This is a genomic window from Anaerolineae bacterium (assembly GCA_013178165.1).
GTDB lineage: Bacteria > Chloroflexota > Anaerolineae > Aggregatilineales > Ch27 > Ch27.
Map to the genome: position 1 here is coordinate 403700 of JABLXG010000004.1, position 57671 is coordinate 461370.

Annotated in this window: 51 protein-coding genes (2 of these 51 running past the window's edge); 31 read left to right on the forward strand and 20 right to left on the reverse strand. The window is 63.6% G+C overall.

Annotated features, from left to right (window positions below; genetic code table 11):
• From mtnA to HPY64_04830, 10 genes are all read left to right on the forward strand, one after another.
• Positions 1-137 carry the 3' end of an S-methyl-5-thioribose-1-phosphate isomerase gene (mtnA, locus tag HPY64_04785; protein ID NPV66444.1) on the forward strand. It extends 931 nt beyond the left edge of the window, so 137 of the gene's 1068 nt are visible here — the last part of the coding sequence; its start codon lies off the left edge, out of view; the stop codon is at positions 135-137.
• Between the two features lie 30 nt (positions 138-167).
• The gene (locus tag HPY64_04790; protein NPV66445.1) at positions 168-869 is read left to right on the forward strand and encodes a class I SAM-dependent methyltransferase; all 702 of its coding nucleotides are present in this window, start codon (positions 168-170) and stop codon (positions 867-869) included.
• A 109-nt stretch (positions 870-978) separates the two neighbouring features.
• Positions 979-3774 carry a preprotein translocase subunit SecA gene (gene secA, locus HPY64_04795; GenBank protein NPV66446.1) on the forward strand — a complete coding sequence of 932 codons (2796 nt, stop codon included), beginning with the start codon at positions 979-981 and terminating at the stop codon, positions 3772-3774.
• 116 nt (positions 3775-3890) lie between these two features.
• A complete protein-coding gene (locus HPY64_04800) occupies positions 3891-4265 on the forward strand; it encodes a hypothetical protein (protein NPV66447.1) in 375 nt (124 codons plus the stop codon).
• The gene (locus tag HPY64_04805) at positions 4262-5062 is read left to right on the forward strand and encodes an ATPase (protein NPV66448.1); all 801 of its coding nucleotides are present in this window, start codon (positions 4262-4264) and stop codon (positions 5060-5062) included. The genes HPY64_04800 and HPY64_04805 overlap by 4 nt, the downstream gene beginning before the upstream one ends.
• Before the next feature lie 18 nt (positions 5063-5080).
• Positions 5081-5374 (forward strand): hypothetical protein, encoded by a 294-nt coding sequence (locus HPY64_04810; protein NPV66449.1) that lies wholly within the window; start codon positions 5081-5083, stop codon positions 5372-5374.
• A gap of 8 nt (positions 5375-5382) precedes the next feature.
• A complete protein-coding gene (locus tag HPY64_04815; GenBank protein ID NPV66450.1) occupies positions 5383-5688 on the forward strand; it encodes a hypothetical protein in 306 nt (101 codons plus the stop codon).
• A complete protein-coding gene (locus HPY64_04820) occupies positions 5669-8299 on the forward strand; it encodes a GAF domain-containing protein (GenBank protein ID NPV66451.1) in 2631 nt (876 codons plus the stop codon). Before HPY64_04815 ends, HPY64_04820 begins: the two co-directional genes overlap by 20 nt.
• Positions 8289-9377, forward strand: a complete 1089-nt coding sequence (add, locus tag HPY64_04825; protein ID NPV66452.1) for an adenosine deaminase — start codon at positions 8289-8291, stop codon at positions 9375-9377. The genes HPY64_04820 and add overlap by 11 nt, the downstream gene beginning before the upstream one ends.
• Complete coding sequence (locus tag HPY64_04830; GenBank protein NPV66453.1) at positions 9377-10240, forward strand: MBL fold metallo-hydrolase; 864 nt, start codon at positions 9377-9379, stop codon at positions 10238-10240. Before add ends, HPY64_04830 begins: the two co-directional genes overlap by 1 nt.
• Here HPY64_04830 and HPY64_04835 read toward each other — a convergent pair.
• Positions 10237-11187 carry a hypothetical protein gene (locus tag HPY64_04835; GenBank protein ID NPV66454.1) on the reverse strand — a complete coding sequence of 317 codons (951 nt, stop codon included), beginning with the start codon at positions 11185-11187 and terminating at the stop codon, positions 10237-10239. The two genes, HPY64_04830 and HPY64_04835, sit on opposite strands and share 4 nt — an antisense overlap.
• Before the next feature lie 39 nt (positions 11188-11226).
• Entirely contained in the window at positions 11227-12054 is an 828-nt protein-coding gene (mutM, locus tag HPY64_04840; protein NPV66455.1) for a bifunctional DNA-formamidopyrimidine glycosylase/DNA-(apurinic or apyrimidinic site) lyase, read from the reverse strand.
• 199 nt (positions 12055-12253) lie between these two features.
• On the opposite strand from mutM, the gene HPY64_04845 reads away from it, so the two are divergent.
• Positions 12254-16219, forward strand: a complete 3966-nt coding sequence (locus HPY64_04845) for a DNA polymerase III subunit alpha (GenBank protein ID NPV66456.1) — start codon at positions 12254-12256, stop codon at positions 16217-16219.
• Positions 16220-16311: 92 nt separating this feature from the next.
• A complete protein-coding gene (locus tag HPY64_04850) occupies positions 16312-16995 on the forward strand; it encodes a TIGR00266 family protein (protein NPV66457.1) in 684 nt (227 codons plus the stop codon).
• 93 nt (positions 16996-17088) lie between these two features.
• Here the strand turns inward: HPY64_04850 and HPY64_04855 are convergent, their stop codons facing one another.
• The 6 genes from HPY64_04855 to HPY64_04880 all read right to left on the reverse strand — a co-directional run bounded on the left by HPY64_04855 (position 17089) and on the right by HPY64_04880 (position 21224).
• Positions 17089-17568, reverse strand: coding sequence for an aminoacyl-tRNA deacylase (locus HPY64_04855; GenBank protein NPV66458.1), 480 nt, complete (start codon positions 17566-17568; stop codon positions 17089-17091).
• Between the two features lie 35 nt (positions 17569-17603).
• The gene (locus tag HPY64_04860) at positions 17604-17825 is read right to left on the reverse strand and encodes a hypothetical protein (protein ID NPV66459.1); all 222 of its coding nucleotides are present in this window, start codon (positions 17823-17825) and stop codon (positions 17604-17606) included.
• A gap of 107 nt (positions 17826-17932) precedes the next feature.
• Positions 17933-18709 carry an SDR family NAD(P)-dependent oxidoreductase gene (locus HPY64_04865; GenBank protein NPV66460.1) on the reverse strand — a complete coding sequence of 259 codons (777 nt, stop codon included), beginning with the start codon at positions 18707-18709 and terminating at the stop codon, positions 17933-17935.
• Between the two features lie 41 nt (positions 18710-18750).
• Positions 18751-19653 (reverse strand): CehA/McbA family metallohydrolase, encoded by a 903-nt coding sequence (locus HPY64_04870; GenBank protein NPV66461.1) that lies wholly within the window; start codon positions 19651-19653, stop codon positions 18751-18753.
• Positions 19654-19833: 180 nt separating this feature from the next.
• Entirely contained in the window at positions 19834-20259 is a 426-nt protein-coding gene (gene mce, locus HPY64_04875) for a methylmalonyl-CoA epimerase (protein NPV66462.1), read from the reverse strand.
• 44 nt (positions 20260-20303) lie between these two features.
• Positions 20304-21224, reverse strand: a complete 921-nt coding sequence (locus HPY64_04880) for a tetratricopeptide repeat protein (GenBank protein NPV66463.1) — start codon at positions 21222-21224, stop codon at positions 20304-20306.
• A 149-nt stretch (positions 21225-21373) separates the two neighbouring features.
• On the opposite strand from HPY64_04880, the gene HPY64_04885 reads away from it, so the two are divergent.
• Together HPY64_04885 and HPY64_04890 are read left to right on the forward strand one after the other, a co-directional pair.
• Positions 21374-22405, forward strand: coding sequence for a zinc-binding dehydrogenase (locus HPY64_04885; GenBank protein ID NPV66464.1), 1032 nt, complete (start codon positions 21374-21376; stop codon positions 22403-22405).
• Positions 22406-22419: 14 nt separating this feature from the next.
• Positions 22420-22914 (forward strand): hypothetical protein, encoded by a 495-nt coding sequence (locus HPY64_04890; protein NPV66465.1) that lies wholly within the window; start codon positions 22420-22422, stop codon positions 22912-22914.
• Between the two features lie 7 nt (positions 22915-22921).
• Here the strand turns inward: HPY64_04890 and HPY64_04895 are convergent, their stop codons facing one another.
• On the reverse strand, positions 22922-23989 hold the full coding sequence (locus HPY64_04895) for a P1 family peptidase (GenBank protein ID NPV66466.1): 1068 nt from the start codon (positions 23987-23989) through the stop codon (positions 22922-22924).
• Positions 23990-24047: 58 nt separating this feature from the next.
• Positions 24048-24881 (reverse strand): hypothetical protein, encoded by an 834-nt coding sequence (locus HPY64_04900; GenBank protein NPV66467.1) that lies wholly within the window; start codon positions 24879-24881, stop codon positions 24048-24050.
• Positions 24882-25046: 165 nt separating this feature from the next.
• On the opposite strand from HPY64_04900, the gene HPY64_04905 reads away from it, so the two are divergent.
• From HPY64_04905 to HPY64_04945, 9 genes are all read left to right on the forward strand, one after another.
• The gene (locus HPY64_04905; GenBank protein ID NPV66468.1) at positions 25047-25805 is read left to right on the forward strand and encodes a thymidylate kinase; all 759 of its coding nucleotides are present in this window, start codon (positions 25047-25049) and stop codon (positions 25803-25805) included.
• 1 nt (position 25806) lies between these two features.
• Positions 25807-26517, forward strand: a complete 711-nt coding sequence (locus tag HPY64_04910; GenBank protein NPV66469.1) for a thymidylate kinase — start codon at positions 25807-25809, stop codon at positions 26515-26517.
• A gap of 11 nt (positions 26518-26528) precedes the next feature.
• A complete protein-coding gene (locus HPY64_04915; GenBank protein NPV66470.1) occupies positions 26529-27146 on the forward strand; it encodes a class IV adenylate cyclase in 618 nt (205 codons plus the stop codon).
• Positions 27147-27154: 8 nt separating this feature from the next.
• The gene (locus HPY64_04920) at positions 27155-28810 is read left to right on the forward strand and encodes a methylmalonyl-CoA mutase family protein (protein NPV66471.1); all 1656 of its coding nucleotides are present in this window, start codon (positions 27155-27157) and stop codon (positions 28808-28810) included.
• A 103-nt stretch (positions 28811-28913) separates the two neighbouring features.
• The gene (locus tag HPY64_04925; protein NPV66472.1) at positions 28914-29384 is read left to right on the forward strand and encodes a hypothetical protein; all 471 of its coding nucleotides are present in this window, start codon (positions 28914-28916) and stop codon (positions 29382-29384) included.
• Between the two features lie 34 nt (positions 29385-29418).
• Positions 29419-30978, forward strand: coding sequence for an acyl-CoA carboxylase subunit beta (locus tag HPY64_04930; protein ID NPV66473.1), 1560 nt, complete (start codon positions 29419-29421; stop codon positions 30976-30978).
• A 25-nt stretch (positions 30979-31003) separates the two neighbouring features.
• Positions 31004-32518 carry an acetyl-CoA carboxylase biotin carboxylase subunit gene (accC, locus tag HPY64_04935; GenBank protein ID NPV66474.1) on the forward strand — a complete coding sequence of 505 codons (1515 nt, stop codon included), beginning with the start codon at positions 31004-31006 and terminating at the stop codon, positions 32516-32518.
• Between the two features lie 21 nt (positions 32519-32539).
• Positions 32540-33037: a biotin/lipoyl-binding protein gene (locus HPY64_04940; GenBank protein ID NPV66475.1), complete on the forward strand. Its 498-nt coding sequence runs from the start codon at positions 32540-32542 to the stop codon at positions 33035-33037.
• A 1-nt stretch (position 33038) separates the two neighbouring features.
• Positions 33039-34415, forward strand: a complete 1377-nt coding sequence (locus tag HPY64_04945) for a phospholipid carrier-dependent glycosyltransferase (GenBank protein NPV66476.1) — start codon at positions 33039-33041, stop codon at positions 34413-34415.
• On the opposite strand, the gene HPY64_04950 is transcribed toward HPY64_04945, so the two are convergent.
• Together HPY64_04950 and HPY64_04955 are read right to left on the reverse strand one after the other, a co-directional pair.
• Complete coding sequence (locus tag HPY64_04950) at positions 34363-35655, reverse strand: CHAD domain-containing protein (GenBank protein NPV66477.1); 1293 nt, start codon at positions 35653-35655, stop codon at positions 34363-34365. The genes HPY64_04945 and HPY64_04950 overlap by 53 nt on opposite strands.
• 42 nt (positions 35656-35697) lie before the next feature.
• Entirely contained in the window at positions 35698-36213 is a 516-nt protein-coding gene (locus HPY64_04955; protein ID NPV66478.1) for an HIT domain-containing protein, read from the reverse strand.
• A 177-nt stretch (positions 36214-36390) separates the two neighbouring features.
• Between HPY64_04955 and HPY64_04960 the strand changes: the two genes are divergently transcribed.
• The 3 genes from HPY64_04960 (at position 36391) to HPY64_04970 (ending at position 38891) form a co-directional block, all read left to right on the forward strand.
• Positions 36391-37152: a biotin--[acetyl-CoA-carboxylase] ligase gene (locus HPY64_04960; GenBank protein ID NPV66479.1), complete on the forward strand. Its 762-nt coding sequence runs from the start codon at positions 36391-36393 to the stop codon at positions 37150-37152.
• Between the two features lie 24 nt (positions 37153-37176).
• Positions 37177-38592, forward strand: coding sequence for a hypothetical protein (locus HPY64_04965; GenBank protein NPV66480.1), 1416 nt, complete (start codon positions 37177-37179; stop codon positions 38590-38592).
• A 71-nt stretch (positions 38593-38663) separates the two neighbouring features.
• Positions 38664-38891: a hypothetical protein gene (locus tag HPY64_04970; GenBank protein ID NPV66481.1), complete on the forward strand. Its 228-nt coding sequence runs from the start codon at positions 38664-38666 to the stop codon at positions 38889-38891.
• A gap of 65 nt (positions 38892-38956) precedes the next feature.
• Here HPY64_04970 and HPY64_04975 read toward each other — a convergent pair whose 3' ends face one another.
• The 3 genes from HPY64_04975 to HPY64_04985 all read right to left on the reverse strand — a co-directional run bounded on the left by HPY64_04975 (position 38957) and on the right by HPY64_04985 (position 44751).
• Entirely contained in the window at positions 38957-41605 is a 2649-nt protein-coding gene (locus HPY64_04975; protein NPV66482.1) for a penicillin acylase family protein, read from the reverse strand.
• 99 nt (positions 41606-41704) lie between these two features.
• Positions 41705-43594, reverse strand: a complete 1890-nt coding sequence (locus HPY64_04980) for a tetratricopeptide repeat protein (GenBank protein ID NPV66483.1) — start codon at positions 43592-43594, stop codon at positions 41705-41707.
• Positions 43595-43605: 11 nt separating this feature from the next.
• Complete coding sequence (locus HPY64_04985; GenBank protein ID NPV66484.1) at positions 43606-44751, reverse strand: hypothetical protein; 1146 nt, start codon at positions 44749-44751, stop codon at positions 43606-43608.
• Between the two features lie 352 nt (positions 44752-45103).
• Here HPY64_04985 and gyrA point away from each other — a divergent pair, with 352 nt between their 5' ends.
• A complete protein-coding gene (gene gyrA, locus HPY64_04990) occupies positions 45104-47662 on the forward strand; it encodes a DNA gyrase subunit A (GenBank protein NPV66485.1) in 2559 nt (852 codons plus the stop codon).
• A gap of 126 nt (positions 47663-47788) precedes the next feature.
• Positions 47789-49165, forward strand: a complete 1377-nt coding sequence (locus HPY64_04995) for a transcriptional regulator (GenBank protein NPV66486.1) — start codon at positions 47789-47791, stop codon at positions 49163-49165.
• A gap of 12 nt (positions 49166-49177) precedes the next feature.
• Here the strand turns inward: HPY64_04995 and murI are convergent, their stop codons facing one another.
• From murI to rplS, 3 genes are read right to left on the reverse strand one after another with little or no spacing between them, the layout of a single operon-like run.
• Positions 49178-50008, reverse strand: coding sequence for a glutamate racemase (gene murI / locus HPY64_05000; GenBank protein ID NPV66487.1), 831 nt, complete (start codon positions 50006-50008; stop codon positions 49178-49180).
• A 19-nt stretch (positions 50009-50027) separates the two neighbouring features.
• Positions 50028-50825, reverse strand: coding sequence for a gamma-glutamyl-gamma-aminobutyrate hydrolase family protein (locus tag HPY64_05005; GenBank protein NPV66488.1), 798 nt, complete (start codon positions 50823-50825; stop codon positions 50028-50030).
• Positions 50826-50835: 10 nt separating this feature from the next.
• Positions 50836-51177, reverse strand: a complete 342-nt coding sequence (gene rplS / locus HPY64_05010) for a 50S ribosomal protein L19 (protein NPV66489.1) — start codon at positions 51175-51177, stop codon at positions 50836-50838.
• Positions 51178-51412: 235 nt separating this feature from the next.
• On the opposite strand from rplS, the gene HPY64_05015 reads away from it, so the two are divergent.
• From HPY64_05015 to HPY64_05025, 3 genes are all read left to right on the forward strand, one after another.
• Positions 51413-53050, forward strand: a complete 1638-nt coding sequence (locus tag HPY64_05015) for a peptide ABC transporter substrate-binding protein (protein NPV66490.1) — start codon at positions 51413-51415, stop codon at positions 53048-53050.
• A gap of 111 nt (positions 53051-53161) precedes the next feature.
• Positions 53162-54193, forward strand: coding sequence for an ABC transporter permease (locus tag HPY64_05020; GenBank protein ID NPV66491.1), 1032 nt, complete (start codon positions 53162-53164; stop codon positions 54191-54193).
• A gap of 13 nt (positions 54194-54206) precedes the next feature.
• Complete coding sequence (locus HPY64_05025) at positions 54207-55154, forward strand: ABC transporter permease (protein NPV66492.1); 948 nt, start codon at positions 54207-54209, stop codon at positions 55152-55154.
• Positions 55155-55232: 78 nt separating this feature from the next.
• Here HPY64_05025 and HPY64_05030 read toward each other — a convergent pair whose 3' ends face one another.
• Both HPY64_05030 and hypB read right to left on the reverse strand, forming a co-directional pair.
• A complete protein-coding gene (locus HPY64_05030; protein NPV66493.1) occupies positions 55233-57182 on the reverse strand; it encodes a hypothetical protein in 1950 nt (649 codons plus the stop codon).
• An 81-nt stretch (positions 57183-57263) separates the two neighbouring features.
• Positions 57264-57671, reverse strand: partial view of a hydrogenase nickel incorporation protein HypB gene (gene hypB / locus HPY64_05035; GenBank protein ID NPV66494.1) — the 3' portion only. It continues 288 nt past the right edge of the window; the window shows 408 of its 696 coding nt (coding positions 289-696); the start codon falls outside the window, past its right edge — the gene reads right to left on this strand; the stop codon is at positions 57264-57266.

The window sequence follows — 57671 nt, forward strand, 5'->3', positions numbered from 1 at the left end:
CCGCCGGCAACCCGGCCTTTGATGTGACGCCGAACCACTACATCACGGGGATCGTGACGGAATACGGCGTAATCCGCCCGCCGTTCAGCGTTAACCTGGCCCGGTTGGCCGCCGAGATCACAGGCAAGACCGGGTAGATGAGGCTGTTGCCTGAAAGAGGGGAAACGATGTTCAGCCAGTCGGTCCGTTACTATGACACGATCTACGGCTTCAAGGATTATGCCGGGGAGGCGGCTCGCCTCCATACGTTGCTGCAGAGGGCGGGTTGCCCTGATGGGGCAGCGCTGCTGGATGTCGCCTGTGGCACGGGCAAGCATGACGAGTACCTGAAGGCGTACTATCGCCTGGAGGGACTCGACATCAGCCCGGAGATGGTCGCCATCGCCCGTCAGCGCAACCCCGATGCAACCTACTACGTCGCCGATATGCTGGACTTCGCTCTGCCGGGGCGCTACAGCGCGATTGTCTGCCTGTTCAGTTCAATCGGCTATCTGCGTACAGTCGAGCAGATGTATGCCGCTGTGCGGAACATGGCCCACCGTCTGGAACCGGGCGGTGTGCTGATCATTGAGCCGTGGCTGGCTCCGGAGGTTTACCGGGCAGGTACACTGGGCGCCCACTTTGTTGATCAACCCGACCTCAAAATCGCCCGCTTCTCATTCAACGGCCTGGAAGGCCGCTGCTCGGTGATCGACATGTATCACATGGTGGCGACACTGGAAGGCGTCCAGACATTCGTGGAGCGTCATGAGTTGATGCTGTTCACCCATGAAGAGTACCTGGGGGCCTTCCGGGCGGCAGGCCTGGCGGTGACATTCGACGAGCAGGGCTTGACCGGGCGCGGGCTGTATACGGGCATCCGGGCCTGACATCCTTTCCAACGTGGTTCTTGCATCCGGGCGTAGAAGCGGTGTGCTATAATCCTCGCCAGGGAATGGTATTTTTCTCTGGTAACGGTTGGGCTGGGTAAAAGAAACCATGCTAAACAAACTGGCCAAGTCGATCTTTGGCGATCCTAACGAGCGGGAACTAAACCGGCACCGCGAGGTGGTGGCGCAGATCAATGCGCTGGAGCCGCAGATGCGGGCGCTCAGCGATGCCGAACTGCGGGCCAAGACGGATAGCTTTCGGGCGCGGCTGGCCGCCGGGGAAACGCTCGATGATCTGCTGCCGGAAGCGTATGCCGTTGTGCGGGAAGCTTCAGTGCGCACAACCGGCCTGCGCCACTTTGACGTGCAGCTTATCGGCGGCATTGTGCTTCACCAGGGCAAGATCGCCGAGATGAAGACGGGCGAAGGCAAGACGCTTGTGGCTACCCTGCCGCTGTACCTCAACGCGCTGGAGGGCAAGGGCTGCCACCTGGTGACGCCCAACGACTACCTGAGCAAATTCGGTTTACAGCAAATGGGGCCGATCTACCACTTCCTGGGTCTTACCGCCGCCGTGATCCAGAATGCCGCCGCTGACCCGTCGCGTGGCTCATTCGTCTACGACCCTACTTACGTCTCCGATGACGATCACTACCAGCATCTGCGCCCCGTCAGCCGTCGCGAGGCTTACCTGGCCGACATCACCTACGGCACCAACAACGAATTCGGCTTCGACTACCTGCGCGACAATATGGTGCTCAGCCTGGACCAGATGGTGCAGCGCGAGCTGCATTACGCCATCGTCGATGAGATCGACAACATCCTGATCGACGAGGCACGTACGCCGCTGATCATCTCCGGCACGGCGGAAAAGCCCTCCGACTACTACCGCGTTTTCACCGAAATCTGCAAGAAGCTGCGTCCTAGCAGCCCGGAAAGCGTCGAGGCGGAAGAGCCGGATGGCGACTACATCATCGACATCAAAGATCGCATCGTCTACCTGACGGAGGCCGGGGTCGAGAAGGTCGAGCGCGCCCTGAAGATCGATCAACTCTACCATCCCGACAACGCCGACATGATCCCCTACCTGGACAACGCGCTGCGGGCAGTGACGCTCTTTAAGCGCGATGTCGATTACGTGGTGCAACAGGGACAGGTGATCATTGTTGATGCGTTTACCGGGCGGCTGATGCATGGCCGGCGCTTCTCCGAAGGGTTGCACCAGGCTATTGAAGCCAAGGAAGGCGTGGAGGTCCAGCGAGAAAACTTGACGCTGGCGACGATCACCTTCCAGAACTACTTCCGCATGTACAAGAAGCTGGCCGGCATGACCGGTACGGCCCAGACCGAGGCGGAGGAGTTTGAGAAAATCTACAATCTGGAAGTGACGGTCATCCCCACCAACGAGCCGGTTATCCGCGTGGATCACGAAGACCTGGTCTTCATGACCGAGCGAGCCAAGTTCCGGGCGGTGGTGGAGCAGATTCGCCAGTTGCACGAACGGGGGCAGCCCGTGCTGGTCGGTACAGTGGCGATCGAGACCTCCGAACGGCTGTCTCGCGAATTGCAGCGCGTGGGCATCCCACACGAAGTACTGAACGCCAAGCAGCACTTCCGGGAGGCGGCGATCATCGCCCAGGCCGGGCGCTCTGGCGCGGTCACCATCGCCACCAACATGGCTGGCCGCGGTGTGGACATTCTGCTGGGCGGTAATCCGGAGGGTCTGGCCCGCGAGAAGTTGCGCAAGCAGGGAATCGATGTGACAACCGCTACGCCGGAGCAGTGGCAGGCAGCCCTGCAGGCTGCGCGGGCGGAGTGCGCCGCTGACCGCGAGAAAGTGCTGGCGGCGGGTGGGCTGTTTGTGCTGGGCACTGAGCGCCATGAGGCACGCCGGATCGATAACCAGTTACGCGGGCGTTCTGGCCGGCAGGGTGATCCCGGCGAGTCGCGCTTCTTCCTGTCGTTGGAAGATGATCTGATCAAGCGCTTCGGCGGTGAGCGAGTCAAAGGGCTGATGGAACGGCTTGACCTGCCGGAAGATGAGCCGATCGAGCACGCGATGATCACCAAGACCATCCAGCAGGCCCAGATCCGCGTGGAAGGCTACAACTTCGACATCCGCAAGCACATCCTCGAATATGACGATGTGGTCAACAAACAGCGCGAGGTCATCTATCGCCAGCGTCGTCAGGTGTTGGAGGCTGAGCGGCTGCGTGACCGGCTGCTGGAGATGGCCGATGAGCAAATTGCGGGGCTTTGCCGGCAATATCTGAACGCCGATTACGCTGACGAACGGGACCTGGAGGAACTCTACCGGCAGTGCCTGGCCCTGTTCCCCGTCCCCGCCCACATCACGCCGGAAGGCTGGTACAACCTCGACGACGAAGCTATCGAGGAGCAGCTGCGCGAGGGCGTGCGCGAAGCTTACGCCCAGAAGGAACAGGCGCTGGGGGCGGATATGGCCCTGGCGGAGCGCGCCGTTCTGCTTGACGCCATTGATACCTTCTGGCGTCGTCACCTGACCGACCTGGATATCCTGAGGGAAGGGATCGGCCTGATGGCGGTGGCTCAACGCGACCCGCTGGTCGAGTACAAGCGGCAGGCGTTTGAGATCTGGCAGTCGATGCAGGGCGAGATTCAGCGCCGGGCAGTGCAGAATATCTTCCGCGTGCAGCTTGTCCAGCCGCCACAACCAACCGTCCAGAACATTCGCGCCGGGCGCGGCGGGGAAGATGGCGGCGCGCCGCGGCCCATCCGGGCAACGGACAAAGAAAAGTTGGGGCGCAACGATCCATGCTGGTGCGGCAGCGGCCAGAAGTATAAGAAGTGCCACTATCAGGCGGATCAGGAAGAGCGCCGCGCACAACGGGGTGGGCCGGTGCGCAGCGGCAATCGGCGGCGGTGAGCGTCTGTCCGGCTGGGTGAGCAGTACGCCGGGCTGGAGATTTTGCCTGAGCGCGTCGGCAGGATTGTGCGGATAGAAAAACGGCGCGACGGATTGCGTGGAAAAGGAAGTGGAAGATGGCCGACCAGGACGATCAACCTTCGCGTCCGGCAGCGGATATCGATCCACACCTGCTGGCGTTTCTCCGAACCAGGGTGAATTCGTTCATCAAGTGGGACCTGGTGCGCTTCTTTCACGAGAACGTCAATACGGTTGATACCGCCGAGAACATCGCCCGCTATACCGGTCGTGATGTGTCCGCTATTGCCCCGGCGCTGCAGGAACTGGTGGAAGCAAACATCCTGAACAAACAGGATGTCTCCGGTATCACTGTCTATACGCTGACAAGCGACGAAGCAACACGCGCCCTCATTCAGCGCTTTATCCTGGCCTGCGAGGACCGGCAGTTCCGGGTGAAGGCGATGTATTACATGATTCGGGGGATGGCATGATCGAGCGCAAAGCGACCGGCATCGCCGGTCTGGACGCCATGCTGAACGGCGGCTTCCTCCCGGAGTCGGCGATTCTGGTGGAAGGTGCGCCGGGCACCGGCAAGACCACGCTTGGCCTGCAGTTCATCATCAACGGGATCACGGCCTGCAACGAGCCGGGGCTGGTCCTGACCTTTGAGGAATTTCCGCAGCAGTACTACCGGGACGCCGCAGGTTTTGGCTGGGACCTGCGTGCGCTGGAAGCGCAGGATAAGCTGCGGGTGATCATGACCAGCCCGGAAGTGACACTGGCCGATCTCAAGCGCACGGGTGGCCTGCTGGAACAACAGGCGCAGGCAATTGGCGCGCGGCGCATCCTGGTGGACAGCCTGTCTCATTTCGAACGCATCGCCCTCGACCAGCGCGGCGAACCCGATCGGCTGGCCTTCCGGGAGACTGTGTTTACCTTCATCAACGCGCTCAAGCGGCTGGGGCTGACGGCGATTTTGACCTGGGAGACTTCGACGCTGCTGGGTGGGCTGGCCGGCGAACCGGGGGGCAAGCCCGTGGCCTATCTGGTCGATGGCTACATCCTGCTGCGCTATGTCGAGATTGACAGTGTGATGCGCAAAGCGATGCTTGTGCTCAAGCTGCGCGGCTCTGACCACGCCAAAGACATCCGCCAGTATGAAATCACGCCGCACGGGCTGGTTGTGGAATCGCGGTTCGAGGGGCGGCAGGGGATCATGAGCGGCAATGCTGTGCCGAGCATGGCCCAGGCATTTGACCAGGCGTTTGGCCGCCCGCGACGGGACTGACCACCAGGGGGCTGTGTTATGGATGTAGCCCGGCTCAACCAGGTGCTGACGATCTTCGCATGGTTTCCGCTGGCCGCGCTGCTGGCGATCCTGCTACTGATCGCCCGATTCTACCAGCGACTGACCGGCGAAAAGACCCGCTATACGCTGTTTGTGCTGCCCATAGTGTTGTTTGGGCTGGCTGCCGCGGACTATGCCATTACCACGCAGGGCAGGGAGGCGTTGCTGGGGGATGGCCTGATGTTCGCCGGTGGCGCGCTACTGCTGGGCCTGTGCCTGTCGCTTTACCGCCAGATGACGGCGGGACGGTAGGAGGCGCCATGACACTTGCGGTATTGGCCTCACTGGGTATGCTTGGCCCGGCTAGCGTTGCGGTGACGCTGGTCGTCATCGGTCTGCTCAGCCAGCGCCTGGGTGCGGTGACCCGGACGCCGCCGTATTACCGCTGGTGCTATGTCGCTGCCGGGCTGGTGGGCGTGAGCACGCTGGGGCGCCTGGTGAGCGTTGGCTATGTGGATGAGCGCCTGACTTTGCTCAATAACCTGCTCTTTGCGCTGGGGGTAACGCTTGGCCTGGTGGTCGCCTGGCGTTACTGGAGCTGGCTCTTTGGCGAACGCCAGCGCTGAGGAGACGACCCGCCGCGCGATGATTCCCCCCGATTCAGTATCCATGATCTCACCGGGCCAGCCGGATTCCGCGCTGGTTGCTGTGCTTGTTGATTCCGACGGGTGGGTTCGCGGCGGTGTCCTGCCGCCAGCGCTACGGGTGGCGCCGGGAGGCCCGCCCGGCGCGCTGCACCTGCAGGAGTTGCTGCAGCCATACGACAGCCGCTCGTTTGCTGCCTGGTGGGCAGCGCTTAAGCAGCAGGCAGATGACCAGGCGGAAGGTCAGGCGGCGGCACTGCTGAAGGCCAGCGGCGAACTGTTGCCGGTCACGGTGACCGTGGTGAAGCTTGATGCGGACGGCTTTATGGTGGTATGCCTGCCGATGGGGTATCGCCGCCTGCTGTTCCTCAGCGCGTTGTACCGGATTGGCGTGGTCATCTCCCGCCTGGACCTGGATGATGTGCTGCGCACAGTACGCGAGGGAATCGCCGGGCTGATGCCGCTGGATGTGTTTCTGGTCGGCCTGTATGACCGCGAGACAGGACAGACCCGCTTGCGGGAGTTCTTCAGCGATGGTCGGTGCGAGGACGGCCCGACTCTGCCGCCGCATCAGGGGTTGACCGGCTGGGTGGTGGACAACCGAAAGACGCTGTTTATCCGCGATGTACTGCGCGATCCGCTGCCAGTGGCCTACATCCGCCATAAAACTCAGCCGCTGCCCCGCTCCCTGATGCTGGCGCCCCTGATCGCTCATGAGCAGGTGGTTGGTGTCCTCTCCATCCAGAGCTATGAGCCGGATACCTATACCGAAGAAGACCTGTGGATGCTGGAGGCGATTGCCGCGCAAACAGCGGTGGCGCTGGCCAACGCCCGACTGTACAGCGAGACAGCGGCGCGCCTGGAGACCCTGGTCGCCCTGCAGGATTTTTCAATGCGGCTGAGCACTGCACTTGAGGATCGCCAGGTAGCCGAGGCGGTGGGGCAAGCCGTCCTGCGCGTGTTTCAGCCGGAGGAAGTACTGCTATACCTGGCCGATCGCCTGACCGGACATCTCCATCCTGTCGCTGCCTGGACTCCTGCCGGGGTGGCTGCGCTTCGCAGCGATCCGGTCAGCGATGGCCCGCTGAGCCGTGCCAGCCAGCAGGGAGAGCCGCGCTTCATCGGCATGGCGGGCGACGACCCGGCGCTGACGGCGGATCTTGGCTGGTCCCCGGCAGCGCTGGCGTTGCTGCCTATCCGCCGGGGTGGGCAGGTATTCGGCCTGCTGGCAGTACTGTACCGGTCGGCGCATCACTGGAGCCAGGACGAGCGACGCGCCCTTGACCTGATTGTTCGCCAGGCTGCCGCCGCGCTGGACAGAAACCAGTACCACGATTCGCTGGCCCGCCGGCTGGAGCAGGTCTCGGCGCTATATGCACTGGCACAGCGGATCACCGGCCAGCTGAACAGCGAGGAGATTCTGGCGCTGGTTGTCAACACCCTGCGGGACATCTTCCGCTGCCGGGCCTGTGTAATTGCCCTGTGCGATCCTGACGGCAAACAGGTGACGATCCGGGCTGCGGCGGGAGTCAAGCCGGAGTGGCTGGGGCGGGTGAGCTTTCCGGTCGGCGAAGGGATCGCCGGGCGGGTGGTCGCTACTGGCCAGCCGATCTATGTGCCCGATGTCCATGTGGCGCCCGGCGTGCAGGTCTTCGATCCAGAGGTGCACAGCGTGATGGCTGTGCCGATCGCCTATCAGGGGCGGGTGATCGGCTCCCTGAATCTGGACAGTGCCCAGGTGAATGCTTTCCTGCCTGAGCACGAGCATGTGCTGACCATCGCGGCGGCCCAGGTCGCCGCGGCGCTGGAAATCTCGCGGCTTTACCGCCAGGAAGCTGAGCGCAATCGTAGTCTGGCGGCGGCCAATGCCGAGCTGCAACGCCTGGAGAAGCTGCGCCAGGAGTTGCTGCAGAACCTCTCCCATGAATTGCGCACACCGCTGACCTACATTAAGGGCTATGGCAGCCTGTTGCAGGAAGGCGACCTGGGCGCTCTGCAACCGCCGCAACAGGAAGCCGTGCAGATCATCATGGACAGGACGGAGGCTGTCGAGCGCCTGATCAGCGATGTGTTCCGCCTGGAGCAGATTTCTGAGGCTGCGCTGGAACGTGAGCTGGTGGAGATCAATCAGCTTGCCCGCCAGGCTTTACAGGCCGCACAGGTGACTTATGAGGCGGCGGGGCTGGTCTTTGAGTTGCGTCTGGCGAAGAAGCCGATCTGGATTGAAGCGGATCGCCGTCGCCTCAACCAAGCGATAGATAACCTGTTGAGCAATGCGGTCAAGTTCACGCCCAGAGGCGGGAAGATCATTGTGGCGACGCGCCTGAGCGATGATGAACGCACGGTGGAGATCAGCGTCGCGGACACCGGGGTCGGAATCGCACCGGAGCATCTGTCCCACATTTTCGAGCGTTTCTACCGGGCCAGGGACCCGGCGCAGCCTCAAACCAGCGGGGCGGGCATCGGTCTGGCGCTGGTCCAACGGATCATGGAGGCACATGGCGGGCAGGTCCGGGTGGAGAGCCAGAAGGGTCGGGGCAGCCGCTTTACGCTGGTTCTGCCGTGCCCGGAGCAGCGTGAGCATGACCGCTGAACGCATCCGCTGGCTGGCGGCCATGCCCAAGGTGGATCTGCACCGCCACCTGGAAGGGGCGATCCGCCTGCAGACGCTGGTGGAAATCGCGCGTACCTGTCGCCTGGACGTGCCGGCGCTTGACCCGGATGGGCTGCGGTCGTATGTCCAGATGATGCCCGCAGACCCCCGCACAGTGGAATGCTTCCTGAGCAAGTTCGACGTATTGCGCCGCTTTTACCGCTCGCCGGAAATCATCAGGCGGATCACGGCGGAGGCGATCGCCGACGCAGCGGCCGATCAGGTGCGCTATCTGGAGTTGCGCTTTACGCCCTGGGCGCTGGCCAGCCAGATGCGCTACCGCCTCAGGGATGTGGTGGAGTGGGTCTGTGATGCCGCCGCGGAAGCAGCCCGCAGCCAGGCGATCCGCGTCGGGCTGGTGGTCTCACTCAGCCGCCACGAGCCGATCGAACTGGGGTTGCAGACGGTCGAGGCGGCGCTGGCCTGCCGTGACCGGGGTGTGGTTGGGCTGGACCTGGCGGGACATGAGAACGCTGACTTCCCGGCGCGGCCCTTTGGCCCGCTGTTCCTGGAAGCCAAGGCAGCCGGGCTGGGGATCACCATTCACGCCGGGGAATGGCACGGACCGGAGAACGTCCGCGACGCGATCGAGCACATGCACGCCGATCGCGTCGGGCACGGGGTGCGCATTATCGAGGATTCGGGGGTGGTGCAACTGGCCCGCCAGCGCGGGGTAGCCTTTGAAATCTGTCCGACCAGCAACCTGCAGACTGGCTCGGTGCGCAGCGCCGGGCAGCATCCCCTGCGCGACCTGCGCGATCTGGGCCTGCCCGTGACCATTAACACTGACGATCCGGCGGTCAGCGGCGTCACGCTCACGGATGAATATGCGCTGGCGCTGGAGCAGCTCGGTTTTAGCCCGGACGATTTGCGTGCCAGCATCATCACGGCAGCACAGGTTTCGTTCCTGCCTCTGGCGGAAAAGGCGCGATTGGTCAGCGAACTCCGCGAGGCGCTGGCGCGCCATGCTGCTGTACAGCCCTTTCCGGGGACAGTGGGAAACACAGGCGAGGGGTAATGTTGCGAATCGGCGATCTGGAAGTGCATCTGATCAATGATGGGCTGATGTGGCTGGACGCTGGCGGGGTCTTTGGGCTGGTGCCGCGCGTTCTGTGGAGCCAGTTTGTTGCTGCGGATGAGAACAACCTGGTACCGATGACGCTGCACTGTCTGGCGCTGCGGGCTGGTGGTAAGACTATCATCGTGGATACCGGCCTGGGTGATAAGCTCTCGCCCAAGATGCGCGCGATCTGGCATCTTCAGCAGCCAGAGGGCAGGTTGCTGGACGGCCTGGCCCGCCTGGGCATCCGTCCGGAAGAGGTTGATCTGGTGATCAATACGCATCTGCACGCCGATCACTGCGGAGGCAACACGCGCTTCGACCAATCCGGTGCTGTTGTGCCGGTATTCCCCAATGCGGAGTATGTGGTGCAGCGGCGCGAATACGAAGATGCCTTGCATCCCAACGAGCGCACGCGGGCGACGTACTTCCCGGTCAACTACCAGCCACTGGCCGCTGCCGGGCAGCTACGCCTGCTGGAGCGGGAACAGGAGGAACTGGCGCCGGGGGTGTTCGCCGTACGGACGCCGGGCCACACCCCTGGCCACATGAGCGTACGCCTGGAAAGTGGTGGTGAGCAGGCGCTGTTTGTCTGCGATCTGGCAACGCTGGCCGTTCACTTTGTCCGGCTGGGCTGGATGACTGCCTACGATGTGGAGCCGCTGGTCACGTTGGAAACCAAGCGACGCTGGACGCGCTGGGCGCTGGAGCATAACGCCCTGTTGATCTTCTCTCACGACAGCCAGATCGCTGCCGGGCGGCTGATCCAGGCGGGCGATGGCCTGCCGGAGATCGTCCCGGTGTCGTTCCCCCGCGCCTAGCTGCGCAGTTCCCACTCGCGGATGGCTTCCTGCACAAAGGCGCGCACAGCATCGTCAGCAATGTCGGCGACGGCTTCGTAAGAGTTGTCATCTACCTCAATCAGTACGCCCCCTGCGACGGACTGTCTGATGTGAATCCGGCGTCCGGTGAATTCCGGCGTGCGCAGCAGCATTTGCTGGAGCACCGCATCGATCTGCTCCGGGATGCTTAACGGCACGGGCGCGCCCGCGGGGACCCGTCCGCCGCTTTGCACCAGCTTCCTCACGTTGTCAAAAAACGAGCCGATCGGTTCCGCTGGCGGCGTGGTATCGGTAATGAGGTCAATCGGCGGTGCGACCGGCGGGGCTGGGGGGATTTTGACCGATGGGGTGGGTTGCGCTGCCGGGGGAGCGGGTTGCTCTACCAGCGCAGGGGACGGCTCCGGCGTGGGCGGAGCCTCAGCGGGGACGGCGCGGGCGATGATGGTCAGTTCGCGCAGGGCAGCCATGAAGCGGCGCTCGTGCCCGGCAACCCTGATTTCTGCCAGGCTACGGAAGCTCTGATCCCCGATCTGGACAATCAGCGTTCCATCTGTGACATCGCGCCAGAGGCGCATCACTTCAACGGCGTCAGGCGGCGCGCTGGCGGGCCGGGATGTAGCCGCGCCGCGCGCGCCGGCGGGCAGCGGCGTAGATGAAGCCGGGCGTGTGCGCTTTGCCTCCATGGTGGCTTTCTCCTCTTCCGTATAAAAGAAGAAATGCCAGATGCGGGCCAGAACGCCTGGCGCGGGCTGGCTGCTTTGTGGCGCGGGCGGGAGCTGACGCCCGCCAGCGGAGGGACGTGATGCGCGGCGGTCTTGCTGGTTGCGCCGCCACAGGAAGAACGCGCCCAGCAGAAAGAGCACACTCACAGCGCTGAGGGCGAAGATCAGTGGCACGATCTGTTCAATAGTGACCTGGTTTTCCATGGTCTGGAGCCTCGATGTGTTTATCCTGCATTTGCATTGTCAACCGGAATGAAGCGGCTGGCAAGCCGGACAGATATGCGTGGAGCGTCCGCCGACGACCAGGCGCGTGATGGGCGTCCCGCAGCGCCGGCAAGGTTCGCCAGTTCGACCATAGACGTAGAAATACTCTTGCGATTCGCCGGGCGTGCCATCTGGTTTGCGGTACCAGTTCACGCTGGCCCCTTCATGGTCGATGCCCGCGGCCAGGGCGGCGCGAATGCTGGCATAGAGGAGGGCCTGTTCCCTGGCATTCAGGGAGCCAGCCTCCTGCTGGGGATGAAGGCCAGCGCGGAAGAGGGCTTCGTCAGCATAGATATTGCCAATCCCGGCGACGAACGACTGATCCAGCAGCAACGGTTTGAGCGCGCCGCGCCGCCCGGCCAGCCGCTCCAGAAAGCGGTCGAGCGTGAAATCGTCGGCTAGCGGTTCCGGGCCGAGCCTGCCGATCACCAGGGCCGGATCAGGGGTGAGGTAGACACGCCCGAACTTACGCGCGTCGGAAAAGCGAAGCTGGTGAGCGTTGTCCAGCTGGAAGCGAAAGTGCACCCAGCGGTCGGCTTCATTGTGGTCGGCATCCGGGACCACATAGAGCCGTCCGGTCATCTTGAGGTGGATGATCAGTGTGGCGGTATCCAGATCAGCCAGGATGTACTTGCCCCGCCGCCACAGCTGGCGAATGGTCTGCCCTGCGATCTGCGCGGCGAAGTCCTCCGGTGGCGGAAAGATCAGGCAGTTGGGCCAGTCCAGCCAGACGCCGGTGATCACGCGCCCGCTGAGGGCCGGACGCAGCCCGCGCACTACCGTTTCGACTTCGGGGAGTTCAGGCATGCTTGCTCCAGGGGTGCCAGGATGTTGACCGCTGCCCTCTATTATGTGTACCTGGACTGCGCCAGGCAACGCCAATCCTGGCGCTACACCTTAAAATCCGGGCGGTCGCCCGACCGCCTGTGCTATAATGGCCGGCAAGCAGGCGGCATGGCCCGCTGCCTCCCTCCTGGTTAGCTGAGCGCGTGTACTGGAAGCGGTGATGAGCGCGGATAAACCCTTCGTCCATCTGCATGTCCATACCGAATACTCCCTGCTGGACGGCCTGAGCAAGATCGACCGGCTGGTAGCACGCACCAAAGAGCTGGGCATGCCGGCGCTGGCGATCACCGATCATGGCACGATGTTCGGCGTGATCGAGTTCTTCCGGGCGGCCAGGAAGGCAGGGATCAAGCCCGTTATCGGCATGGAGGCGTACCTGGCCCGACGCAGTATGGATGACCGCGATCCAACTCTGGACTCCAAGCCGTATCATCTGCTGCTACTGGCCCGCAACCAGACGGGCTATCGCAACCTGCTCAAGCTGGCCAGCGAATCCCAGATCCGCGGTTACTACTACCGCCCGCGTGTGGACAAAGAACTGCTCGCCCGCCACGCTGAAGGGCTGATCGCGACCAGTGGCTGCCTGGCGGCGGAAATCCCGCGCTTACTGGAAGAAGGCAAAGACGATCGCACCCTGCGCGAACTGATCGGCTGGTACCAGGATGTCTTTGGCCCGGAGAACTTCTACCTGGAACTGCAGGAACACGATATCGACCAACTTCGGGCGCTGAACCGCTGGCTGGTGGCCAACAGCAAGTCTAACGGGGTGCCGTTGGTAGCGACCAACGATACGCACTACATCATGCCGGAAGACTACGATCCGCATGATACCCTGCTGTGCATCCAGACTGGCAGCCTCAAGAGCGAGCCGAACCGGATGCGCATGACCGATCCCAGCTATCACCTCCGCACGCCGGAAGAGATGTGGCAGCTTTTCGCTGAGGTGCCAGAGGCGCTGACTAACACGCTGGCGATCGCCGAGCAGTGTGAGGTCGAGCTTGAGTACGACGGCTACCATCTGCCGGTGTTCCCCGTGCCGGAAGGTTACGACGAGCAATCCTACCTGCGTTACCTGTGTGAGAAGGGGTTGCGCTGGCGCTATGGCGAGCAGGCTGCTGATTCGCGGATTATTGAGCGCCTGAATTACGAACTGGAAATCATTCACCGCATGGGGTTCGACACGTATTTCCTGATCGTGTGGGACCTGTGCGAGTTTGCTCGCCATGCTGACATCTGGTGGAATGTGCGCGGCAGCGGTGCGGGTAGCGTGGCGGCTTACTGCCTGGGTATCACCAGCATTGATCCACTGCGCAATAGCCTGATTTTCGAACGGTTCCTCAACCCGGGCCGTGTGTCGATGCCCGATATTGACCTGGATTATCCTGACGATCGGCGGGCGGAGATGATCGCCTATACCGCGCATAAATACGGCGAGGACAAAGTCGCCGCGATCATCACGTTCGGGACACTGGGTTCCAAAGCGGCCATCCGTGATGTGGGCCGTGCGCTGGATATGGAGCAGACGGACATCAACCGGATCGCCGGGCTGCTGCCCGGTGGGGCTAAACCGGCTAAATTCAGCGATGTGCTGGGCGACGATCCGACCAAGGCGGTTGCCGAACTCAAGCAACTCTATGCCTCCAACCCGGATGTCAGGAAGCTGATCGACACAGCGCGTAGTCTGGAAGGGGTGGTACGTCACGCCAGCACCCACGCCGCCGGCGTGATCGTGGCCGATCGTCCGCTGGACGAGTACATCCCATTGCATCGCCCAACCAAAGGCTCGGCGGAGGAAGCACCGGTTAAGCTGGTGACGCAGTTCGATATGGAGACCTGCGAATCCATCGGGCTGCTGAAGGTGGACTTTCTGGGGCTGGCCACGCTGACGATCATGCGCAAGGCGTGCGAGTTGATCGAGAAGTATCACGGCGTCCGCTACACGATGGAGAACATCCCTTACCGGCCTGACCCGAATGACCCGGTCAAGACGCGCATGGTTCAGGAGATGTTTGACCTGATCGGACGCGGCGAGACCATCGGTGTCTTTCAGGTGGAAAGCGCCGGGATGCGCAAGATGCTGACGGAGATGCGCCCAAAGACGTTTGAGAACATCATCGCGGCTATCTCCCTCTATCGCCCCGGGCCGATGGAGTACATCCCGATGTATAACCGCCGCCTGCACGGGGAAGAGGTGGTGGAGTACAAACACCCCAAACTGATCCCGATCCTGGAGGAGACGTACGGCATCATCGTCTACCAGGAACAGATCATGCAGATCGCTTCGGAACTGTTCGGCTACTCGCTGGGCGATGCTGACCTGATGCGCCGCGCTGTCTCCAAGAAGAAGGAAAAGGATCTGCTGGAGCACAAAGCCATCTTCATGGAGCGTGGGCCGCAGTACGGCGTCGATCCGGAAACCGCGGAGGCGATCTTCAACGACATTGAGTACTTCGCCCGGTATGGGTTCAATAAGTCCCATGCCGCCGATTATGCCGTGATCACCTGCCAGACGGCCTTCCTCAAGGCGCATTACCCGGTCGAGTACATGACCGCCCTGCTGACCGTCTGGCGCGACGACACCTCCAAGGTCTCCCATTTCACGGCGGAGTGCCGCCGGATGGGCATCCCGATCCTGCCGCCGGATGTCAACGCCAGCGAACTGGACTTCACGATTGAGCAGCTGCCAGACGGGCGGCGCGGCATCCGTTACGGGTTGGGGGCGATCAAGAACGCCGGGGCGGGGCCGCTGGAGCATATCCTGCAACAACGGGCAGCAGGCGGGCCATTCGCCGATCTGGCTGACTTTTGCCGGCGCGTTGACCTGCGCATCGTGCAGAAGCGCGCCCTCGAAAGCATGATCAAGGTCGGTACGCTCGATTCCTTTGGCTCGCGCACCCAGTTATTGGCCCTGCTTGATCGTATGTTGAATTACAGCGCGGAACATCATCGGGCGGCGGATGTCGGCCAGTTGAGTCTGTTTGGGGAGGCAACCGGCGTGCAGTTTGATGTCGCCGATGACCTGCTGGTCAACCTGCCGGATGTTCCGGAGGCTGACCCGCGGGAGATGCTCAAGTGGGAGAAAGAGCTGGTCGGCCTGTACGTGACCAGCCACCCCCTCGACCGCGTGCTGGACTACATCCAAAGTCCGTACACCAGCGTCAGCCAGAGCCGCGAGATCCGCGATAACGGCGAGGAACTGCACGAAAAACCGGTACGCCTGGTTGGGCTGGTAGAGGGTGTCCGCCAGCTGACCACCCGGCGGGGCGAGCCAATGGCCGTGATCACGATCGAGGACCTGCAGGGCCAGATCGACGCGGTGATGTTCCCGCGCACGTGGCGCGAGCACAAGGATATCATCCAGCCCGGCGCGGTCATCCGGATCAGCGGCAAGGTGGACAACAGCCGCGGCGAAGCTCAGATCATCGTCGATAGTGTTTCCCAGGACTTTTCTGTGGTCATGGAAGAATCCGGCCCGCCCGCGCTGAATGGCCTCCACGCGCTGCCCAGTTTCCTCAGTGGCGATGAGGAGCCGTTTGAAGAAGGCCCGCGCCGGTCCGAGGATGCTGAAGAGCCTGATCTGATGGAGGCGACGCCGGGCCTCGTCCCGCCGCCGGCTGCCGCGGTTCCGCCGGAGCCGCCCTATGTAGCCCCGGCCACCGCCGGCGCGGCGCCGGATGCTCCGGCACTGGTGCCCCGGCTGGTGGAGCAATCCGCCTCGCCGCGCCCGGTAACCCCGCCGCAACCGCCAGCGCGGGTAGTGCCGCCGCCCTACCGCCCGGTGAACGGCGCCAATGGCGAAGGGCGACCGGCCTGGGTGGTGGACGATGCCGATCTGCCGCCCGCTGAACCGGCTGAACCGGCGCCGCAGCCAGGCCTGGTGATCGTGCGCTTCCAGCGCAGCGGTGATACTGAGCGCGATCGCCGCCGTCTGATGCGCGTCCATGGCCTGCTGGTCGAGTTTCCGGGTGTGGATCGCTTCCGGATTGTCCTGTGCGGGCAGGGCGGCGAGGTGGCGTTGGACTTCCCCAACCACACCACCGGCTATACCGAGATGCTGGCTGCAGAACTGCGCGCGCTCCAGGGCATCGAAGTGATCTGGCAGCCGCCGGGCAGCACCCCGGCATAACCGGATTCTGCCTCCGCTAAGCGTGCATTCAGCGCGGCGGGCCATTCTGCGTATACTGGTGGCAGCGTCGATTATCCATCAGCGGAGGAGCTATGCGCTACGAGATCAAGGGCACGGTGCTGCCCATGCTGGAAGTCCACCTGGAGCAGGGGGAGGCGATCTATACCGAGTCGGGCGGGATGGCCTGGATGAGCGAGGGCATCCGGATGGAGACCAGCGGGCGCGGCGGGCTGGGCAAGATGCTGGGCCGGGCGCTGGCGGGCGAGTCACTATTCCTGACCACCTATACCTGCCAGGCCGCGCAGGCAACCATTGTCTTCACGCCGGAAGCGCCGGGGCACATCCTGCCCGTACCGTTACAGGCCGGGCATTCGATCATCGCTCAGAAGGATGCCTTTATGTGCGCGGAAGATAGCGTGGAGCTGGAGATGCACTTCCGCAAGCGCCTGGGGGCGGGTCTGTTCGGCGGGGAAGGCTTTATCCTGCAGAAATTGACCGGGCCAGGCACCGCTTTTGTGGAGATCGCTGGTGAGGTGCACCAGTACCAGTTGCAGGCCGGACAGGTGATCAAGGTTGATCCCGGCCATATCGCCATGTACGAGCCGACGGTCGACTATGACATCGAGATGGTGCGTGGCGTGAGCAATGTGCTCTTTGGCGGGGAAGGGTTGTTCCTGGCAACGCTACGCGGGCCGGGGCGGGTCTGGCTGCAGACCATGCCGATCTCCAACCTGGCCGGGGCCATCCGGCCTTACATCCCCACCAAAAGCAGCTAGGTTCCCCCGATCGTCCGCCCGGCAGCTAACGCGCGTCCCGGCACAACCACCCGCCGGGACGCGCTGTTGATCCGTGCAGTTACGACTCTCCGTTCACCGACCTTCCGGCGGTCCCTGCTCATCCCACTGGGCCACCGCCGCGATCTGTGGAGCCAGCACCTGCTTGAGGCCGGCAACTGGTACGCGCAGGTTGACGCCGCGCTGCCCGGCGCTGATCAGGATGGCCTCATAGGATTCGGCGCTGGCATCCAGCACGACTGGCCAGCGTTTGTGCAGGAGGGCCAGCGGACTGATCCCGCCTACCTTGAGGCCGGTCAGGTGCTCGGCCTCGGTATGTGATGCCATGCTCAGTTTCTTGACCCCGGTCGCCGCTGCCAGCGCTTTCAGGTCGAGCGAGGCCGGGCCGGGGATGACGGCCAGCAGCGGACGCCCGTCCGGGCGCAGCACGACCAGTGTCTTGTACACGGTCTCCGGGGGGACGCCAACGGCTTCCGCCACGCCAAGGGCGCTGTGAATCTCCGGCGAAAAGGTGAACGTTGTATAGGCGACGCCGTGCTGTTCCAGCACGCGCATCGCATTCAACTTCCTACTCTCTTTGCCAGCCAAGCCTAAAGCGTCTCCCCGAATGTCGCGCCCAGATATCCGACGGCCTCGCCGTCAGGGGTGTAGAGGCCATCGCCGCGCACGATCCACTGCTTTTCGCCGTTGGTGGCGTAGATGACACCCTCGCGGAGATAGCCCGTCTGCGTCTCCTCAAGGTCGTAGACCACGTTGCCAACCAGGTACCCGAACAGTTCGCCTTTGGTGTCGTAGATTCCCCGCGATATCATCACGGTCTCCTCTCGTCATGGGTCCGGCCAGAGTCAACGTGCATGAAAAGCGCCTGCGGATCGAGTATGCCAGCTTTATCTACCCAATAGTATAAGAGGATGATGAGTCATCTGTAAACGCGCCATTGCAGATGGTCGAGCAGGCCTGGCGCCACCGTAGCAGCCAGCAGAAAGGCCCGATCAATCAGCCGCAGCACGACGACGTTGCGGGGATGATCTACGGCCCGGACGATGCGCCGGGCGACGGTCTCGGCACTCATTGTGGGCAGCCAGGCGGCGACTCGCCCCGGCTGGCCGCGCCGGGTCTGGGCAAACCCGGTGTGGGTCTGTCCCACGAGGAAGGTGGTGACCCGGATGTTATCCCGGCGCAGTTCGCCGCGTAGGGCGCGCCCCAGGCCATTGATAAAGCTCTTGCTGGCCCCGTAAACGGCGGCAAAGGGGGCCGGGGCCGCACCGCTGATCGACGAGATCAGGATGATGTGCCCGCCGCGCCCGCCCTGGCGCATCAACGGAACTGCCGCCCGCACGCTGTGCAATACCCCATCGATGTTGGTGCGCAGCACCACCTCAAGATCGGCCCAGGGCGCGTCAACCAGCGACCCCCGTTGGCCGATTCCGGCATTGGCGACGAGCACGTCCAGCCGGCCCCACGCTTCCCGAGCACGCTCAACGGCGTGAGCCATATCCTCAGCGCGGGTGACGTCGGCGGTGACCGGCAGGATCGCGCCGGGCAGGGTGGTTGCCCCTTCTGCCAGCGCTGCCAGCTGTTCGCTCCGGCGAGCGACGGCGATCACCCGCGCGCCCAGTGCAGCAAAGGCCAGCGCTGTCGCCCAGCCGATCCCGGATGAAGCGCCGGTGACCAGGACAACGCGATCTGCAGGCATAGCAACTCCTCCTGCCGGGCCGCCTGTAGGCCAGGGGTGGCCTAGAACCAGATCGGGTTAGACCACGCCCGTCTCTCGACATCGTCGCGCACGGTCACGCGGACATAAGGCGCACTGAAGTGCGTGATGTCCAGCTCGGCCTCAGTGATGCCGGCGCCGTGGGCGCTGGCGGCTTCGTAGTTGCGGCCGGTGGCGAAAATACGGCTGGCGGGCGAGCAGCGCACATAGACCTTGTGACCCGGTATCACCTGGATATCGTGGATGAGCGGGCCGGTGCTGGAGTAATAGTGCCCGGCTTTGAGCGCCGCCAGCAGCGCATCCGGGTCGAGCATCTCGCTCTTGACCTGCACCCAGCCACGCGGGGCGTCCCAGCGTCCCGGCTTGAAGTGAGCATCGTCGGTGGCACAGGCCAGGTAACGATAGCCGCGCTCCAGCAGCAGGTCAAGCGTGTACCAGCTATCGGGCCGGTCGTTGAAGTCGGCGGAGGTGGCGTTATATGTCTCAATGGCGTGCACGGGGCCGAGCGTCAAAACCTCGGCTTGGCTGAGGTTGTACCAGGCGGGATGGGCCGCGGCGACATACGCGCCAGCGGCCAGCGCCCGCGCGGCCAGGGCCGGGCCGCTTTCCTCCGGGTGGGTTTCAGCAAAGTGTGGCGGTAGGCCAACAGCCAGAATGTGCCACAGCAGGCCGGATTCAGTGGCTGGGGTGTGCAGTTCTGCCCCCAGCAGCGTGGTGAATGTGGCGGTACGGTAAGGGCGCGTATCGGTGATCGGGAAGCCGTAGTGATCCAGAAAGTGGTCGGTAATGGCCACAAAGTCGTAGCCGTGCTGCTGGTAGAACTGGCACACCGCTTCCGGGCTAAGCCGGCCATCGGAAGCGGTGGAATGGGTGTGCAGGTTGCCCCGCCAGAAACGGCCGGGTTTGTCGAAAGGGAGCTGATTCATCAGGGTTGCGCCTTATGGATGCTGGAAGCCGGTAACAGGCCCCAAGTATGCCGCAGGAAGCGTATGATGTCAGCTACCAGCTACAAGACAGCGGCGAGTGCCGGGAGGCCAGGAGGTTGGGACTCCATGGTGGAGCGGTTCCCGCCGGGTTCCGCCCCGGCTCGCCTACACTGGGGGAACTTAAGCCTGGTCGTCTGGCTGACGGCTCAGTTCGTATAGCTCCAGCAGGACGCCGCCGGTGCTGCGTGGGTGGATGAAGGCGTAGCGCGTGCCATCAGGGCGGACGCGGGGCGTCTCGTTGATCAGCTCAACGCCATGAGCGACCAGCCGTTGCATGGCAGCCTCCAGGTCAGCGACTTCGACACACAGGTGGTGCATGCCGGGACCGCGCTTGGCCAGGTACCTGGCGATGCCGCTATCGGGCGTGCTCGGTTCCAGCAACTCGATTTCGCTTTCACCCAGCGGCAGGAAGGCGATCCGCACGGCTTCATCCGTGTTGTCCTCGACGCGGGACAGGGGTAAATCCAGGGCGTCACGCCAGAAACGCAGCGCCGCTTCCAGATTCTCCACTACGACCGCAATATGGTTGATGGCTGCAGCACTCATCGGACTGCCTTTCGGTGCATGGCAGAGGCGTGTATGGGTCAGGATCAGGCCAGGTTGTCCAGCAAGCGTTGCGCTTCCGCGGCCTCGTCGACCAGTTTGAGCGCAGCCAGCTTATCCCTAGCCTGGGTGAGCAATTCGGCGGCACGCTCCGACTGGCCGATCTCCAGCCACCAGCGTCCTTCAGCGAGTTGCGTCCGGGCATACTCGGCCTGAGCACCGCAGGCCAGGAAGATGTCGCGGCTCTGCTTAAAGTAAGCAGCCGGATCGTCGCCACGATCGGCTACGCGGGCAGCCACAATGCCCAGCGTGCGGTAGGCCGTAGCGATGTCGAGCGAATGGTTATGCTCCTGGCCGAGCGCCAGGGCGTGCTCGGCGGCCTGCCATGCGCCGTCCATATCGTCCAGCGCTAGGCAGGCGCGGGCGATACCGGTATAGGTCTCACTCTCAACGGTGGAACGCGGGGTCAGCCGGGCGCTGTATTCTAGCGCCTGCCGGAAGTGCTCCTGGGCCTGAGCGGCCTGACCCTGTTCCAGGTAGAGCATACCGATGTTGTTGTGGAGCAGAGCCATCAGATTCCAGTCCTGGCTGGTACTGGCGCGGTCCAGACCCTGGGTGTAGTAGTCCAGGGCTTCGGCGTGCTTGCCCCATTGCCGGTTGATCTCACCCAGGTTATTCAGGGCGGAGATGATGCGCTCCTCGTTGCCTACTTCCTCAAAGCTGCGCAGCGCACTCAGCACATAGTCATACGCGGCGATGAAGTGCCCGCGATGGAACTCGATGGCGCCCATGGCCAGGAAGAGCTGACCAACGGCAAATGTCTGGTTCAGGCGGTCCATGAGCACGATCTCATGGGCCAGAGTCGCCATGTCGCGCTCATAGGATAGTTTGCCCTGCAAATGCCGCTCGATGATCTGGGCACGAATGGCGAAAGCCTGCTCTACCAGGACGCTGTAGCGATTTTCCATTGGCAGTGTCCGTGTTATGCTTCCCCACAAGGGCACATCGCACGCCCGGATCGGGGCCAGCCGGACGGCGAAAGACGTGCTGATTGTACAGAATTTACGGGCGGGTTGCCATGTGCTCTGCTACGCCTTCAGCCAGATGAGGATATCCGATGAAAGCGGTGATTTTCCGGGAGCATGGCCCGGTTGAAGTCCTGCGTTTTGTGGAAGACTTCCCTCTGCCGGCGCCGGGGCCGGGTCAGGTTCGGCTGCGGGTGGCGGCCAGCGCCCTCAACCGACTGGATCTGTTTGTCCGGCAGGGCTGGCCGGGGTTGGCGCTGGTGATGCCGCATATCGGCGGCGCGGATGGCGCAGGGATTGTGGATGCGCTCGGCCCGGCGGTAAGCGGCTGGGCGATCGGCGACCGCGCCGTGATCGATCCGTCGTTGAGTTGCGGCGAATGTGCTTTCTGCCGGGCCGGGCGGCATAATCTCTGCGAGCAGTTCAGTATCCTGGGGGAACATACCCGCGGGACGTTCGCCGAGTATGTGGTGGTCCCGGCGCGCAACCTGTTGCGCCTGCCTGAGCATGTAAGCTACACCGAGGCAGCGGCGGCTGGCCTGGTCTACCTGACGGCCTGGCATTCGCTCATCACGCGCGGCGGGCTGCAGGCCGGGGAGAGTGTGCTGATTGTGGGCGCGGGCGGTGGCGTCAACACGGCCAGCATCCAGATCGCCCGGTTGGCCGGGGCGCGCGTCTACGTGGTGGGTAGTTCGGCGGAGAAACTGGCTCAGGCGGAGGCTCTGGGTGCGGACGTACTGATCGACCGGAGCCGGGAAGACTGGAGCCAGGCGGTCTACCGCCTGACCGATCGGCGGGGTGTCGACGTGGTGGTGGATAACGTGGGTGCGGAGACGCTCTACGGTAGCATCCGTGCCTTGCGCAAGGGTGGGCGGCTGCTGATCGTCGGCGCGACAAGTGGCCCGCAGTTCGGGCTGGATGTCCGCTATCTCTTCGGCAAGCAGATCAGCCTGATCGGCAGCACGATGGCCCCGCGCCAGGATTTCGAGCAGGTGATGGCCCTGGTTTTTGCCGGGCGGCTCAAGCCGGTGATCGGGACGGTTCTGCCGCTGGCTGACGTGCCGGAGGGTCATCGCCTGCTGGAGCGCGGCGAAGTTTTTGGCAAGGTAGTCTTTGCCCTGTAGTAGGGCACTGAGGGATGGGTGTGGGCAGCCGGGCAGTCACTTACCATGCCGATGCACTCCGCCTGATCGCGCGGCGGCTGAACCTGCTGGAATTGCGGGCGGTCGTTCGCCAGCCGGGCGTCAGCGAGGCTTACCGCCTGACCATTCATTATCATGATGGCCGGCATCCCGATCAGGTCGCCACGCTGACGCGCACCCAGCGGGGCGTGGTGACACTGGTCACAATCTACCGCCGCGTGCGACGCCAGCCGGTGCTGGAATACACACTTGATTCCGACCGTTACCGCCTCTTTGACCTGGCCCTGCGACGGCTGGGCTTTGACCGCTATGACAATCCGCCCGATCTGCCCTATGACGGCGCGGACTTCTGGCTGCTGGAGCGAGCCTCAGGAAGTTTTACCCACAGTGTGGTCATCGCCCCGGAGCAGGCGACCGGCGTCTATGCCCGGATGGTAGCGGCGGTGCGCGATCATCTGCCGGAAGCGGTGCGGGCCATCCCTCCCGATTAAGCTGTCCCTACAGCCGGTTGTAATGCTTCATGATCGCCAGCAGGTCATCGGTGGGCAGGGCGTGGACAACCCGGCCCTTCTGCCCGATCATGGTTTCGGCGGCGCACAGGGCGTTAAGGATGGCTTCTTCCACGGCCTCGCCAGCAGCCAGGAAAAGCGGGTCCAGCTCCGAGTTGGGCAGCATGCGGACGGTATCCGGCTCAGCGGTGGTTGACGTCAGGTGGTTGCCGGTGGCGAAGGCCAGAAAGATGTCGCCGCTCCAGTTATGGCCGTAGCTGCCGGTGCGGGCCAGCCCGATGACCGCCCGCTGGGCCAGCCGGCGGCACTGGAAAGGCAACAGGGGCGCGTCCGTTGCCAGGATCACGATGATCGACGACCCTTGTTCTTCCGGGCCGGGCTGGGGCAAGGGGACGCGCTCCGGGCCGATCTCCTGGCCGACCGGTACACCTTTGATCATCAGATCAATGCGGTCGCCCTGGTTGGCCTGGACGAGTGCGCCGACGGTGAAGTTGCAGCAACGGGCGGGGGCGATCCGGGAGGCGGTACCGATCCCGCCCTTGAAGTCGTGGCACTTCATGCCGGTGCCGCCACCGACGTTGCCTTCCGCCACCGGGCCGTCACTGGCCTGACTGATCGCCTGTAATACGTGCTCCTGGGTCACATGAAAGGCCGGGCCTTCGTTCAGGAAACCATCATAGGTCTCCGCTACTACCGGCAGATGGCTGCCGTAGCCCTCCTGCATGGCCCGAACCAGGGCATCGTAAACAGTGCCAACAGTGTACGTGCCGGTCAGGGCAATCTCGCTGGAAAGCTGCCCGGATTCTTCCAGCCAGAGCAGACCGGTCATGGCGCCGCAGCCGTTGAACGAGTGGTAACCGGCGAACACGCGGTCGCGGCTGACCGGCCCTTCGCGCGGAGCGATGATGGTGACGCCGGTGCGGGCGACCATCGGTTTATCATAGATGACGCTGACCTGCCCGACGCGCACGCCAGGCACATCGGTGATGGCGTTGTGGGGGCCAGTCGGCAAGCGACCGATAGCGATCCCCAGGTCGCGCAGTCTTGGGCGTGACATAACGTGTACCTTTGCACTGGTGCAGAATTCCGGGTTCCCAGTTTACCACGCTTCCGGGTCAGGAGTCGGCGCTATAGTCGGGAATGGCGGCGCAATCCGGGCCAAGGGCGACGCCTGTCCTGTCCACCCAGCCGGTCAGGCCGCCCGCCTGCACGTGGAGCATGCCGGTGTGACTGAAGGTTCCCAGTACCTGGAAAGGGGTGTTGGCCGGGATTTCCCCGATTATCTGGGCGCTGGTGCCCATGCCGATATCCACTACGGCCAGCCTGAAGGGGGCGGTGGCCAGGCAGACCAACGCAGGCCGGCCGGTCAGTCGATCAGCGTCAGCGCGGGTGTATGGCTCATCCAGCACGACCTGCCCGCTGAGGTCGAAGATAATTTTGAGGTTGCGCCCATCAACTTCGATCCGGGCGGTGTTGATCTGCGGAAAGCGGAACACGTTCAGTACCAGTTGCGCTTCCATGCGTGCGTCGGCGCATGCGCCGGAGAGCATCAGCGGCCCGCCCAGCTGGATGCTGGCATGGCTCTCGTTCACGGAAACGCTCTGCACGGTCAGCGGCGAGGACTCGAAGGCGTTATGGGGTGGCCCGCCGCGCACAGCAAACATGACTTCCAGCGCAACGCGCAGATCGGTGGCGGGATCGCCGCTGATGGGCGTAGTGGTCTGCCAGGAGACCAGCGAATCGCCGCAGCCGATGGGCAGGCCGGACGCCCCGCCGTCTTCCGGCAGCACGAGGTAGATCGAGAGGTATCCTGCCTGAACGCTGTCGGCGGTCGCTGGTGGCGTTTCTGGCGTTACAGCAACGGAGGTGGCTGGCGGCAGGCTGGCCAGGAAGTTGCAGGCGCTCCCGCCGAGCAGGCTGAGCAGAGCCAGGAAGATAGTGCGCTTCATTGTGGACTACTCCTGTGGTTCGGCTACCAGGGTCGTGTGGTGCTGGCTTGCCGGGGCCACTTGATTCACCATTCAGCCGCAACCTGAGTATACTATGCACACCACACAAAACCGTCTGCGCCGCCGGGCGCTGAGCGGATGAGTATCTTTCAGGAAGGAATTCCTATGGCGTTTGCACCGGATGGTACGCCGTTGCCGGGCAAGCTCTTCATCGTGGAGGGGATTGACGGCAGTGGCAAGAGCACGCAGCTTGATATCCTACACAAGTGGCTGGTGGGTGAGGGGTATGTGGTTGTTTTCACCGAGTGGAACTCATCACCGGTCGTACGGGCAACCACCAAGAAGGGCAAAAAGGATCACCTGCTGACGCCCATGAGCTTCAGCCTGATCCATGCCGCTGACCTGGCCGATCGCATGGAGCGCCAGATTCTGCCAGCACTCAAAGCTGGCGCAATCGTCCTGGCTGACCGGTATATTTACACCGCGTTCGCCCGTGATGCAGCGCGTGGCGTGGACCGGGCCTGGGTGCGGCGGGTCTATCAATTCGCTGTCAGGCCCACAGTTGCCTTCTACTTCCGCGTCCCGCTGAACGAATCGCTGGATCGGATCATGACCGGTCGTCCGGAACTGAAGTATTACGAGGCCGGGCTGGACATGGGCTACGCCAGCGACCCGTACGAGTCATTCAAGATCTTCCAGAGCCGCATCCTGGAGGAATACGAGCACATGATTCAAGAGTTCGGCCTGCAGGTGATCGACGCGACCGATACGCTGGTTTCCCAGCAGCAACAGGTGCGCCGGATTGTGGAGCCGCATCTGGCAGGGGCGGCCAGGACGGAACTGATCCCGTGGCGGGAGACCCTGGAGCGCGAAGGGCTGTATGGCCGGTACATACCGGGTCTTGGCGCGGGCAAGGGAGCGTAACATGACCAGAATGCAAACCTACGGGTATCCGCTGCCGGGGATGCCGGACAAAGAACTGCCCGGCAGGCTGATTGTGATCGAGGGCACGGATGGCGTGGGACGCTCCACCCAGGTGGCGCTGATCCGCGAGTGGCTGGAGCAAAACGGCTATGGCACCGTCCAGACCGGGCTGGCGCGCTCCGCGCTGGCCGCCAAAGGCATCAGCCGGGCCAAGCAGGGCAATTACCTCAGCCCGCTGACCATGGACCTGTTCTACGCCACCGACTTTGTTGACCGGCTGGAGAAGGAGATCATCCCGGCGTTGCGGGCGGGATTCGTCATGCTGACCGACCGCTACATCTACGCGCCGATCGCCCGCGCTCTGGCCCGCGGAGCCGACCCCGACTGGATCTTCGGCGTTTACGGATTCGCCATTGTACCGGACGCGGTGTTTTATCTCCGAGCAAATGTCGAAGCGATCATCCCGCGTGTGCTGTCGGCGCGGGGGATGTTCGACTACTGGGAAAGCGGCTCGGATTTTCTGGCCGGCGCCGACATCTACCATAATTACATCACCTACCAGCGCAGCATCATCGAGCAGTTTGACCGCATGGCCGAGCACTTCAATTTCCGGGTGATTGATGCCACGCGGGGCGTGTATCCGGTCTTTGCTGATCTCAAAGCCCAGATCGGCGAGATTGTGGCCGATATGCGCCGGCAACAGAAACCGTGAGCGGGTAGCCGATGGCGCGGCAGCAGGATCACCAGGAGATCGAAGCCAAGCTGTGGGTCCCTGAGCTGGCCCCGGTTGCTGAGGCGTTGCAGGTGCATGGTGCGGCGCTGCGCCATCCCCGTATTCTGGAGCGCAACATTCGCTATGAAGACCCGGATGGCACTTTTGTGCCGGGTGGGATTGTGCTGCGGCTACGACAGGATAGCCAGGTTCGGCTGACTTACAAAAGCCCGGCGGAAGCCGCCACAGCTGATGGGCTACAGGCCCGGTTTGAAGCCGAAGTGGTCGTCGACGACTTCGCCACTATGGACCTGATTCTGCGCCGGCTGGGCTACCGGCCATTCATGATCTACGAGAAGTACCGCACGACTTACGCCCTGGGCGAGGTTGAAGTTGTCCTGGATGAGTTACCTTACGGCCATTTCGTGGAGATCGAAGGCCCGCCAGCAGCGATCGAAATGGCCGTGCAACTGCTTGGCCTGGCCGCCTGCCATCGCTTTGTGGAAAGCTACGCCCGGCTGTTTGACTACGTCCGTGCCAACCTGGGCCTGACCTTCACCGATCTGACCTTCGCCAACTTCGCCGGAATCGAGGTTCCGTTTGAGGCGTTCCTGCCGCCGGGGGGATGAGCATAGCCATGACCAAGCCTGGTAGTCGAGAGCAGTGGGAAACGGACGTGCTGGCCAGAGCGCTGGCGCGTTTTCCTGAACGGCGAGAAACGTTTGTGACGTCTTCCGGTATCCTCTTGCAGCGGCTCTACACGCCGGAAGATGTCCCCGCCGACTATGAGACCACGCAGGGTTACCCGGGACAGTATCCGTTCACGCGGGGCGTTCAGCCGACGATGTACCGCGGGCGGCTGTGGACGATGCGGCAGTACGCCGGGTATGCCAGCGCCGAGGAATCCAACGCCCGCTACCGCTACCTGCTGGAGCAGGGCCAGACCGGCCTGAGCGTGGCCTTTGACCTGCCTACCCAGATCGGCTACGACGCCGATCATCCGATGGCCCTGGGCGAAGTTGGTCGGGTAGGCGTCAGCATCAGCAGCCTGCGGGATATGGCTCGCCTGTTTGAGGGTATTCCGCTCGACCGGGTGTCGACATCGATGACGATCAACGCGCCGGCGGCGGTGTTGCTGGCGATGTACATCGCGGTGGCCCGGCAGCAGGGGGTAGAACCGGTTAAGCTGCGCGGCACTGTTCAGAACGACATCCTCAAAGAATATCTGGCGCGGGGGACTTACATCTTCCCGCCGGGGCCGAGTATGCGCCTGATCACTGACCTGTTCGCCTATTGCCGGGAGCACGTGCCGCACTGGAACACGATCAGTATCAGCGGCTACCACATCCGGGAAGCGGGCAGCACCGCCGTGCAGGAAGTCGCTTTTACGCTGGCCAACGGGATTGCCTACGTGCAGGCGGCCATCGATGCCGGTCTGGATGTGGACGACTTCGCCCCCCAGCTATCGTTCTTCTTCAATGCGCATAATCAATTCCTGGAGGAAGTCGCCAAGTTCCGGGCGGCGCGGCGGTTATGGGCGGAGATCATGCGCGACCGCTTCGGCGCCCGTTCCGCGGAAAGCCAGCGGCTGAAGTTCCATGCTCAGACGGGCGGCAGCACGCTGACCGCCCAGCAGGTGCAAAACAACATCGTCCGGGTGACGTTGCAGGCGCTGGCGGCGGTACTGGGCGGTGCGCAGAGCCTGCATACCAACAGCATGGACGAAGCGCTGGCCCTGCCGACCGAGGAAGCCGTTCAGGTGGCCCTGCGGACGCAGCAGATCATTGCCTATGAGAGCGGCGTGGCCGATACAGTTGACCCGCTGGGAGGGAGTTACGTCATCGAGGCGCTGACCGACGAGATCTACCGCCGGGCGCGGGCTTACATTGAGAAGATCGATTCACTGGGCGGGGCGCTGCGGGCTATCGAGGTTGGTTACATGCAGCGGGAGATCCAGGACGCTGCTTACGCTTACCAGCAAGCGGTCGAGCGCGGCGAGCAGATTGTGGTGGGCGTGAACCAGTTCATGGTCGAGGGCGAGCCGAAAGTGGATATCCTGCGGGTAGACCCGGCTGTGGAGCAGCAGCAACGGGCGCGACTGGCTGCGCTGCGCGCCGAACGAGACAACAGCCGGGTGGCCGGGCTGCTGGGCCAACTGGAAACAGCCGCACGCGGGCGCGAGAACCTGATGCCGCTGTTCATCGAGTGCGTGGAGCATGACGCTACGCTGGGCGAGATTTGCGGCGTGCTACGCGGGGTCTTTGGCGAGTACCGGCCAGAAGTGACGCTCTGACGCCCGGAGCTGGTGGGCGCCCGGCTCTCAAAAGCTATCGGTTTCGGTTCTGCCCGCGCTGGAAGGCTGGAAGGCCTGACAGCGCTGGGCTATAATGCGCCCTATGCGTCTGGAAAGCCCGATCCCCACACCTTCCCGGCATCCTCGTGGTGTGCGCCCGGTCTGCCTGTTGCTGGTGGCTGTGGCGCTGGCTAACCTGCTTGCGGCGGCGCGGGCCGTGCTTCTGGCGCCACAATATACGGCGCTGGGCGTTGCCTTCCCGCCGCTATTGGCGGCAGCAGGCGGGTTGATCTGGGGGGTGAGCTTTCTGTGGGCAGCCTGGCGTGTGTGGCATGTGCGCAACCGATCTCCCCGCCCGGTGTTTCTTTTCGTCAGTGCATACGGGCTGTACTCGCTGATCTGGTGGCGGGCCTTCGCCACGGCGGATTACGCGAGGGCGCGCTGGCCTTTCGCCGCCGTGGTGACTGTCCTGCTGGTGGCCCTGTTTGTGGGGGTTGTGTATCGTCTGCGCCGCAGGGCGCTGGATCAGGAGCCTGTGGTTCCTGAATTGAATCCACGTCCCGATCAGACCTGAGCAGGTGGATCGGGTTGGAAGGTAATGGTTGCCGATGACAGAACTTGATTCCAGGATTGCCGAACTCCGCGCCAAACGTGAACAGGGTCGCCTGGGTGGCGGCCAGGATCGTATTGACCGCCAGCACAAAGCAGGCAAGCTGACTGCTCGCGAGCGACTGGAAATCCTGCTGGACCCCGGCAGCTTCCGCGAGGTGGATGCTTTTGTGGTGCAGCGCGCCCGTGATTTCGGCATGGATGCACCGGAGAATCAGATTCTGGGGGATAGCGTCGTCACTGGCTGGGGCACAATTGAGGGGCGGCTGGTATACGTCTACTCCCAGGATTTTACGGTGTTTGGCGGCAGCCTGAGCGAGGTACACGCCCAGAAGATCGTCAAGATCATGCAGATGGCCATGAAGAACGGCGCGCCGATCATCGGCCTGAACGATAGCGGCGGCGCGCGTATCCAGGAAGGCGTGGTCAGTCTGGATGGCTACGCTTCGATCTTCCTGCATAATACGCTGGCCAGCGGCGTCGTGCCACAGCTCAGCGCAATTATGGGACCGTGCGCCGGCGGCGCGGTCTACAGCCCGGCCCTGACCGACTTTGTTTTCATGGTCAAAGACACCAGTCACATGTTCGTGACCGGGCCAGATGTGATCAAGCAGGTCACCCATGAGGATGTGACCAAAGAAGTGCTTGGCGGGGCGATGACGCACAACACCATCAGCGGCGTCAGCCATCTGGCAGCGGACACCGAGGAAGATTGCCTCTTTTTGCTGCGGGAGCTACTGAGCTACATCCCGCAGAATAACATGGAGGATCCGCCGTATGTGCCCACCGGCGATGATCCGCTGCGCACCGAAGAAGCGCTGGATACGATCATCCCCGACAATCCCAATAAGCCTTACGACATGAAAGAGGTCATCCGCCTGATCGTTGATGACCGGCGCTTCTTTGAGATTCACGAGCATTACGCGCCGAACATCGTGGTCGGGTTCGCCCGGCTGGGTGGGCACAGCGTGGGCATTGTGGCCAACCAGCCGGCGGTGCTGGCCGGTGTGCTGGATATCGCCGCCAGCGAAAAGGCCGCCCGTTTCATCCGCTTCTGCGATGCCTTTAACGTGCCGATCATCACCTTTGAGGATGTGCCGGGCTTTATGCCGGGCGTGGCTCAGGAACATGGCGGGATCATCCGTTCCGGGGCCAAGCTGCTCTTTGCCTACTGTGAGGCAACCGTGCCCAAGATCACGGTGGTGACGCGCAAGGCGTATGGCGGGGCCTACTGCGTGATGAACAGCAAGGCCATCCGTTCCGATCTCAATCTGGCCTGGCCGACCGCCGAATTTGCCGTGATGGGGCCGGAAGGCGCGGTGAACATCATCTTCCGCCGGGCGCTGGCGGAGGCCGACGATCCGGATGCGCTGCGGGCGGAACTGGTCGCTGACTACCGCGAACGCTTCGCTAACCCCTATGTGGCAGCGGCACGCGGCGACATCGACGATATCATCGAACCGCGAGACACGCGTCCCCGCCTGATCAATGCCCTGGAGATGTTGCGCAACAAGCGCGACAGCAATCCGCCACGCAAGCACGCCAACATGCCGCTCTAAGCCGGCCAGCGAGAGGCTGACGCTAATGCCTGAGACGACCTTCATTCGCAAGATTCTGATCGCCAACCGCGGTGAGATCGCCATCCGCGTGATTCAGGCCTGCCGGGAACTGGGTATCCAGACGGTGGCCCTCTACTCCGATGTCGATCGGACCAGCCTGCATGTGCGCCAGGCTGACGAAGCCTACCACATCGGCGGGGCGCGGCCTTCGGAGAGCTACCTGGTGATTGACAAGGTGCTGGATGTGGCCCGCAAATCCGGCGTGGACGCTATCCATCCCGGCTATGGCTTTCTGGCAGAACGGGCGGATTTTGCCCAGGCCTGCCTGGATGAAGGACTGGTGTTCATTGGCCCGCGCCCGCACAGCATCGCCATGATGGGCGATAAGCTGGCTGCCCGCGAATTGATGCGTAAGGCAGGCGTGCCGCTGATCCCCGGCACGCGGCCTGGCCTGACCGACGATGAGATTCTGGTGGCTGCGCAGACAGAGGTTGGCTTCCCGCTGATGGTCAAGGCGGCGGCGGGCGGCGGTGGCAAGGGCATCCGCATCGTCGAGCATCCGGAGGATTTGCCGGGTGCGCTCGCTTCGGCCCGCCGGGAGGCTGAGGCTGCCTTTGGCGATGGCACGGTGTACCTGGAAAAGCTGATCGTGGGCGCCCGGCATATTGAGATTCAGGTGCTGGCCGACGCGCATGGCAACACCATCCACCTGGGCGAGCGCGAGTGCTCGATCCAGCGGCGGCATCAGAAACTGGTGGAGGAATCCCCCAGCATGTTCGTCGATGAGGATCTCCGCCAGCGCATGGGGAGCGTGGCCGTTCGCGCTGCGCAGGCAGTGGATTACCTCAACGCCGGTACGGTGGAATTCCTGGTGGACAAGGAAAAGAACTTCTACTTCCTGGAGATGAACACCCGCATCCAGGTGGAACACCCGGTCACCGAGATGGTCACTGGTGTCGATATGGTCAAGGAGCAGATTCGTATCGCCCGCGGGCGGCGGATGGGACCAACGCAGGACTCGATCAGCATGAATGGCTGGGCGATCGAGTGCCGGATCAATGCGGAAGACCCTTACAACGATTTCATGCCGTCGGTCGGGCGGATTACAGCCAACGTCGCCCCGACCGGGCCGGGCGTCCGTCTGGATAGCGGCATCTACGATGGCTACGAGGTGACGCCCTACTACGACAGCATGCTGGCCAAGTTGATCTGCTGGGGTGAAACACGTGGCGAGGCTATCCTGAGGATGCGCCGCGCCCTCAGCGAGTACCGGGTGATGGGCGTCAACACCAACATCCCCTTCCATCAGAGCCTGATGGACAGCCACCGCTTCATGGCTGGTAGCTTTGACACCTCGTTTGTCGAAGAACGCTTTGAGATCGAGAAAGAGGAGTCGGAGGAGCAGACCGAGCTGGCGGCGATCCTGGCCACGCTGGTCGCTCACCGCGACCGCCAGCAGGCCGCGCAGATCGTGCAGCGCAACGCCCGCGATGTTTCCAACTGGAAGTGGTTCGGGCGCTGGGAACGCATGCAGCGCTAAGGCGGGGAGGCTGATACACTGATGCGATACACGGCTACGGTCAATGACCGCACCTTCACGATCGACATCCTGCCGGATGGCAAGCTGCTGGTCGATGGCAAACCGCGCGATGTCGATTTTCTTTCCCTGGACAACAAGACGCTGTACTCCCTGCTGGTAGACAATACCTCCTATGAAGGGCTGGTGGAGAAGGTCGATGGCTTCTACCAGGTGCTGCTGTGGGGGGCGCTGTACGCCGTGCGAGTGATGGACGAACGCGAGCAGCGCCTGGCCAAGTCCAGCGCGGCGTTTGTCCCAGAAGACGTTGAGATTGTCATCCGCGCGCCGATGCCCGGCCTGATCCTCTCCGTGCCAGTGGAGCCGGGGCAGGCCGTTGAAGCTGGTCAGACGCTGGTCATCCTCGAATCGATGAAGATGGAAAACGAGCTAAAAGCGCCCCGCGCCGGACGGGTGCATACGGTCTATGTCAAGGCCGGCGATAGCGTGGAGCAGGCCAAAAAGCTCGTCTCGGTGATCTAGCATGGACGCCGGATGGCGGCGCTGGCTGCGCGGCGTGGATCTGCTGTGGAATCTCGCCCTGATGGCATTTGTGCTGGGTGGGGTCGCGTTCGTCCCCTTTCATGGGGATGAATCCACCCTGATCATGATGAGCCGCGATTATTATTATCAGTTCATTGCTGGAGACTGGCAGCAGGTCTTCTACCACGATCCGCCTCTCAACGCCACGGAGCAGCACCTCCGGTTGCTCAACGGCACGCTGTCCAAGTATCTGATCGGCCTGGCCTGGCATGTGGCTGGCCTGCAGGTCAGCGATCTGAACGATCAGTGGGACTGGGGTGCCGATTGGGACTGGAATGTCGCGAGCGGCAGGATGCCATCTGTCGCCCTGCTGGCGGCGGCGCGCTGGTCAGCAGCCTTGCCCGGCGCTCTGAGTGTGGCGGCCATGTTCGTGCTGGGCTGGCGCTGGGGACGGCGGCGGGTTGCTTACCCGGCTAGCTTTCTGCTGGCGACGCACGGTGTGATCCTGATCCATGTTCGTCGGGCCTATATGGAGGCGGCGCTGCAGCTGGGTAGCCTGCTGGTCATCCTGGCGGCGATATGGTGGGTGGAGAGACTGGCTCGCCGGGGAGAAGGAATGCGCCGCTGGCTCCTCCCGGCGCTGGCGCTGGGGACGGCCTCCGGCCTGGCGCTGGCCAGCAAGCACAGCGGTGCAGTGCCGGTGGTTGCCGCCGGGCTGGGAGTGCTGATCGTTGCTGCCCGGCTGCCTGGCGGCGCCCACAGGCAGGCACTCGGCGGACTGGCGATCGGCGCGGCCCTGGCCGTCGCTGTATTCCTGGCGCTGAATCCAGCCTGGTGGGGCGACCCGATCGGGCGGGCAAGCCAGGTGTTGCGCCTGCGGGCAGATCTGGTAGCTGACCAGGTCGCGATTTTCCCGGAAGTGGCCTACGCTGATCTCCCGGCGCGGATTGGCGGATTGATCGCCCAGGTGACAACCGCTGATCCTGCCTATTACGAGGTGAAATCCTGGGCAGAGCCTCTCGGCGAAGCTATCGCCGGTTACGAAGCGTCGCCCTGGGCGGGGATCCGCTACGGGCAGGGGACAGCAGGAGAGGCCGCCGGGGTGATCCTGCTGGCGCTGGCGTTGGTCGGGGCTGTCCGGCTGGGATGGGAATGGCAGGCGTGGGTGGCTGCCCCCGTGGTCGGGATGTGGACACTGTTGACGGTACTCTTCACCCTGGCCGCAGTTCCGCTGGCCTGGCAGCGTTACGTCCTGCCGCTGCTACCGGTGATTGTCCTTCTTGCGGCAGGTGGGCTGGCCTGGTTGCCGAGCCTGCTGGCAAGAGTCAGAGAACAGCAACAGCCAGAGCGAGGGCCTGACGCACCTCCACACGGTTGAAGCGTTCCCAAGCTGCCGGAAACAAACTCATCAGGCGGTGTTTTTCCGCGAACTGATAGGCCAGGTAGTTGACAACCTGCTCGATACTGCGCCGCTCGCTGATGGGCAGTGCAGCCTGTGCTTTTTCGTGTTGGGCGATGAAGTTTTGCAAGTAGAGTCCGGCTACTTGCGCATCGTTGAGGTCACCCAGGTGATCCTGCATGGCCTTGACCTCGTCGATCACCAGCGCGACTTCTGACCCCAGAATTTCCTCGAAGAATTCCAGGGTATAGCGCAAGCGTTTGAATTCGATGCGCAGGGCATGCAAGGTGTCGATCGTGGCGCAGGCCAGCACCGGTTCATAGGCGCGGACGGCCTCATAGCGGGTGTAGATCAGGCGTGGCGCGAGATGTCCGGTCTGGTGAGCGACAGGGGTCTCTGGGTCGATCGGTCTGGCTCCGGCTCCGGGCGTGGTCAGGAAGGCAGCGAAGGCTTCCACAAAGCCCGCAAAGGCCGGGCTGTTGAGATGATCGATCAGGCGGGCGCGGGCAGTCTCCCGTTCGGTGGCGCAATAGTCCAGCAGCGGGGATAGACTGTCGTCGGCTTCGGGGGGCAGGCTCGCCCGGTAACGCTGCAGGCGGTCGATGAATACATCCATGTCGCGCACGGCGCCCAGGGCGCGGGCGGTATCGCGCAGGGCGCGCTGGAAGGGGCGGATCGCGCCGGGGCGGAAGTAGGGCGCAAATACGCGCAGGGCGCTGCGCATGCGCCGGGTAGCGACGCGCATGTCGTGAACAGCCTCGATATCCTCGCCCAGCCGGCTACCCGGTTCGTGGAGCAACATGCGCTCGAAGTGGAAGTACAGCACCTTACGCCCGGTCTCGCTCATCGGATCATCCTGGCTGATGCCGGGCTTCTTGTCCAGCCGTAGCGGCAGACGCGGTTGCTCTGCGTCCGGAGACTGGCCGGAGGATGAGTCTTTCCGGCGTTGCTTGGCGCGGCGTGGTTCCGGGGCGGTCTTTTCGCCGGCTTCCGGGGCGGCGAAGATCGCTGCACGGCGCTCCTGAAAGCGCTTTTGCCAGCGCCGCACCTGGCGCTCCGAGAGGCCGACGGCCGCCACAATACTGGCGACGGATGCGCCCTCTGCGCTGAGGGCGATGATCCGCGCCCGGCGTTGCAGGGCAGGCGAAGCACTGGCCAGCGCCGCTTGCAGGGCGGCCTGTTCTTCGGGGGTCAGGGAGAGAACGGCATGCGATGGCATCGGTCGTCGCTCCATTCTCCGGCGCAATCCAGACGGTCCGGCCTAACCTGCATTAGCCCCACTGGAATCCACCCCGCGCGCGGGCCAGGCAGCTCGCAGGCTGCGGTAGGTATCTTCCAGCAGGTCAGGGATGACCCGCGTGCCAGCGATGACGCTCAGGTAGCTGGCGTCGCCCGGCCAGCGCGGGACGATATGCAGGTGGAGGTGCTCAGCTACGCCGGCCCCGGCGGCTGCGCCGAGGTTCAGGCCGACATTGAACGCAGCAGGGTTATACACCGTTCGCAGGGCAACGATCGCTTCCTGCGTGGTGCGCATGAGGTCGGTCAGGGTCTCCAGCGGCAGGGCGGTGAATTCCCCGATGTGCGCATATGGCACGATCAGCAGGTGTCCGTTGTTGTAGGGAAACCGGTTAAGCGTGACGTAGACATGCTCTGAGCGGAAGACGACGAACTCAGCGTCATCGTCAGCGCCGATTTTGTGGCAGAAGATGCACCCGTCCGGTTTGTCGGATTCGCCGCGCAGGTAAGCCATGCGCCAGGGTGTCCAGAGGTGATCCATAGGTGGTTCTGTCCTTCTGTGGCGTCAGGATCGCCGGGATTGTCTGTGAATTGTACTTGATGCCCGGCGCTGGACAAAATCGCTGCGGCTCCCGCCTGTTGCCGGGCTGCCCACCGGGGCGCTACAATGACGGCAGCGACAGGCGAGATCGACGGACGGGGGGGGGGAGACAGGGCTATGAGCCGGGACTGGCTGCCTGACCTGGGCGGGCGGCCCTATCGCTATTTTGCGCAGGTGTCCAGCACTCAGGATATCGCCCGCGCCTGGGCGCTGGAAGGCGCAGCGAACGGAGCGATTGTGATCGCCGACGAACAGACGGCGGGCCGCGGGCGGCTTGGCCGCACCTGGCTGGCCGCCCCCGGTTCGTCGTTGTTGCTGTCAGTCATCCTGCGTCCGGCCCTGCCGCCGGAGGAACTGGGGCGCGTCACACTGCTTGGCGCGGTGGCGCTGGCGGAGGCGCTGGCGGGGCTGGGAGTGCTGCCGGGGATCAAATGGCCTAACGACCTGCAGCTTGCCGGGCGCAAGGTTGCCGGTATCCTGGCGGAAGCAGTCTGGTCGGGCGATGCGCTGAGGGCGGTGGTGCTGGGCATTGGCGTCAATGTGCAGCGGGATGCGCTTCCCCCGGCGGCGCTGGAGGCGTACCGGGCGACAACGGTCGAGGCGGCACTGGGGCGTCATTGCCCGCGCGGGGCGTTACTGGGCGATCTGCTGGCGCACCTTGATGCCTGGATGCCACGGCTGCGCGAACCGATCTTGCTGGAAGCGTGGACACGGTACAACGTCACGCTGGGCCGGCGGGTGGTCGTTGCCGCCGGTCATGAGCAGTTCAGCGGCGTGGCAGAGGCGCTGGATAACCGGGGCGCGTTGCTGATACGGTTGGATAATGGATCGCTGCGGCCATTGCTGGCCGGTGAAGTGACGATTGTGGATGAAGCGTAGACGGATCAGAGGCTGAACGCCGGTATGGGTATTCGGCTGGACTGGGAAGTTGAGCGTGAGACAGTCGCCCGCGAACTGGGCGAATCCCCGGCGGATGTCCGGTGGCGGCGGGCCAATGGCGGGCGCGCTCTGCTGGCCATGCTGCTGATCGTGCTGTTAATCCTGGTGGTGGCGGGCGGAATCCTGGCCCGACTGTGGTATGTTGACCAGGAGTTGAAGCGCCAACTCCGCGAGACAGTGGCGGCGGAGGCGGCGGCCCTGCGTGTTGGCGACCTGGCCGCTTTTCTGGCTATCCAGCGCAGTGGTAGCGCCGCCTGGATGCTGGGACAGGCTGAACGCTTCTGGCAGTACCAGGAACTCAAGCGGCAGGCTGATGTTGATGTTTCCGGAAAGGTGATTGACCTGGCGGTGGACGAGAGCCGGGCCTGGGTGCTGGTGGAAGAAACCATCAACGGCATAGCTTACCGGCAGGTGTGGTTCTACTGGCGTTATGCGGATGGCTGGCGGCATGTCCCGCGTGATATCACCTTCTGGGGCGCGCCGGCGACGATCTCCGGCGGGAATTTCACCCTGAGCTACGGCTCGCTGGATGGCCCGCTGGCGGAAGCGTTACGGCCAGGGCTGGAGAGTCTGTGGGGACAGGGCTGTGCCTGGCTGGATTGCCCGGAGCCATTGCCCCTGTTGACTGTGCGGATCATGCCTGATCCTTTTGTGGAGGTGAGCTGGTCACCGGATGAAGCCGATGTGTTGCGGGTGGCCTCGCCGCTGCTGGGCCGGGCGCGGGTGGATGTCCCGCTTGAGCCTGATCTGGCGCGGCGGATCGGCGATCTGTTGGCCGAACGGGTGCTGATCCAGGCGGGTAGCGCCCCGGTGGAGGATGCGGCCCATGATGCGGCATTCCTGCGGGCCGCTCTGCGCGACTGGCTGGTGGGGCGCTTCCTGGGGGATGGCGGGGCGCCTGGTTCCAGCTTTGTGGAGAGTCTGGTCACTGCCTATGGCGAGCGGGCAGCGGCGCTGCTGGCCTCCCGTGTGATGCCAGACTCTGGCATCGATATCCTGGCCCATATATTCGCTACGCCACTGGAGGCGCTGCCAGTGGACTGGCGGGAGTTCTTCCAATGGCGGCTGGCGCTGGAGCCGTTCCTGCTGGCGCAGGGTCTGCCGGATACCCTGCGCGGACTGTACGATCCGGCGGCGCAGAGCGCAGCAGAGGCGCTGATCGCCGATTTTGCCGCTGGTGTAGCGCCGCCGGTGCCGACCGTGGTGCGCGTGATCACGGGCATTGGCAGCGATGGCGGGAACTGCGCCTGGGCGATTGTCCAGGATGCAGAAGGCCATCAAGCGCCGATCACCTTTCGGCTCGTGGATGGCGTCTGGCGGCGGGGCATTCCCGACCCGGCTTTTGCCGTGTATGCGGGGACAGCTGAGGACACAGATTGACAGCCGCACCCGTTGACACTATGCTGGGGACGACTCCGCTGGCTGTGACGTAGAGGGAGGGCCTGGAGCGTATGTCGATGCTGGATCGCCTGCGCGAGAGCGCGGCACAGGATGATGAAGAACTGTTTGGCGCACCGGTTGAAGAGGTAGCGCTGGACGAAGAAGAGGTTGAGGAGCGGCGCTTCCTGGGTATGACCGCCCTGGAGCGGATGCTGCTGTCCATCCTGATCTTCCTGGCGACTTCCGTGCTGGGGACGCTGCTGCTGATCGCCCTGCGGCGGATTGATATCGGTCTGTAGCCGCGACCGGGCGAAGTCTGACGGGGCGCACCGGGTCAGCCCGGCGCGCCCCGTGATGTTTGATCTCAGTCTGCAGCGGATCCACTGCCCGCCCCGGGGGCCGGGCGGAGTTCCAGCCTGTGTCTGGCTGCCGCGCTGACGGCTTCGTCGCCAAAGCGCAGCGGATGATAGTCGATGGTGCGCCAGGCTTCGATCATGTCGCGGTAATGCGGGTTGAGCGGATGGCCGCTCTGTCCGGTGGTGTGGATGGCCCGGCTGTTTTCCAGATCAGCCAGATCGACGATCATCCGGAAGGAAGGCAGGCTGCGCACAGCGAACGGCGCGGAAAAGCTCCAGGCCGTGTTGTTGATGGTGCGGGAGCTGCCGCTGGCTGCTACCGGGCCGGCGTTGAAGAGCGCCTCGACCAGCCCGATGCCACTCTGGCCGAGTGGCGTATTGACGAACGTGGCCGTGTGCAGGTTGCCCCAGCGCCAGGCTTCCCGGTTGGCACCCCACGCCGCAGTCATGGTGTCCAGCGCTTCGGTCAGGGCGCGGATCAGGATGTCGTCGCGGGTCTCGACCACAGCAGGCGTTCTGACGTCGTCCCACCAGGGATGATCGGGTTGATCCAGCAGTAATTGTACAGCCCATGCCCTGCCGCCCGGCGAACCAAGCTGATCTTCCCACAGGGCTGTGGAGAGCTTGAGCCAGAACATCTCAAAGAGGGCCGCCTGCGGGCTATCCTTATCCATCTGCAGGTTCCACCCGGCCAGCCAGGTGACGGCGTCGGCCAGAGCCTGATCGGGGAATTCCAGGGCGAGCAGATAGGGGAGAAGCTCTTCGGCGACCAGGCTGTGGCTATCCCCCTGGATCTCGGCTACCGTCTCAACCGTATGGGCACGCGTGCCGCTGACCATTTCAACAATCCGCTGGCCGCGGTAGCCTTCATCCCAGTCCTGGCTGATCGTGTAGTTGGCGTCCGCGCCCAGCGTATCAGCCAACTGGTCGTAGTATTCCGGCGGGACGACGGCATGGTTGGCGGTCACGATCCAGCCGCGTTCCGGGTTCAGAATACGCGGCAGCAGGTCAAAGGGGATGACGCCTTTCCACTCGTAGGCGTCGGTCCAGCCCGGCACCGGCAGCAGACCGCTGTGATCGGCGGCGCGGATGGGAATCTTGCCCGGCGCCTGATAGCCGATGTTGCCGTCAATGTCAGCATAGACGAAATTCTGCGCCGGCCAGTCCCAGCTGGTCAACGCCTGGCGGAATTCTTCCCAGTTGGTAGCCCGATTGATCGCCAGGGCAGCACGCATCAGGTCGCCCGGTTCCAAACCTGTCCAGCGCACCGCCAGCGGATCGCCTTCCTCGGTCAGGCCGACAAAGCGGCAGTCCTCGGTGATCGTGTTGTCGGTGATGATCGGCCCGAAGTGGGTGATCCGGACGGTGATCTCCAGCGTGCCATCGGGGGTCAGCGGCAGGTCGCGGATGCCCTCGCAACGCTCAGTGGCAGGGTCGTCCTCGCGTGGCTCGTAACTGCCGCCGATGCGGATGGTCTCTGTGACTACCTCCATGTCCCGCCATTCGCCGTTGTATTCGTACTGGTAGGGATTATCTGGATTGACGCGGATGATGTAGAGGTCCTGTACATCCGGGTTGAGGTTGGTGACTCCCCAGGCGATGCGCTGGTTGTGGCCAGCGATCACCGCCGGAGCGCCGACGAAGCTGAAGCCGACCACGTCATAGGGACAGGCTGTGCTTAGCGGGCGGCAGTGCAGGCCAATCTCGTACCAGATGGACGGCATCTGGATGTTCAGGTGGGGATCGTTGGCCAGGATGGGCAGGCCGGATGCCGTGTTACTGCCGGAGATGACCCAGTTATTGCTGCCAATGTCGGTGCCGCGCGGAGGCAGGAACGCCAGCGCTGCCCGGCCGCCAGCAACAGATGTGGCAATGTTCTGGGTGGCTTCGTCCGTACGGCTACCGGTGGCAGAAATCCTGTCCGGAGCCGTCAGGCTATTGGGCGTGATCGGCAGGTCGGTAGCGGTAACAATGGTCGGACGGCGGCCAAACGGGTAAGGCGGGAAGTACGCCTCAGCCAGTTCTGGATCAAGCCGGTTCAGTACCTCCTGACGCTCCAGTTCCTCATCGGCATTGCCGCCCAGGTACCAGGCCATGGTCTTGGCAAAGGCGGTGGTGTCCAGTGGCGACCAGGGTTCGATCTCGATCTGCACGCCGGTCAAACCGAGCAGGGTGTACTCCAGGGCCAGGGCGCCGCCATGCTTGCCAGCAATATAGGCGTTGACACCAGCCGCATAAGCCTCCAGGGCAGCGCGGGTTTCCGGCGCTATGAAGGCTTCATCAGCGGCGGCGGCACGGTTCCAGCCCCACGTGCGGATGTACAGGTCGCTGCCGAGTGCGCTGGCGTTGAAGCCGGTCAATTCCTGGAGGCGTCCCAGGCCGGTGTGACGCTGGAATTCCATCTGCCACCAGCGATCCTGAGCATGGACATAGCCCTGGGCAAAGAACAGATCTTCCGTGTTGCTGGCGTAGATATGCGGGATGCCGTACTCGTCCCGCAGGATGGTCACCCGATCGTGCAGGCCGCTCAGGTAGGCCAGACCGTCGTGTTCGGGCAGCATCCGGGTGGCGTTGTAGGCGATCAGGCTACCTGCTGTGAAGACGAGGGTTAGCAGCAGCGCGGTCAGGCTGGCAAAGAACAGGGTTCTGGGTCTCATAGGCCCTCCGGAGCGATGGCTGGCGAAAGGGACTGGCGGCCTCAACTGTAGCGTCACAACTGCCCGGTGTGCAACCGCCTGCAGACGATTGGAAGCGGATCAGTCGCTTTCTGCGCCTTGCCAGCTGTTGAGGAGCGCTTCCAGGGCGGCCCGCGTGACCGGATTGCGCGTACAGCCATCAGCCAGGTAGCGTCTGAGGAGTTCGGCAGCGTCAGCCGGGCGGCCCAGGCGGCGACCCGTGAGGATGCCCAGCGCCAGCCGGGCCTGGCAGACCAGCGCTGGCGAGTCGCCTTCGAGGGCGCGAGTGTAGGCTGCGGCGGCGTCGGTGTAGCGACCCACACCATCGTAGGCGCGGGCGCGGGCCAGCGCTTCTGGCTGGTCAGGCCGGGCGGCAGGATACAACTCGTCGTAAGCGGCGAAGTGCTCGATAGCCTCTTCATACGCGCCGAGATCAACATACAGTGCGCCGATGGTCGGCAGCAGGTAGCTGTAAGCCGGGAAGTCCAGACGTAGCAGGACGGCGTAGTCTTCCAGAGCGGCGCGGAGCAGACGCTCGCGTTCAGCACGATCCAGTGCAGCTTCGCCCAGCCGGGCGTAAAGGACAGCACGGTTGAAGCGCAGGCCATCGAGGTCCGGGGCGATGTCGATCCCGGCGCTGAGGTCTTCCAGGGCCAGGGTATTCTCGCCGCGTGCCAGCCGGGCAAGCGCCCGATAGAGCAGGGCGGCGGCATCCTGGCTGTAGGCGTTCAGGGCGGCGGTGGCGGCCAGTTCAGCCAGTTCCAGGTATCGTTCAGCTTCCAGCGATCCGGCGGGCAACGCGCCCGCTGCTTCGTAGTACAGCCGCGCCAGGGTGCTGTACAGATACGTGGCCTCCGGGGCGACGCTGAGCGCCGTCTCATAGGCCTGGATGGCGCTGAAGGTTTCCCCGCTGCGTTCGTGAGCCTGGCCGAGATTGACCCAACCGGACGGGTCTTCCGGGCGGAGCGTTGTATACGCCCGCAGGTCATCCACGGCGGCGGCAGGACGATTCAGGTACAGGTGGAGCAGGCCGCGCTGGAACAGGAGCGGCGCGCGATCCGGCGGGTTCAGTGCCAGCCCGGCTTCCACATCCGCCAGCGCCGCCCGGTAGCGGCCAAGCGTGGTCAGGACTTCGGCGCGGCTTAGCCGGAACGGGATGCTTTCCGGTTGCCGGGCAACCGCCCGATCGAGATCGGCCAGCGCGGCGGTGTTATTGCCCATCTGCCGGTGGAAGTAGGCGCGGTCGGCCAGCAGATCGGGGTTATCCGGAAGGCTGGCGATGGCTTCATCTGCGGCGGCCAGGGCAGCGGCGTACTGCCCCAGGTCGGCGTTGACCCAGGCGGCGGCGTGGTGGACGTACCAGGGCGCCGCGGCACTGCTTCGGGCGGTGTCCAGGTCTTCGAGGGCGTGTGGCAGGTCGCCTGCCTGAGCGTAGCACATGCCCCGGTAGTAGCGGGCTTCGACCAGGCCTGGCCAGCGGCGAGGAGCCAGGTCGATGGCGCGGTGCAGGCTGCTGAGCGCCGGGAGGCACCGGCCACGTACCGCCAGCGCCTGCCCGACAATCGTGTGGATGGCCGCGACCAGGGGGCGGGCATCTGGCCCAGCCAGCGGTAACCGCCCTGTGATCGACGGCGCGGGAATGAACGCCCAGCCCCGGACGGTTGTCCGTAGATCGGTGGGCGCATCCGGCGCAACCCAGACGATGACGGTCGCGTCGAAGTAGCGCCCGGCGCGCAGTGCGGCGTCAATGCTGGTCACCGGGCCGCTATAGTGGCGGGCAGAGCCAGCGGTTCCCAGCAGGCGAAAGGCCGCGCCCAGCCGTCCGGCCAGCTGCTCGCCATCTTTGCCGGGCACAGCGACCAGAATCAGGGGGGCGGCGCCATTGCTGGATTGGGCCGCGACCGGCTGCGGCGCAAAGGCCACCATCAGGATCAACGCCAGCAAGATGACAACGGAGCGGTGGGTTGGCATGGACAGTCTCCTCAGGGTGGCGGCGCGGGCGTGGCCAGCAAATGCGTCAGATCATCAGCGTATTGGCGGCCCAGCGGGAGCAGCGGGTTGGATAGGTTGGTCTCCAGCGCCAGGAAGCGGGTCAGATCGGCGTAAGCGGCGGCCCGCTGGTTCTGTGTGTAGTAGAGCAGCCCGCGCAGGTAGTAGGCGCGGGGCAGGTCGGGCAGCAGGCTCAGGGCGTGGTTGTAGTCGGCCAGCACCGCGTCCCACTCGTACAGGTACAGGCGGTGCTGCCCGCGTAGCAGGTAGAGTTCGGCCAGCAACTGCCGGCTGGTCGCAGCAATCAGTTCACTGCGGCGGGCGGCGCGGATAGCCCGATCATCCCAGGCCAGCGCCCGATCGAAGGCAAAATTCTGGGCCAGCGCATCGGCTATGGCGGCGTTCCAAAGCGCCAGCAGGGCCGGATCGGGGTTTGCGGCCAGCAGCGCCGGGCGGGTTACCCGCAGGAGATCGAAGGCGGCGGTGTAATCGTGCCTGGCATGGCGGCAGCGGGCGCGGTAAAACGCCAGTGTATGGGGTTCCGGCAGGGTCCCGGCGGCCTGATCCAGATGGGGCAGCGCAGCCGCGCAGCGGTCGGTGGCATAGGCTGCCAGTCCAGCGACCAGGTCTGTGGCTAACGTTTCCTGGCCAGGCTGGTAGGCCAGGGTGGGTGGGTCAGCGTTCAGAATAGCATCCTGCAGGGTGGGAGTGATCAGGCCACGGGCGGGCGGTGTGGTGGGCAAGAAACGGAGCCAGAGCTGGCAGTCCGCTGCGGCGGTGCATGGCTGGACAAGCACGACCAGCGGCACGCGCTCCACGATCGGCGCTGGATCGGTCATTGCCGGAAGTGCTGCGACCGCGATGTGCAACCAGGGCGGGGCGGCGTTTTGCAGCACGCCGGCCAGCGCTTCGGCGGCCCAGTGTTGTTCAGAGGTCAGGGAGGTGCTCTGCAGCAGGAGGACGACAGGATGCACCGGCGCCTGCGCCTGCGGGACAATACCACCCGGAAGCGCCAGCAGCGCCACAAACAATGCCCGTGCCGCCAGCCCCAAGCTCGAATGTCGGCGTACCATGGGCGAATTGTAGCGCCCGGCTGCGCCGCCCGCCAGCCACCGCTGGACGATCTTGCGGGAATTCACCCAAAGCCCTGTATATGGTGGTTCTATAGCGCGTGTACCGCTATATCTGGCGGTACACGCCACCCTGTGCGATGGGCAGAATTCGACTCAGGAGCGCAGCCGGGGTACAATAAGAGTTCCCGGAGTCCGGGCATTCCCTGCCCGGGAGTTGGTCAGTAGCTGCCGTCAGGGGCGGGGGATGACCGGTCAGGGCGTTAGGTCTTTCCCGGCGATGATCGGTCTGGTCTGGAGGCCGATGCAGGTTCTTCAGACAGATTTTTTGCTGTAAAGCAGCGAACGAGTAAGCAACTATCCGCCAATCGGCGCAACCGATGCGGCTAGTTCCTGAACCATGATTTAAGGATCATAAGGTATGGATATCGGGACAGTTCGGCCTGTCAACATCAACGAGGAGATGCGCGGGAGCTACCTGGATTACGCGATGAGCGTAATCATCGCCCGCGCGTTGCCGGATGCCCGCGATGGTCTCAAGCCGGTGCATCGACGTATCCTGTACGCTATGTATGATATGGGTCTTGGCCCCGGGACCAAGTACCGCAAGAGCGCCCGCATTGTGGGCGATGTGCTGGGCAAGTACCATCCACACGGCGACGCTGCCGTCTATGACGCGATGGCCCGCATGGCTCAGGATTTCTCCATGCGTTATGTGCTGGTTGACGGCCAGGGCAACTTCGGCAGTGTGGATGGCGACAGCCCGGCAGCCATGCGTTACACCGAGGCGCGGCTGGCGCCGATAGCAGCGGAACTACTGCAGGACATCGATATGAACACCGTCGATTTCGTCGATAATTTCGACGGGACGGTGCAGGAGCCAACCGTGTTGCCAGCCAAGCTCCCGAATTTGCTGCTCAACGGGGCCAGCGGTATCGCGGTAGGCATGGCGACGAACATCCCTCCGCATAACCTGCGCGAACTGGCCGCAGCCATCGTCTACCTGATCGATCATTACGACCAATACGAGGACATCAGCGTCGATGAGTTGCTGCAGTTCCTGCCCGGCCCGGACTTCCCGACCGGGGCACTGATCGTCGGGGGCGAGGGCCTCAAGCAGGCTTACGCCACCGGGCGTGGCCGGATCATCATGCGCGCTGCCGCCACAATCGAGGAGATGCGCGGCGGGCGCTACCGCATTGTGATCACGGAAATCCCGTACCAGATCAGCAAGACGACGTTGATCGAGCGCATCGCGGAGATGGCCCGCGCCGGGCGGCTGGACATGATCACCGACCTGCGCGACGAATCCGACCGGCGCGGCCTGCGCATCGTAATCGAGTTGCGCCGCGATGCTCAGCCGCGCAAAGTGCTCAATCGCCTGTACAAATACACCGCGCTGCAATCCACGTTTGGCGTGCAAATGCTGGCCCTGGTCGATGGCGAGCCACGCCTGATCAATCTCAAGCGTGCTTTGCAGATTTACATTGAACACCGCCGGGAGGTCATCCGGCGTCGATCTGAGTTCGAGCTGGAACGGGCCAGGGCGCGGGCGCATATCCTGGAGGGGCTGCTAAAGGCGCTGGCCTCACTGGATGACATCATCGAGACGATCCGGCGGGCCGATGACGCTGATAATGCCCTGCAGGCTTTGATGAACCGCTTCAGCCTGACTGAGCTGCAGAGCCGGGCCATCCTGGATATGCAGCTTCGCCGTCTGGCGGCGCTGGAGCGCCAGAAGATCGAGGATGAATACCGCCAGGTCCGCGAGCGGATTACCTACCTGGAAGATCTGCTGCAAAGTCCGCACAAGATGCTGGGGCTGATAAAAGAAGATGTGATCGCCCTGGCCGAGAAATATGGGGATGACCGCCGCACGCATATCGTCCACGGGATTGGCACCGACTTTGAGGAATCCGACCTGATCGCGGACGAGGAGGTGCTGATCAGCCTCACACATCAGGGCTATATCAAACGGGTTCCGGCGGCGGCTTACCGTCGCCAGACACGCGGCGGTAAGGGCGCCAGCGGCATGGCCACGCGCGAGGAAGATGTGCTGGTGCATCTGCTGGCGGCGGGGAGCCTGGACAACATCCTGTTCTTCACCGATCGCGGTAAGGTGTACTCCGAGAAAGCTTATGAGATTCCGGGGACTGACCGCGCCGGACGCGGCACGCTGGTCCAGGCGGTCCTGAGCCTGGAGCCGGGTGAGCGGATCACGGCGATGGCTGCTGTGCCGTCATTTGAGGAGCGCGGCTATTTCACCATGTGCACGCGCTATGGCCGTGTCAAGCGGGTGCGCCTGCAGGATTTCGCTGCGGTGCGCTCCAATGGCCTGATCGCCATGTCGCTGATCGGCGACGATACGCTGGGCTGGGTGCGGATGAGCACGGGCGACCAGGACGTGATCATCGTGACCGAAGACGGCATGGCTATTCGCTTCCCGGAGCGCGAGGTGCGGGTGATGGGGCGTCCGGCCAGCGGCGTCAACGGTATCCGGCTGCGCGAGGGGGATCGCGTTGCCGGCATGGACGTGATCGAGGCGGGCGATTCTGACCTGCTGATCGTGACTCAGCAGGCCTTTGGCAAGCGCACAGGGCTGGAAGAGTATCACCCACAGGGGCGCTTTGGCTATGGCGTGCGGACACTGGCCCGCAACCAGCGGACCGGCCCGATCGTTGACGCGCGGGCGATCAACGCCGAGGACGACATCGCCCTGATCACAACCGGTGGAATGACTCTGCGTGCCTCGCTGGATTCGATCCGCCGCACCGGGCGGATGACCCAGGGGGTGCACCTGATGGACCTGCGCGATGGCGATACGGTAGCTTCCATTGCCATCGTGGAAAAGCGGCGTCAGACCAAGCGCGATGCCGAAAACAGACTGCCAGATTCGCTGGCTGCGACGCTTGACGAACAGGATGAATCGGACGAAGCTGACATTGAGGGGGACAATTCCGCCGAGGTCTGGGGCGAGTAACTGCTGCCGCGTTCGTCTCGCGTCTTGCAGAAGCCGGCGCCGCGGGCGCTGGCTGAACGCAGCGGGCTGGGCAGCTGTGCCCTCCCGTTAGCGCACTGGCGCCTGCTGCCGCCTGTGATTACACTGATGGGTATGCTGGATCTGACTGCACTCAAGAACGGGCCAAGCTCCCGCCTGGAACTCCTCTCCGAGCCGTCCGCTGACGCGCTGGCTGAAGCGCTGGTAGCCTTTGCCAACACGGATGGCGGGATGGTCGTGATCGGCCTGGACCCTTCCGGCGAGTTTGTCGGCCACGCTTACAGCGAGGATCTGGAAGCCATCCTGCGCGAGGCCGAGCAGCGGTGCCGCCCGCCGGTAGTGATCGGCAACTGGGAACAATTTGAGACGGAACAGGGTACAGTGGTCGCCATCCGCGTGCCGCGCAGTATGGAGCTGCACGCGCTGGAGGATGGGCGCGTACTGGTGCGTTCTGGCAGGGAGAATCGCCCACTGGGCGGCGAGGAGATCCGCCGCCTGGCCAGCACCAAGAGCACAGGCGACTTTGAGGCGGAGGTCGTGCCCGGCGCGTCCTTTGAGGATTTCGACCGCAACATCCTGGACGAATACTTTGCCAAGCGGGAGGAGCGTCTGCGGCGCGTTTTTACCGGCGATGAGAAGGAACTGCTGCGGGAGATCGGCGCGCTGACTGAAGACAACAGGCCAACGGTTGCCGGGATTCTGCTGTTCAGCAAGTACCCCCAGCAGTGGCTGCCCCAGAGCGGCATTGTCTTCGTCAAGTTCACCGGGACGGAACCTCGCGGCGAGGACGGCATGGCCGGTTACGCCCGCCGCGAGGAGATAACCGGCCCGTTGGCCCGTATGGTGGAAAATGTCTGGGAGCTAACCTGGGGAGAGATGGCCGTGAGCGCGGTGGTGCGCGGGCTGGAGCGCGAGGAGACCTATGAGTATCCCGCCTTTGCCGTGCGCGAGGCGCTGGTCAACGCCGTCTGCCACCGTGACTACCGGTTGCGTGGCCGGCGCATCGAAGTCCGCATGTACCGCGACCGGCTGGAGGTCAGCTCGCCCGGCGGGCTGCCCGGCTTCATCACCGTGGATAACATCGTGGACGAGCATTTCAGTCGCAACCCCCGCATCGTCGGTTCGCTGTTTCACTGGGGCTATATCGAGGAGCTGGGGCTGGGCATCGACCGCATGATCGAGGAGATGCTGCAGTCCGGTCACAAACAGCCGACCTTCGATGCCAAGCCCTATTCCTTCACGGTGACGCTCTACAACGCTCGTGAACGGCTACCTGTCTATGCTGACGGCGCGGTGCTTAACAGCCGCCAGGCGCGGGCGATGCAGTACGTCCGTGACCACGGCTCGATCACTAACCGCGAGTACCGCACGCTCAGCCCGGATGTTTCACCGGAGACGATCCGGCTGGACCTGGCCGATCTGGTGGATCGCGGCCTGCTGCTCAAGATCGGCTCCAAGAAGGGCACGTATTACATTCTCAAGTAGGGAAGCATTTCCTCAGTCGCCCGCAAGCAGTTGTTCCCCGGCCCAGCGTAGTGCCTGCGCCTGGATGGGCTCGCCCAGCAGATTGGACGCCAGCGTGCTAAAGCGGCTGGCATCTCCGGTGGTGTAGTAGCGCAGGGTGGGCCGGGTAGCTTCAGGGGCGAGTAGCTGCCGATCAGCCAGTACCCGGCGTGCCTGGCGGGCGATCGCCGGGCTGGGATCGATGATGGCCACCTGTGGGCCGACAAACGCCTGCAGGGCCTCCAGCGCAAAGGGAAAGTGCGTGCAGGCCAGCACGAGTTGATCGATGCCACGGGCCAGGGCAGGGGCCAGGACACGCTCAAACAGCGGGCGCAACGCCGCCGGGGACGTGGCGTTGGCCTCTACAGCTTCCACCAGTTCGGGGCAAATCACCGTCTCTACGTGCACGTTCGCGGCGAAGCGCTCCCGCACGCTGGCGTATAGCGTGCCATTGGCGGTGGCAGCGGTGGTCAGCACGCCGATGGCGCCGCTGCGCGTGGCTGCTGCCGCCGTTTTGACCGCCGGTTCCATCCCCACAAAAGGCACATCCGGGAACATGGCCCGCAGATCGTGCAGACCGGCGGCGCTGGCAGCGTTGCAGGCTATGACGATCAGTTTGGCCTCGTGGGCAAGCAGGAAGGTGGTGATGTGCTGCACAAAGGTGCGGATTTCGGCCAGCGGGCGCGGGCCATAGGGCAGGTGGGCCTGGTCAGCGATATAGATCAGCGACTCGGCGGGCAGTTCCCGGCGCAGGGCGCGCAGGATGGATAACCCGCCGACGCCGGAATCGAGGATGCCGATGGGGCTGCTGGGGCCTGTGGTCATGGGAACCTGCCCGGAAACGTTACTCGCTACGCGCCGGGTGAAGCCGATCCTGCCGGAAGCTCGCCGCTGCTTCCACAAAAGCGCGGAAGAGCGGTGTCATGTCTGTGGTCTCGCCGCCTGCGCTGCACAGATTTTCCGGGTGCCACTGGACGGTCAGGAAGAAACGCGCTGCCGGCTTCTCCAGCGCCTCAATGATACCATCGGGGGAATGTGCAGAAGCAACCAGCCCATCGGCCAGGCGGCGGACGGCCTGATGATGGCGGCTGTTGGTGATCACACTGTCGACCTGCAGGATGGCCGCCAAGCGCGTCCCCGGCGCGATGGCGACCGGATGCGCTGGATGGTTAAGCGGCAGGCCATCCGGCGTTGTGTGGCGCAGCGCGTCAGGTAGCTGGGTGGGGATGTCCATGACCAGATCGCCGCCCAGGGCTACATTGGTTACCTGGTGACCGCGGCAGATGCCCAGCAGGGGGACATCTTCGGCGGCGGCCCAGCGGGCGACACGAATCTCGGCGGAATCACGCAGGGGCTTGATCTCGCGCACGGTATCGTTGAGGGGCTTTTCCCCGTAAAAGATGGGGTCGACATCCCCGCCGCCAGTGAGCAGGATGCCATCCAGCTGATCAAAAAGACCCCGGAGGGCAACCGGGGAAAGTTTGAGCGGCACTACCACAGGGAGCGCACCAGCCAGCGCCAGGCAGTGCAGGTAGGAATCGTAGGCGCCGACAAATGTGCGGGCGCGCCCGGCCCCGTGCGCAGGCCGCAGGTGCTTGTGATCGGCGAGCACGCCGATCAGGGGCGCCGGAGGCGGTTGCATGGCCCGGGAACTAACGCTGTTCCTTGAGCCGGGCAGCCTTACCGCGACGACCGCGCATATAGTACAGGTTGGCGCGGCGCACCTTGGCGCGGCGCAGGACTTCGATCTGTTCTACGCGCGGGCTGCGCAGGAGGAAGGTACGCTCTACGCCGATGCCATGGCTGGCAACGCGGCGTACGGTGAAGTTCTCGTTGTTGCCGCCCCGCCGGACGCGGATCACCAGGCCCTGAAAGACCTGGATACGCTCGCGGTTGCCTTCCACGATGCGCACATGGACCTTCACGGTGTCGCCCGGTTTGATCTGGGGATGCGTTGGCGCCGGGGCTTCCAAGGCCTTAACCAAATCGCTCATGAGTAAGTGCCCTTCTGGCCTATAGCTGACCATCCTGATGTTCAACAGAAAGCGCGACGACCCCGTTCCGATCGCGCGCGGGGGCATTGTAGCATACGTCGGTAGGAAATTCAACGGTGATTCATTTGACTTTACCGGCCCCATGTTTGTATGATTCTAGTGCGGCGGGCGGCTGACGTCCAGCCGCAACCTCAAGTTGCCTGTTTCATGTCTTGTTTCCCCAGGAGGAGAATAGATGAAACTGAGACGTCTGGCTCTTGTGTTATTGACTCTGACGCTGGTTGTTGCCTCATTTGGCACCGCCGCCGCCCAGGATCGCAAGATCGCGACGGTCATCTTCACGCAGGAACTTGACAGCCTGAACCCGATGTATACGACCATGTCGTTTGCCGCGATCACCCGCGATTTCTACCTGTACGGGGCATGGCACTTCGACGAGGAGTTGAACCCCGTCCCGGTGCTGGTGACCGAGATCCCCAGCATGGACAATGGCGGTATCAGCGCGGACGGCAAGACGATCACCCTGAAGCTGCGCGATGACATCAAGTGGTCGGATGGCGAACCGATCACCTCGGCGGATTTCGTGTTCACCTACGAGATGATCACCAGCACTGCCAATACGCCGCTCAGCCGCTACCCGTATACTCCGGATGTGGTTGCCAGCGTAGAGGCCCCCGACCCGACCACGGTGGTGATCAACTTCGTGGAGCCTTTCGCCCCCTGGCTGACCCGAATCTTCCGCTGGGTGCTGCCGGAACACGTCCTGCGCCCGGTGTTTGAGGCGGAAGGGACGCTGGACAACGCCGCCTGGAACCGCGCGCCGACTGTTTCCAGCGGGCCGTTTGTCTTCCAGGAGTGGGAGACGGGCAGCCATATCCTGTTCGTCCGGAATGAGAACTTCTTTGGCGACAAGGCCAAGCTGGATGGCATCTTTGTCCGTTTTGTGCCGGATGATGCGGCGCAGACGGCAGCTCTGATGGCTGGCGACGGCGATATTGCTTACTTCCTGGCGCCCTCCGATGTGGTTCAGGTGGAAGCAACCGGCAAAGTGAAGGTCCAGTGGGTGCCTTCTGGCTATAATGAGGGCTGGTTCTTCAACATGGGTCCGGATGGCCACCCGGCGCTGAAGGATGTCAATGTTCGCCATGCGCTAGCCATGGCTGTGCCGCGCGAACGGATCAACCAAGATCTGCTGCTGGGTTTCTTCTACATCCCGGCCAGCTACTGGGAAGGGTCGCCGTACCAGAGTCCGAATATCGCGCCCGATCCGTATGATCCGGCGGCTGCAGCGGCCATGCTCGACGAGGCCGGCTGGGTGGATAGCAACGGCGATGGTACCCGCGACAAGGATGGCGTTGAGCTGGTGCTGCGTTATCTGACGCCGCCCCGCCAGGTGCGTATGGATACCCAGGTGGTCGTCCAGCAAGCCTTTGCCGAAATCGGGGTCGGTCTGATTCTGGACAACCCATCCTACGACATCTTCTGGAACAGCTACGGCTCCGGTGGGCCGATCGCGACCGGCCAGTATGACATCGGCCAGTGGTCGTCCAGCCCGGATGGCTACCCGGATCCGGATAGTGAGACCTTCCTCTGCAGCGAGATCCCCAGCCCGGAAAAGCCGGAAGGCAACAACTGGAACTACTACTGCAACGAGGAACTGGATGCCCTCTTCCTGCAGCAGAGCCGTACCACGGACTATGATGCTCGCGTAGCGATCTGGCACCAGATCACGGAGATCCTGGCCCAGGACCTGCCCTGGATGGGCATGTGGACAGACCCGGATAACTATCCGGTGAGCACCCGGATGCAGAATGTGGCTGTCAATGGCGTGACACCATTCTGGAATGCCTACGCCTGGGATGTTGCCGGGTAATTCGCCCGGAAAAAGTCGTTGGGCGGGGTGTAAGCCACACCCCGCCTTCGTTTTGACTTGGCACAACTTGCGCATCGTGATTGAGTAAAGGGTTGGAGAGCACGAGAGCCGATGGGGCGCTACATCATCCGCCGCCTGTTACAGGCTATCCCGCAACTGTTGATCATCAGTGTCATCCTGTTTGTGCTCATGCAGGCATCGGGCGATCCGGTGGCGACCCTGGGCGGGCGCACTCCGCCGCGTTCCGAGGACAAAGAGCGCCTGCGTCGGGAGTGGGGGCTGGACCAGCCGATCATGGTGCAGTATGTATACTGGCTGGTCGGCAATGATTGGGTCATGGTCGATTCGGACGGCGATGGCGTGAGCGATCGCTACGGCCAGCGCAGGGGCGTGTTGCGTGGCGACTTCGGCAACTCGCTGGTGACACGGCAGCCGGCCATGGATGTCGTCGCCGAGCGCATCCCGAATACCCTGACCCTCATGATCACTGCTGAGGTGTTGATCATCGTCTTTTCTCTGTTCATCGGGGTGTATTCCGCACTACGCCAGTATTCGGTCCTGGACAATGTCCTGACCGCGCTATCCTTTATCACCTTCTCCATGCCGATCTTCTGGATTGCCCTGGGTCTGATGTATATCTTCGCGGTGCGTTTCAAGGCCTGGGGGTTGCCGCACCTGCCGACTGTGGGTATGTACGATCCGATTGAGGGCAAAACGCTCTCCCAGGTAGTATGGCACCTGGTCCTGCCGGCAATGAGCATCGCCCTGATCGATATCGCCCGCTACAGCCGTTACATCCGCTCCAACATGCTGGAAGTGATCAACTCCGATTACATCCGCACAGCGCGGGCAAAAGGGTTGCGGGAGCGGGCTGTTCTGTTCGTCCATGCCTTCAAGAATGCCGCGCTGCCGCTGGTGACGATCATCGGCATGGACGTGCCCTTTCTGCTGGCTGGCGCGGTGGTCACCGAGCGCATCTTCGCCTGGCCGGGGATGGGGCGGCTCTTCCTGGATCATCTGACGCGTACCGACTTTCCGGTGCTGATGGCCCTCTTGATGCTGATTTCGGTGGCGGTTGTGGTCTTTCAGTTGTTGACCGATCTGGTCTACACGTGGCTCGATCCGCGCATCCGGTACACCTGAGGGGAGGGCAGCCATGACGCTTGACACAACTTCGCAACCGGTTCAACTGGCTGAGGAGACCTACCGGCCTCGCTCGCTCCTGCAATTGACGGTGCACCGCTTTCGCCGCCATCGCATGGCCATGGTTGGGCTGTGCATCCTGCTGGCCATTGTGCTGTACATCGGCATTGGCTCGCTGGTGTTTTCCGAAACTTACGCTAACTACAACGACACTTCCATCCGTTTGCAGCCGCCTTCAGCGCAACACCCCTTTGGTACGGATACGGTCGGGCGGGACATTCTGGCGCGGACGGTCTACGGCGGGCAAATCTCGCTGATCATCGGTCTGTTTGCCGTGCTGGTTGAGGTGACGCTGGGCACGCTCATCGGGGCGGTCTCCGGCTATTATGGCGGGATCGTTGATAGTCTGTTGATGCGCTTCACCGAAGCGCTGATGAGCATCCCCTCGCTGTTGCTGCTGCTGGTGATGGCCAAGTTCCTCAGCGGCAAGATTCCGGACATCATGCTGTTCGGGCGAACTTTCAGCGGTAGCGTGGTGGTGATCATTCTGATCATCGGTCTGACCGGGTGGACCTACCTGGCGCGGATTGTTCGTTCCAGTTTCCTTTCGCTCAAGGAATCGGACTTCGTGCTGGCGGCGCGGGCGCTGGGCATCCCTGACCGGCGGATTATCCTCTCCCACATCCTGCCCAACACAATGGCGTCGGTGATTGTGGCGGCGACGCTGGGCGTGGCGACGGCTATCCTGTCGGAGGCGTACATCAGCTTTCTGGGGCTGGGGGTGCGCCCGCCGACGGCCACCTGGGGCAGCATGCTGGACGGCGCGTACGACTACCTGGAGCAGGCGCCGTGGCTGTGGTTCTACCCAGGGCTGCTGATCATCCTGACGGTGATGAGCATCAACTTCGTGGGGGACGGCCTGCGCGACGCACTCGATCCGCGCTCGGAGTACAAAGTCTGATTGAGGTTCTGGGGGGAAGAGTGCAGGGGCGCTCCGGGTGGGGCGCCCCTGTTGTTGAGTATAGTGAGCACTGGCCGCCTAGCCCTGCGCAGGCTCCGGCAGGTAGGGTTGTAGAGCCGGCTGGCCGCCGCGCCCCAGGCGCGTGATTGCGCCTTCCGGCGTGAGCAGCAGCAGCCAGGCGCCCGGCGCAGCTTCGCGCTGAGCATCGGCGCTGGCGTTAGTCTCCACCGCCTGCAGCCAGGCCCGTGAATCTTCCACAAAGCTGAAGATCATCCCGCGTCCATCTGGGGCTTCGGTCAATGTCCCGATGCCGCGGCCTTCCTGTTCGAAGAGCAGGGTGGCTTCCCCGGTGGACAGGTCAATGCGCCACAGGCGTACGGTATAAACGCCGATCGACTCTTCGCCGCCGGAACGGGCCACACGCTCCAGTGGCTCGACAGTCGAGACGTACAGGCGCTGCCCGTCCGCGCTCCACAGTACCTGATCCGGAGTCCCGGAGACCGGCACCGGCTGTGATTCACCGCTGAGCAGTGTGACCAGGGTCAGAGTGTGGTTTCCATCAGCGTCAGCGATGATGCCGGCGGCGCGACTGCGATCCGGGCTGAGCGAGACGCGGCTGAGGGCTGGATCGATCAGGGTCAGTACACCGCTGGACAGGTCCAGACGGGCCAGGCCCGCGCCGGTGCAACTTGGCGTCAGCAGCAGGGTGTCGCCCGGCAGCCAGGCCAGCATCAGCGCGTTTCCCATGTAGCCGGTTTCCCGGCTGTACACCGTATCGGCAGGATCGCTGCTGCCACCGCCGCAGCCGACACCCTGCTCGAATGTTGCCAGCAAGCGCGGTGCAGCGTTCTCATCGCTGCCCGGCACGGCCACCGCGTAGACTTCCATCACCTGACTGTTGGCGCGGAAGGTCTGGGTGGGTCTGACATACGCGAGGGCGCTCCCGTCAGGACTCCAGGCAGGCGGGTAGAGCAGCGCGAGATCACTGGCAAGCTGCACTGGCTGGCCGCCTTCGGCGTCTGCCACCAGCAAACGGGCAGGTGGCGCGCTATCCAGAAAGGCCACCCGCTGCCCGTCCGGCGACCAGCGGTAGTAGCCGTAAATGTGATCAAAGCGGGGCAAGGGGGAAGGCGTTGCCGGGGTCGGCGCGATATCTTCGGTGACATTGGTCCCCGGATAGGCGTTCCAGCCGGCGCGGTAGACGTTGCCGTCTGCGCCAGTGTAGAACAGGATCGGGCGGTCGCCCCCGGTCGCTTCAGGAGCAGCGGGCGTCGCTGTGGCGAGTGCTGCCAGGGCGCTGGCAAAGTCGATGTCGATCGCTGGCTGCAGCCGTTCATCATCGCCGCAGGGCATGATGGTACGCTGGTCGGCGGTCAGGTGCAGTTCGTAGATGCGGTCAACGTACTCGATGGTCAGGATGTAGCCAGGCACCGGCGCACTGCTGTCGTAGGTGACGTCCGGCTGTGGGCAACCCAGCGAACGATCCGGCCAGGTGGTGGCTTCCCATGTCCAGCGGGAAAGGTCCCGGCGGGTGATGGTTGTACCCAGCTGGCTGTTCAGATAGGCGATGCCGATGTTGATCAGTTCCTCGCCGCTGATGGCTGCAGCGGGTGTGACTCCAGCAGCAGGTGTGGCCCCCTGGGGGAGGGACGGCAACGCAGTAGCTGTCGGGGCTGGCGCGGCGGCCGTTACACCGCAGAAGACCGCAGTAGCGCCATCCGGCGTCAGGTGAATCTCATAGACGTTGCTGCCGGTGGTCACGCGGAAGTCATAACCACGGGTGAGCACCTGGCTGTAGACCTGATCGGGCTGCGGGCAGCCGAGCGAGGTATCCGGCCAGAGGACTTCCTGCCAGGTCCAGCCGCTCAGGTCCTGACGGCTCAGCGTGACGCCCAGTTGCCCGGCCAGAAAGGCAAGGGCTGTGTCCAGCAGGGCGTTGGGATCGTCGCCGCCCTGAGCCTGCGCGGCGCTCAGCGGCGCAAGCAGGGTAGCACAGAGAGTCAGGGCCAGTAGGAATTTCCGAATCATCGCTTGTCTCCTCGTGATGGTTCGTCGTTACCTGCGCGAGGCATTGTAGCGAATGATCGGGCACTTTCCCCTACGCAAAGGCTACGCTTGGCTGACACCCGGCTTGCCGGAAGGGGCGATGCTGGCACGCTGGCGGGCGACGGCCGCCCGCACCCAGTCCAGCCAGGCGTCGAAGCCTTCGCCGGTGCGGGCGGAAAGCGGCAGGAAAGCCAGACCGGGGTTGAGCACTTCCACCCCGTGCCGGAAGTAGGCCAGATCGAACTCCTGGTAAGGAAGCATGTCGATCTTGTTCAGCAGCAGGACATCCGCGCCGCGGTACATAGCCGGGTATTTGTAGGGCTTGTCATCGCCCTCAGGCACGCTGGCGATGACCACGTTATAGTGAGTACCCAATTCGAAGGCCGCCGGGCAGATCAGGTTGCCAACATTTTCCACCAGCAACAGATCCACGCCGGTCAGGTCCAGCGAGGATAGTGCGCTGGTCATCAT

What these genes read in the sequence shown, in the direction of transcription:
- HPY64_04790 (NPV66445.1), top strand. Translation starts at nt 168, where the DNA reads ATGTTCAGCCAGTCGGTCCGTTACTATGACACGATCTACGGCTTCAAG.
- secA (NPV66446.1), top strand. Translation starts at nt 979, where the DNA reads ATGCTAAACAAACTGGCCAAGTCGATCTTTGGCGATCCTAACGAGCGG.
- HPY64_04800 (NPV66447.1), top strand. Translation starts at nt 3,891, where the DNA reads ATGGCCGACCAGGACGATCAACCTTCGCGTCCGGCAGCGGATATCGAT.
- HPY64_04805 (NPV66448.1), top strand. Translation starts at nt 4,262, where the DNA reads ATGATCGAGCGCAAAGCGACCGGCATCGCCGGTCTGGACGCCATGCTG.
- HPY64_04810 (NPV66449.1), top strand. Translation starts at nt 5,081, where the DNA reads ATGGATGTAGCCCGGCTCAACCAGGTGCTGACGATCTTCGCATGGTTT.
- HPY64_04815 (NPV66450.1), top strand. Translation starts at nt 5,383, where the DNA reads ATGACACTTGCGGTATTGGCCTCACTGGGTATGCTTGGCCCGGCTAGC.
- add (NPV66452.1), top strand. Translation starts at nt 8,289, where the DNA reads ATGACCGCTGAACGCATCCGCTGGCTGGCGGCCATGCCCAAGGTGGAT.
- HPY64_04830 (NPV66453.1), top strand. Translation starts at nt 9,377, where the DNA reads ATGTTGCGAATCGGCGATCTGGAAGTGCATCTGATCAATGATGGGCTG.
- HPY64_04835 (NPV66454.1), bottom strand. Translation starts at nt 11,187, where the DNA reads ATGGAAAACCAGGTCACTATTGAACAGATCGTGCCACTGATCTTCGCC.
- mutM (NPV66455.1), bottom strand. Translation starts at nt 12,054, where the DNA reads ATGCCTGAACTCCCCGAAGTCGAAACGGTAGTGCGCGGGCTGCGTCCG.
- HPY64_04845 (NPV66456.1), top strand. Translation starts at nt 12,254, where the DNA reads ATGAGCGCGGATAAACCCTTCGTCCATCTGCATGTCCATACCGAATAC.
- HPY64_04850 (NPV66457.1), top strand. Translation starts at nt 16,312, where the DNA reads ATGCGCTACGAGATCAAGGGCACGGTGCTGCCCATGCTGGAAGTCCAC.
- HPY64_04855 (NPV66458.1), bottom strand. Translation starts at nt 17,568, where the DNA reads ATGCGCGTGCTGGAACAGCACGGCGTCGCCTATACAACGTTCACCTTT.
- HPY64_04860 (NPV66459.1), bottom strand. Translation starts at nt 17,825, where the DNA reads ATGATATCGCGGGGAATCTACGACACCAAAGGCGAACTGTTCGGGTAC.
- HPY64_04865 (NPV66460.1), bottom strand. Translation starts at nt 18,709, where the DNA reads ATGCCTGCAGATCGCGTTGTCCTGGTCACCGGCGCTTCATCCGGGATC.
- HPY64_04870 (NPV66461.1), bottom strand. Translation starts at nt 19,653, where the DNA reads ATGAATCAGCTCCCTTTCGACAAACCCGGCCGTTTCTGGCGGGGCAAC.
- mce (NPV66462.1), bottom strand. Translation starts at nt 20,259, where the DNA reads ATGAGTGCTGCAGCCATCAACCATATTGCGGTCGTAGTGGAGAATCTG.
- HPY64_04880 (NPV66463.1), bottom strand. Translation starts at nt 21,224, where the DNA reads ATGGAAAATCGCTACAGCGTCCTGGTAGAGCAGGCTTTCGCCATTCGT.
- HPY64_04885 (NPV66464.1), top strand. Translation starts at nt 21,374, where the DNA reads ATGAAAGCGGTGATTTTCCGGGAGCATGGCCCGGTTGAAGTCCTGCGT.
- HPY64_04890 (NPV66465.1), top strand. Translation starts at nt 22,420, where the DNA reads ATGGGTGTGGGCAGCCGGGCAGTCACTTACCATGCCGATGCACTCCGC.
- HPY64_04895 (NPV66466.1), bottom strand. Translation starts at nt 23,989, where the DNA reads ATGTCACGCCCAAGACTGCGCGACCTGGGGATCGCTATCGGTCGCTTG.
- HPY64_04900 (NPV66467.1), bottom strand. Translation starts at nt 24,881, where the DNA reads ATGAAGCGCACTATCTTCCTGGCTCTGCTCAGCCTGCTCGGCGGGAGC.
- HPY64_04905 (NPV66468.1), top strand. Translation starts at nt 25,047, where the DNA reads ATGGCGTTTGCACCGGATGGTACGCCGTTGCCGGGCAAGCTCTTCATC.
- HPY64_04910 (NPV66469.1), top strand. Translation starts at nt 25,807, where the DNA reads ATGACCAGAATGCAAACCTACGGGTATCCGCTGCCGGGGATGCCGGAC.
- HPY64_04915 (NPV66470.1), top strand. Translation starts at nt 26,529, where the DNA reads ATGGCGCGGCAGCAGGATCACCAGGAGATCGAAGCCAAGCTGTGGGTC.
- HPY64_04920 (NPV66471.1), top strand. Translation starts at nt 27,155, where the DNA reads ATGACCAAGCCTGGTAGTCGAGAGCAGTGGGAAACGGACGTGCTGGCC.
- HPY64_04925 (NPV66472.1), top strand. Translation starts at nt 28,914, where the DNA reads ATGCGTCTGGAAAGCCCGATCCCCACACCTTCCCGGCATCCTCGTGGT.
- HPY64_04930 (NPV66473.1), top strand. Translation starts at nt 29,419, where the DNA reads ATGACAGAACTTGATTCCAGGATTGCCGAACTCCGCGCCAAACGTGAA.
- accC (NPV66474.1), top strand. Translation starts at nt 31,004, where the DNA reads ATGCCTGAGACGACCTTCATTCGCAAGATTCTGATCGCCAACCGCGGT.
- HPY64_04940 (NPV66475.1), top strand. Translation starts at nt 32,540, where the DNA reads ATGCGATACACGGCTACGGTCAATGACCGCACCTTCACGATCGACATC.
- HPY64_04945 (NPV66476.1), top strand. Translation starts at nt 33,039, where the DNA reads ATGGACGCCGGATGGCGGCGCTGGCTGCGCGGCGTGGATCTGCTGTGG.
- HPY64_04950 (NPV66477.1), bottom strand. Translation starts at nt 35,655, where the DNA reads ATGCCATCGCATGCCGTTCTCTCCCTGACCCCCGAAGAACAGGCCGCC.
- HPY64_04955 (NPV66478.1), bottom strand. Translation starts at nt 36,213, where the DNA reads ATGGATCACCTCTGGACACCCTGGCGCATGGCTTACCTGCGCGGCGAA.
- HPY64_04960 (NPV66479.1), top strand. Translation starts at nt 36,391, where the DNA reads ATGAGCCGGGACTGGCTGCCTGACCTGGGCGGGCGGCCCTATCGCTAT.
- HPY64_04965 (NPV66480.1), top strand. Translation starts at nt 37,177, where the DNA reads ATGGGTATTCGGCTGGACTGGGAAGTTGAGCGTGAGACAGTCGCCCGC.
- HPY64_04970 (NPV66481.1), top strand. Translation starts at nt 38,664, where the DNA reads ATGTCGATGCTGGATCGCCTGCGCGAGAGCGCGGCACAGGATGATGAA.
- HPY64_04975 (NPV66482.1), bottom strand. Translation starts at nt 41,605, where the DNA reads ATGAGACCCAGAACCCTGTTCTTTGCCAGCCTGACCGCGCTGCTGCTA.
- HPY64_04980 (NPV66483.1), bottom strand. Translation starts at nt 43,594, where the DNA reads ATGCCAACCCACCGCTCCGTTGTCATCTTGCTGGCGTTGATCCTGATG.
- gyrA (NPV66485.1), top strand. Translation starts at nt 45,104, where the DNA reads ATGGATATCGGGACAGTTCGGCCTGTCAACATCAACGAGGAGATGCGC.
- HPY64_04995 (NPV66486.1), top strand. Translation starts at nt 47,789, where the DNA reads ATGGGTATGCTGGATCTGACTGCACTCAAGAACGGGCCAAGCTCCCGC.
- murI (NPV66487.1), bottom strand. Translation starts at nt 50,008, where the DNA reads ATGACCACAGGCCCCAGCAGCCCCATCGGCATCCTCGATTCCGGCGTC.
- HPY64_05005 (NPV66488.1), bottom strand. Translation starts at nt 50,825, where the DNA reads ATGCAACCGCCTCCGGCGCCCCTGATCGGCGTGCTCGCCGATCACAAG.
- rplS (NPV66489.1), bottom strand. Translation starts at nt 51,177, where the DNA reads ATGAGCGATTTGGTTAAGGCCTTGGAAGCCCCGGCGCCAACGCATCCC.
- HPY64_05015 (NPV66490.1), top strand. Translation starts at nt 51,413, where the DNA reads ATGAAACTGAGACGTCTGGCTCTTGTGTTATTGACTCTGACGCTGGTT.
- HPY64_05020 (NPV66491.1), top strand. Translation starts at nt 53,162, where the DNA reads ATGGGGCGCTACATCATCCGCCGCCTGTTACAGGCTATCCCGCAACTG.
- HPY64_05025 (NPV66492.1), top strand. Translation starts at nt 54,207, where the DNA reads ATGACGCTTGACACAACTTCGCAACCGGTTCAACTGGCTGAGGAGACC.
- HPY64_05030 (NPV66493.1), bottom strand. Translation starts at nt 57,182, where the DNA reads ATGATTCGGAAATTCCTACTGGCCCTGACTCTCTGTGCTACCCTGCTT.